Annotated in this window: 49 protein-coding genes and 1 pseudogene (2 of these 50 cut by a window edge); 36 read left to right on the top strand and 14 right to left on the bottom strand. The window is 71.8% G+C overall.

What is annotated here, in order from left to right; genetic code table 11:
* Window positions 1–1709: the 3' portion of a pyruvate dehydrogenase (acetyl-transferring), homodimeric type gene (gene aceE / locus CTZ28_RS35960; protein ID WP_121893933.1), read on the top strand. 1006 nt of this gene lie to the left of the window's left edge; the window shows 1709 of its 2715 coding nt (coding positions 1007–2715); its start codon lies beyond the left edge, outside the window; its stop codon occupies window positions 1707–1709.
* Window positions 1710–2210: 501 nt separating this feature from the next.
* Here aceE and CTZ28_RS35955 read toward each other — a convergent pair.
* Complete coding sequence (locus tag CTZ28_RS35955; protein ID WP_121893932.1) at window positions 2211–3839, bottom strand: MFS transporter; 1629 nt, start codon at window positions 3837–3839, stop codon at window positions 2211–2213.
* Window positions 3840–3961: 122 nt separating this feature from the next.
* Between CTZ28_RS35955 and CTZ28_RS35950 the strand changes: the two genes are divergently transcribed.
* From CTZ28_RS35950 to CTZ28_RS35940, 3 genes are all read left to right on the top strand, one after another.
* Entirely contained in the window at window positions 3962–4588 is a 627-nt protein-coding gene (locus tag CTZ28_RS35950) for a TetR family transcriptional regulator (RefSeq protein ID WP_121893931.1), read from the top strand.
* A 79-nt stretch (window positions 4589–4667) separates the two neighbouring features.
* Entirely contained in the window at window positions 4668–5885 is a 1218-nt protein-coding gene (locus tag CTZ28_RS35945) for an alpha/beta hydrolase (protein ID WP_121893930.1), read from the top strand.
* A gap of 65 nt (window positions 5886–5950) precedes the next feature.
* Window positions 5951–6814 carry a DUF4429 domain-containing protein gene (locus tag CTZ28_RS35940; RefSeq protein WP_121893929.1) on the top strand — a complete coding sequence of 288 codons (864 nt, stop codon included), beginning with the start codon at window positions 5951–5953 and terminating at the stop codon, window positions 6812–6814.
* A gap of 27 nt (window positions 6815–6841) precedes the next feature.
* Here the strand turns inward: CTZ28_RS35940 and CTZ28_RS35935 are convergent, their stop codons facing one another.
* On the bottom strand, window positions 6842–7330 hold the full coding sequence (locus CTZ28_RS35935; RefSeq protein ID WP_121893928.1) for a MerR family transcriptional regulator: 489 nt from the start codon (window positions 7328–7330) through the stop codon (window positions 6842–6844).
* Between the two features lie 405 nt (window positions 7331–7735).
* Here CTZ28_RS35935 and CTZ28_RS35930 point away from each other — a divergent pair, with 405 nt between their 5' ends.
* Together CTZ28_RS35930 and CTZ28_RS35925 are read left to right on the top strand one after the other, a co-directional pair.
* Window positions 7736–8206 carry a GNAT family N-acetyltransferase gene (locus CTZ28_RS35930; RefSeq protein ID WP_121893927.1) on the top strand — a complete coding sequence of 157 codons (471 nt, stop codon included), beginning with the start codon at window positions 7736–7738 and terminating at the stop codon, window positions 8204–8206.
* A gap of 18 nt (window positions 8207–8224) precedes the next feature.
* On the top strand, window positions 8225–9046 hold the full coding sequence (locus CTZ28_RS35925; RefSeq protein WP_121893926.1) for a serine hydrolase domain-containing protein: 822 nt from the start codon (window positions 8225–8227) through the stop codon (window positions 9044–9046).
* Between the two features lie 30 nt (window positions 9047–9076).
* Here the strand turns inward: CTZ28_RS35925 and CTZ28_RS35920 are convergent, their stop codons facing one another.
* Entirely contained in the window at window positions 9077–9727 is a 651-nt protein-coding gene (locus CTZ28_RS35920; protein ID WP_121893950.1) for a pirin family protein, read from the bottom strand.
* A gap of 242 nt (window positions 9728–9969) precedes the next feature.
* Between CTZ28_RS35920 and fasR the strand changes: the two genes are divergently transcribed.
* From fasR to fabF, 5 genes are all read left to right on the top strand, one after another.
* Window positions 9970–11175 carry a fatty acid biosynthesis transcriptional regulator FasR gene (fasR, locus tag CTZ28_RS35915; protein ID WP_121893925.1) on the top strand — a complete coding sequence of 402 codons (1206 nt, stop codon included), beginning with the start codon at window positions 9970–9972 and terminating at the stop codon, window positions 11173–11175.
* Between the two features lie 89 nt (window positions 11176–11264).
* The gene (locus CTZ28_RS35910) at window positions 11265–12182 is read left to right on the top strand and encodes an ACP S-malonyltransferase (protein WP_121893924.1); all 918 of its coding nucleotides are present in this window, start codon (window positions 11265–11267) and stop codon (window positions 12180–12182) included.
* A gap of 15 nt (window positions 12183–12197) precedes the next feature.
* A complete protein-coding gene (locus CTZ28_RS35905; protein WP_121893923.1) occupies window positions 12198–13229 on the top strand; it encodes a ketoacyl-ACP synthase III in 1032 nt (343 codons plus the stop codon).
* A gap of 103 nt (window positions 13230–13332) precedes the next feature.
* A complete protein-coding gene (locus tag CTZ28_RS35900; RefSeq protein WP_121893922.1) occupies window positions 13333–13581 on the top strand; it encodes an acyl carrier protein in 249 nt (82 codons plus the stop codon).
* Window positions 13582–13666: 85 nt separating this feature from the next.
* The gene (fabF, locus tag CTZ28_RS35895) at window positions 13667–14929 is read left to right on the top strand and encodes a beta-ketoacyl-ACP synthase II (protein ID WP_121893921.1); all 1263 of its coding nucleotides are present in this window, start codon (window positions 13667–13669) and stop codon (window positions 14927–14929) included.
* Between the two features lie 267 nt (window positions 14930–15196).
* Here the strand turns inward: fabF and CTZ28_RS35890 are convergent, their stop codons facing one another.
* Window positions 15197–15691, bottom strand: a complete 495-nt coding sequence (locus tag CTZ28_RS35890; protein ID WP_121893920.1) for a DUF3145 domain-containing protein — start codon at window positions 15689–15691, stop codon at window positions 15197–15199.
* 285 nt (window positions 15692–15976) lie between these two features.
* Between CTZ28_RS35890 and CTZ28_RS35885 the strand changes: the two genes are divergently transcribed.
* From CTZ28_RS35885 to CTZ28_RS35875, 3 genes are all read left to right on the top strand, one after another.
* A complete protein-coding gene (locus CTZ28_RS35885; protein ID WP_121893949.1) occupies window positions 15977–16855 on the top strand; it encodes an SGNH/GDSL hydrolase family protein in 879 nt (292 codons plus the stop codon).
* Between the two features lie 15 nt (window positions 16856–16870).
* Entirely contained in the window at window positions 16871–17842 is a 972-nt protein-coding gene (locus CTZ28_RS35880) for an aldose epimerase family protein (protein ID WP_121893919.1), read from the top strand.
* A gap of 300 nt (window positions 17843–18142) precedes the next feature.
* Window positions 18143–19411, top strand: a complete 1269-nt coding sequence (locus CTZ28_RS35875; protein ID WP_121893918.1) for a pyroglutamyl-peptidase I — start codon at window positions 18143–18145, stop codon at window positions 19409–19411.
* Here CTZ28_RS35875 and CTZ28_RS35870 read toward each other — a convergent pair.
* Both CTZ28_RS35870 and CTZ28_RS35865 read right to left on the bottom strand, forming a co-directional pair.
* Window positions 19401–20225, bottom strand: coding sequence for an EI24 domain-containing protein (locus CTZ28_RS35870; RefSeq protein WP_121893917.1), 825 nt, complete (start codon window positions 20223–20225; stop codon window positions 19401–19403). The genes CTZ28_RS35875 and CTZ28_RS35870 overlap by 11 nt on opposite strands.
* 722 nt (window positions 20226–20947) lie before the next feature.
* Complete coding sequence (locus CTZ28_RS35865) at window positions 20948–21394, bottom strand: MarR family winged helix-turn-helix transcriptional regulator (RefSeq protein WP_121893916.1); 447 nt, start codon at window positions 21392–21394, stop codon at window positions 20948–20950.
* Between the two features lie 88 nt (window positions 21395–21482).
* Between CTZ28_RS35865 and CTZ28_RS35860 the strand changes: the two genes are divergently transcribed.
* Window positions 21483–22481, top strand: coding sequence for an NADP-dependent oxidoreductase (locus CTZ28_RS35860; RefSeq protein ID WP_121893915.1), 999 nt, complete (start codon window positions 21483–21485; stop codon window positions 22479–22481).
* Between the two features lie 92 nt (window positions 22482–22573).
* On the opposite strand, the gene CTZ28_RS35855 is transcribed toward CTZ28_RS35860, so the two are convergent.
* Window positions 22574–23728: a serine hydrolase domain-containing protein gene (locus CTZ28_RS35855; protein ID WP_121893914.1), complete on the bottom strand. Its 1155-nt coding sequence runs from the start codon at window positions 23726–23728 to the stop codon at window positions 22574–22576.
* A gap of 312 nt (window positions 23729–24040) precedes the next feature.
* A complete protein-coding gene (locus CTZ28_RS35850; RefSeq protein WP_121893913.1) occupies window positions 24041–25006 on the bottom strand; it encodes an SCO2400 family protein in 966 nt (321 codons plus the stop codon).
* 201 nt (window positions 25007–25207) lie between these two features.
* Here CTZ28_RS35850 and CTZ28_RS35845 point away from each other — a divergent pair, with 201 nt between their 5' ends.
* The 8 genes from CTZ28_RS35845 to CTZ28_RS35810 all read left to right on the top strand — a co-directional run bounded on the left by CTZ28_RS35845 (window position 25208) and on the right by CTZ28_RS35810 (window position 35589).
* On the top strand, window positions 25208–26365 hold the full coding sequence (locus CTZ28_RS35845; protein ID WP_121893912.1) for a mandelate racemase/muconate lactonizing enzyme family protein: 1158 nt from the start codon (window positions 25208–25210) through the stop codon (window positions 26363–26365).
* Window positions 26362–27366, top strand: coding sequence for a zinc-dependent alcohol dehydrogenase (locus CTZ28_RS35840; protein ID WP_121893911.1), 1005 nt, complete (start codon window positions 26362–26364; stop codon window positions 27364–27366). Before CTZ28_RS35845 ends, CTZ28_RS35840 begins: the two co-directional genes overlap by 4 nt.
* 125 nt (window positions 27367–27491) lie before the next feature.
* A complete protein-coding gene (locus CTZ28_RS35835) occupies window positions 27492–28469 on the top strand; it encodes a hypothetical protein (RefSeq protein ID WP_121893910.1) in 978 nt (325 codons plus the stop codon).
* Window positions 28470–28588: 119 nt separating this feature from the next.
* A complete protein-coding gene (chvE, locus tag CTZ28_RS35830; RefSeq protein ID WP_121893909.1) occupies window positions 28589–29695 on the top strand; it encodes a multiple monosaccharide ABC transporter substrate-binding protein in 1107 nt (368 codons plus the stop codon).
* A gap of 40 nt (window positions 29696–29735) precedes the next feature.
* Entirely contained in the window at window positions 29736–31295 is a 1560-nt protein-coding gene (mmsA, locus tag CTZ28_RS35825) for a multiple monosaccharide ABC transporter ATP-binding protein (protein WP_121893908.1), read from the top strand.
* Window positions 31292–32539 carry a multiple monosaccharide ABC transporter permease gene (gene mmsB / locus CTZ28_RS35820; protein WP_121893907.1) on the top strand — a complete coding sequence of 416 codons (1248 nt, stop codon included), beginning with the start codon at window positions 31292–31294 and terminating at the stop codon, window positions 32537–32539. Before mmsA ends, mmsB begins: the two co-directional genes overlap by 4 nt.
* A 57-nt stretch (window positions 32540–32596) precedes the next feature.
* Window positions 32597–33739 carry an aldose epimerase family protein gene (locus CTZ28_RS35815; RefSeq protein WP_121893906.1) on the top strand — a complete coding sequence of 381 codons (1143 nt, stop codon included), beginning with the start codon at window positions 32597–32599 and terminating at the stop codon, window positions 33737–33739.
* A 161-nt stretch (window positions 33740–33900) separates the two neighbouring features.
* Window positions 33901–35589, top strand: a complete 1689-nt coding sequence (locus CTZ28_RS35810; protein ID WP_121893905.1) for a pyridoxal phosphate-dependent aminotransferase — start codon at window positions 33901–33903, stop codon at window positions 35587–35589.
* A gap of 349 nt (window positions 35590–35938) precedes the next feature.
* Here the strand turns inward: CTZ28_RS35810 and CTZ28_RS35805 are convergent, their stop codons facing one another.
* Complete coding sequence (locus CTZ28_RS35805; protein WP_121893904.1) at window positions 35939–36397, bottom strand: RrF2 family transcriptional regulator; 459 nt, start codon at window positions 36395–36397, stop codon at window positions 35939–35941.
* A 73-nt stretch (window positions 36398–36470) separates the two neighbouring features.
* On the opposite strand from CTZ28_RS35805, the gene CTZ28_RS35800 reads away from it, so the two are divergent.
* On the top strand, window positions 36471–39470 hold the full coding sequence (locus CTZ28_RS35800; RefSeq protein ID WP_121893903.1) for a glycoside hydrolase family 35 protein: 3000 nt from the start codon (window positions 36471–36473) through the stop codon (window positions 39468–39470).
* A gap of 7 nt (window positions 39471–39477) precedes the next feature.
* Here the strand turns inward: CTZ28_RS35800 and CTZ28_RS35795 are convergent.
* A pseudogene (locus tag CTZ28_RS35795) lies at window positions 39478–39906 on the bottom strand (alpha-L-arabinofuranosidase C-terminal domain-containing protein); the annotation flags it as partial.
* A 513-nt stretch (window positions 39907–40419) separates the two neighbouring features.
* Between CTZ28_RS35795 and CTZ28_RS35790 the strand changes: the two are divergent.
* The 3 genes from CTZ28_RS35790 to CTZ28_RS35780 are packed head-to-tail and all read left to right on the top strand — an operon-like array spanning window position 40420 to window position 43635.
* On the top strand, window positions 40420–41019 hold the full coding sequence (locus tag CTZ28_RS35790) for a toxin-antitoxin system, toxin component family protein (protein WP_121893948.1): 600 nt from the start codon (window positions 40420–40422) through the stop codon (window positions 41017–41019).
* Window positions 41016–42245, top strand: a complete 1230-nt coding sequence (locus CTZ28_RS35785; protein WP_121893902.1) for an MAB_1171c family putative transporter — start codon at window positions 41016–41018, stop codon at window positions 42243–42245. Before CTZ28_RS35790 ends, CTZ28_RS35785 begins: the two co-directional genes overlap by 4 nt.
* Window positions 42238–43635: an FAD-dependent oxidoreductase gene (locus CTZ28_RS35780; protein ID WP_183154760.1), complete on the top strand. Its 1398-nt coding sequence runs from the start codon at window positions 42238–42240 to the stop codon at window positions 43633–43635. Before CTZ28_RS35785 ends, CTZ28_RS35780 begins: the two co-directional genes overlap by 8 nt.
* Before the next feature lie 88 nt (window positions 43636–43723).
* On the opposite strand, the gene CTZ28_RS35775 is transcribed toward CTZ28_RS35780, so the two are convergent.
* Together CTZ28_RS35775 and CTZ28_RS35770 are read right to left on the bottom strand one after the other, a co-directional pair.
* Window positions 43724–44569 (bottom strand): SMP-30/gluconolactonase/LRE family protein, encoded by an 846-nt coding sequence (locus CTZ28_RS35775; protein WP_121893900.1) that lies wholly within the window; start codon window positions 44567–44569, stop codon window positions 43724–43726.
* A complete protein-coding gene (locus tag CTZ28_RS35770; protein ID WP_121893899.1) occupies window positions 44566–45339 on the bottom strand; it encodes an IclR family transcriptional regulator in 774 nt (257 codons plus the stop codon). The genes CTZ28_RS35775 and CTZ28_RS35770 overlap by 4 nt, the downstream gene beginning before the upstream one ends.
* A gap of 123 nt (window positions 45340–45462) precedes the next feature.
* Here CTZ28_RS35770 and CTZ28_RS35765 point away from each other — a divergent pair, with 123 nt between their 5' ends.
* Window positions 45463–46065 (top strand): hypothetical protein, encoded by a 603-nt coding sequence (locus CTZ28_RS35765; RefSeq protein ID WP_121893898.1) that lies wholly within the window; start codon window positions 45463–45465, stop codon window positions 46063–46065.
* Window positions 46066–46161: 96 nt separating this feature from the next.
* Here the strand turns inward: CTZ28_RS35765 and CTZ28_RS35760 are convergent, their stop codons facing one another.
* Window positions 46162–47034, bottom strand: coding sequence for an ATP-grasp domain-containing protein (locus CTZ28_RS35760; protein ID WP_121893897.1), 873 nt, complete (start codon window positions 47032–47034; stop codon window positions 46162–46164).
* 216 nt (window positions 47035–47250) lie between these two features.
* On the opposite strand from CTZ28_RS35760, the gene CTZ28_RS35755 reads away from it, so the two are divergent.
* Together CTZ28_RS35755 and CTZ28_RS35750 are read left to right on the top strand one after the other, a co-directional pair.
* Window positions 47251–48195 carry a MerR family transcriptional regulator gene (locus CTZ28_RS35755; protein WP_259471968.1) on the top strand — a complete coding sequence of 315 codons (945 nt, stop codon included), beginning with the start codon at window positions 47251–47253 and terminating at the stop codon, window positions 48193–48195.
* A gap of 109 nt (window positions 48196–48304) precedes the next feature.
* Window positions 48305–49750: an acyl-CoA synthetase gene (locus CTZ28_RS35750; protein WP_121893895.1), complete on the top strand. Its 1446-nt coding sequence runs from the start codon at window positions 48305–48307 to the stop codon at window positions 49748–49750.
* A gap of 62 nt (window positions 49751–49812) precedes the next feature.
* Here CTZ28_RS35750 and CTZ28_RS35745 read toward each other — a convergent pair whose 3' ends face one another.
* On the bottom strand, window positions 49813–50481 hold the full coding sequence (locus CTZ28_RS35745) for a Type 1 glutamine amidotransferase-like domain-containing protein (protein ID WP_121893894.1): 669 nt from the start codon (window positions 50479–50481) through the stop codon (window positions 49813–49815).
* Window positions 50482–50875: 394 nt separating this feature from the next.
* On the opposite strand from CTZ28_RS35745, the gene CTZ28_RS35740 reads away from it, so the two are divergent.
* From CTZ28_RS35740 to CTZ28_RS35705, 6 genes are all read left to right on the top strand, one after another.
* A complete protein-coding gene (locus tag CTZ28_RS35740) occupies window positions 50876–51913 on the top strand; it encodes a rod shape-determining protein (protein ID WP_121893893.1) in 1038 nt (345 codons plus the stop codon).
* A 22-nt stretch (window positions 51914–51935) separates the two neighbouring features.
* A complete protein-coding gene (locus tag CTZ28_RS35735; protein ID WP_121893892.1) occupies window positions 51936–53357 on the top strand; it encodes a GAF domain-containing protein in 1422 nt (473 codons plus the stop codon).
* 811 nt (window positions 53358–54168) lie between these two features.
* The gene (locus CTZ28_RS35730; protein WP_121893947.1) at window positions 54169–54909 is read left to right on the top strand and encodes a DUF6879 family protein; all 741 of its coding nucleotides are present in this window, start codon (window positions 54169–54171) and stop codon (window positions 54907–54909) included.
* Entirely contained in the window at window positions 54906–55754 is an 849-nt protein-coding gene (locus tag CTZ28_RS35725; RefSeq protein ID WP_121893891.1) for a helix-turn-helix domain-containing protein, read from the top strand. Before CTZ28_RS35730 ends, CTZ28_RS35725 begins: the two co-directional genes overlap by 4 nt.
* An 85-nt stretch (window positions 55755–55839) precedes the next feature.
* A complete protein-coding gene (locus tag CTZ28_RS35720; RefSeq protein ID WP_121893890.1) occupies window positions 55840–56304 on the top strand; it encodes a hypothetical protein in 465 nt (154 codons plus the stop codon).
* A 792-nt stretch (window positions 56305–57096) separates the two neighbouring features.
* Window positions 57097–57379 carry the 5' portion of a glycine-rich domain-containing protein gene (locus CTZ28_RS35705; RefSeq protein ID WP_121893889.1) on the top strand. The gene runs 221 nt beyond the window's last position, so 283 of the gene's 504 nt are visible here — the first part of the coding sequence; its start codon is at window positions 57097–57099; its stop codon lies off the right edge, out of view.

The following is a 57379-nucleotide window of genomic DNA, read 5'->3' as shown; positions in this document are numbered from 1 at the left end:
AGTTCCAGACGTACGCGACCGAGTCCGGCGCGTACATCCGCCGGCACTTCTTCGGCGACGACCACCGGCTGCGCGCGATGGTCGAGCACCTGACCGACGACCAGATCCTGCACCTGGGCCGCGGCGGTCACGACCACCGGAAGATCTTCGCGGCGTTCTCCGCGGCCAAGGCGCACAAGGGCCAGCCCACGGTGATCCTGGCCAAGACGATCAAGGGCTGGACGCTGGGCCCGAACTTCGAGGGCCGCAACGCCACCCACCAGATGAAGAAGCTGACGGTCGACGACCTCAAGCACTTCCGCGACCGGCTGCACCTGCCGATCTCCGACCGGGAGCTGGAGTCCGGCCTGCCGCCGTACTACCACCCGGGCCGGGACACGGAGGAGATGCAGTACATGCACGACCGGCGCAAGGGGCTCGGCGGCTACGTCCCGACCCGGGTCGTGCGCTCGAAGCCGCTCGCGCTGCCGGGCGACACGGCGTACGCGACCGTGAAGAAGGGCACCGGTCAGCAGTCCATCGCCACGACCATGGCGTTCGTACGACTGCTGAAGGACCTCATGCGGGACAAGGAGATCGGCCGGCGGTTCGTGCTGATCGCGCCGGACGAGTACCGCACGTTCGGCATGGACTCCTTCTTCCCGAGTGCGAAGATCTACAATCCGCTCGGCCAGCAGTACGAGTCGGTTGACCGGGATCTGCTCCTGGCCTACAAGGAGTCGCCGACCGGCCAGATGCTGCACGACGGCATCTCGGAGGCGGGCTGCACGGCATCGCTGATCGCGGCGGGCTCGGCGTACGCGACCCATGGCGAGCCGCTGATCCCCGTCTACGTCTTCTACTCAATGTTCGGTTTCCAGCGCACCGGTGACCAGTTCTGGCAGATGGCCGACCAGCTGGCGCGCGGTTTCGTCCTGGGTGCGACCGCCGGGCGTACGACCCTGACCGGCGAGGGGCTGCAGCACGCGGACGGCCACTCCCAGCTGCTCGCCTCGACCAATCCGGCGTGCGTGGCCTACGACCCGGCGTACGGGTACGAGATCGCGTACATCGTGCAGGAGGGGCTGCGCCGCATGTACGGCGGTGACGCCGAGCACCCGCACGGCGAGGACGTCTTCTACTACCTCACCGTCTACAACGAGCCCATCCAGCACCCGGCCGAGCCGGCGGACGTGGACGTCGAGGGCATCCTCAAGGGCATCCACCGGATCGGCGCGGGCGCCTCGGGCTCCGTTCCGGCGCAGATCATGGCGTCCGGGGTCGCGGTGCCGTGGGCGCTGGAGGCGCAGCGGATCCTCGGCGAGGAGTGGAACGTCCGGGCGGACGTCTGGTCGGCGACCTCCTGGAACGAGCTGCGGCGGGAGGCCGTGGCGTGCGAGCAGTACAACCTGCTGCACCCGGAGGAGGAGCAGCGCACGCCGTATGTCACGCGGAAGCTGGGCGGGGCCGAGGGGCCGTTCGTGGCCGTGTCCGACTGGATGCGGTCGGTGCCGGATCAGATTGCGCGGTGGGTGCCCGGGACGTATCAGTCCCTCGGCGCGGACGGCTTCGGCTTCGCCGACACCCGGGGGGCGGCGCGGCGCTTCTTCCACATCGACGCGCAGTCGATCGTGGTGGCGGTGCTGACCGAGTTGGCGCGGGAGGGCAAGGTCGACCGCTCGGCGCTGAAGCAGGCTATCGACCGATACCAGTTGGCTCCGCCGGCTTAACAGCGGGGTTCGTCGTTCGGGTGCGGCGGCGTTGTGGCTGATCGCGCCCACACGGCGGAGCCCGGGAGAGGCCGTTGTTCGGGTGCGGCGGCATCGTGGCTCGTCGCGCAATCCCGGGGCGCCCCCGTACGCCGTCCAGCGACTGCGGCGGCGTCGTGGCTGATCGCGCCCACGCGGCGGAGCCGCATATCGAAACAGCCCCGCGCCCCTTTCGGGGCGCCTGTGCCTCGGCGGGTGACGGGTGTAGGGGGCTAAGCGCGGGAGAGGCCGTCGTTCGGGTGCGGCGGCGTTGTGGCTTGTCGCGCCCACGCGGCGGAGCCGCATATCGAAACAGCCCCGCGCCCCTTTTGGGGCGCCTGTGCCTCGGCGGGTGACGGGTATAGGGGGCTTAGCCCGGAGAGGTCGTCGTTCGGGTGCGGCGGCGTCGTGGCTGATCGCGCAGTTCCCCGCGCCCCTTTGGGGCGCGGGGAACTCGGGGAGTCACCCTGATAGGCGAGCTCCTCAGATGTGACCCATGCCTGCGCCTGCCTCTGTGTTTTCGCCTTGCTTGGTCAGCATTGCCACCAGGACTGCGACGATTGCCACGCCGGCGGCCACGAAGCAGGCCAGGCTCATGCCGGAGATGAACGTGTCGTGGGCGACGGCGGTGATCTTCCCGGCGATGGCCCCGGGCGTGCCCTCGGGTACCGGGGCGACGCCCACCTGCACCGCCTCGGACGCCTGGGCGAGCTGCTCGGACGTGAGCTTCGGCAGCCCCGCGTCCGTCCAGTTGCCCGCCAGGTCGCTGTCCACCTTGGACGCCATCACGGCACCCAGCACCGCCGTACCGAGGCTGCCGCCGATCTGCATGGCGGCCTGCTGGAGACCGCCGGCCACACCGGACAGCTCCATCGGGGCGTTGCCGACGATGACCTCGGTGGCGCCGACCATGACGGGCGCGAGACCGAAGCCCAGCAGGGCGAACCAGAGCGACATGACACCGCTGCCGCTGTCGGTGTCCAGCGTCGACATGCCGTACATCGCGATCGCGGTGGCGGCCATACCGCCCGCGAGCGGGACCCGCGGGCCCAGCTTGGTGATCATCGCACCGGCGAGCGGGGAGCCGACGATCATCATGCCGGTGAGCGGAAGCAGGTGCAGCCCGGCGTCGATCGGGCTCATGCCGTGCACGTTCTGCAGATAGAACGTGACGAAGAACAGGCCGCCCATGAAGGCGATGGCCATGAGGACCATCAGCACCACACCGGCCGACAGCGGGATGGAGCGGAACAGGCCGAGCGGGATCAGCGGCTCCTTCACCTTCGTCTCCCAGAAGGAGAAGAGCACGAAGAGCAGGACCGACCCGGCGAGGAACGTCCACGTCCGGCCGGCGCCCCAGCCCCACTCCGGCGCCTTGATGAGCGCCCAGACGAGGCAGAACATCGCCACGGACAGCAGGACGATGCCGGGGATGTCGAAGGAGCGCGGGGCATTGTCGGCACGGTGGTCCCTGAGGATCAGCACGCCGAGGACCAGCGCGAGGACACCGACCGGCACGTTGATGAAGAACACCGACTGCCAGTTGACGTGCTCGACCAGGACGCCGCCGAGGATCGGGCCGCCCGCGGTGGAGGCACCGATGACCATGCCCCAGATGCCGATCGCCATGTTGAGCTTCTCGGCCGGGAAGGTGGCCCGCAGCAGGCCGAGCGCGGCCGGCATCAGCAGCGCGCCGAACAGGCCCTGGAAGACGCGGAAGGTGACGACGAGTCCGATGCTGTCGGACAGGCCGATGGCGCCCGAGGCGGCGGCGAAGCCGATGACGCCGATCAGGAAGGTCTGCCGGTGGCCGAAGCGGTCACCGAGCTTGCCCGCGGTGATCAGGGAGACCGCGAGTGCGAGGAAGTAGCCATTGGTGATCCACTGGACCTGGGCGAAGGTCGCGCCGAGGTCCCTCTGGATCGCCGGGTTGGCGATGGCCACGATGGTGCCGTCGAGGGCCACCATCATGACCCCTACGGCGACGGTGATGAGCGTGAACCACGGATGGCCGCGCAGGCCCGTGGCCGGGGCCTGGACCGACGGGTCGGACGGAACCCGGTCCGCCTTGTCCCCCGACCCCGCCGCGTCGATGGTGGTCTGACTAGTCATACCGCCGAGGCTAATGACAGCGTCTGACAATTGACAAACCAATTCACAAGTCGGTAACTATCACGTCACTCACATATAGCCTGAACTGGGAGAACGGTTCGCTGGAGAGGTGGAGGAGGCCCGTGGAGTCGCTGCGCGAACGCAAGAAGCGCCGCACCCGGGACGCACTGCTGCACGCCGCCCTCGACCTGTTCACCAGCCAGGGATACGAGCAGACGACCGTCGACGAGATCGCCGACGCCGTCGAGGTGTCGCAGCGTACATTCTTCCGGTATTTCGCCGGAAAGGAGGAAGCGGCCTTCGCCGTCCAGGTGATCGCCGAGGCCCACTTCATCCGCGCGGTGCGCGAGCGCCCGCCGTGCGAGCCCCCGCTGGAGGCGCTGCGCCAGGCCGTGCTGGAGGGCTGGGGGACCGTGAACGAGGCCATCGCCTCCGTCGTCCCGGTGGAGATGTACCTGCGCATGTTCCGGGTGATCGAGTCGACGCCCACGCTGCTCGCCGCCCATCTGCGCCGCTCCGTGGAGGCGGAGGAGGCGCTCGCGCGCCTGCTCGCCGAGCGCGAGGGGGTGGACGTCGAGACGGACCCGCGCCCGCGCCTCCTGGTGGCCGTGTTCGGCGCGGTGATAAGGGTCACCGGGCGCGCCTGGTCCTCCGACGGCGACCTCAGCGTCGCGGCGATACGCGACCTCACCAGGACGTATCTGGACCTGGTGGGACCCGAGCTGATCGGCAGCTGGCGACGGGACTGAGACGGCCGCGTCAGCCGAAACGTGATACCCGTCACTCGGTTACCGCGAGACCGTCTCGTTCTCCTAGTGTGTCCTCCCAGTGACTTCCTTCGACACCTCCCCGCAACTCAATGTCTGGCGCGCGCTGCTCGCGCTGACCGTCGTGTTCGTCATGCTCGCGACCACCGGCTGGACCGCCCTGCGCAGCCACCGGGAGTCGAGCGCGCTGCAGGCCTCGCTCACGGCATGGGAGCACGGCAGCGTGCACGGCCACCGGCTGCCCGACCCGACCGCGGCCCCCGCCGTGCTCAGCCGGTTCTTCGCCGCGCTCAGCGCGCAGGAGCGCACCCGGCTTGCACACCGGTACCCGCTCGCGGTCGGCAACATGAACGGCGCCCCGGCCGAGCTGCGCTACCGCGCCAACCGCATCGCCCTGGAGCAGGCGCGCGAGGTCGAGAAGCAACGCATGCACGACAGCAGACTCACGCCCGTCGGCCAACAGCAGGCGGGCCGTCGTATGCACCGCTTCGATGCGCTGCTGACCAAGGGCCGGCACATCCTGGCCTTCGACCCCGCGGGCTCGGGCCGGGCCGCCGAGGTGTTCGGCAATCTGCGCACGGCGGAGCGGATCTCGGTCGTCGTCCCCGGCGTCGACACCGACCTGCTGACCTTCCAGAAGACGTACCGCCCCTACTCGGCGCCGGTCGGCATGGCCAAGGCGCTGTACGCGGCGGAGCGCGCGCAGAGCCCCGCGACCCGTACGGCCGTGATCGCCTGGGCCGACTACACCGCGCCCAACGGGCTCGGCGTCGACGCGGCCACCGCGATGCGCGCCGAGGACGGCGCCGTCCGGCTGAACGCGCTGCTGCGGGCGCTGCCCGGCGCCGCGCGGGTGTCGCTGTTCTGCCACAGCTACGGCTCCGTGGTCTGCGGGGTGGCCGCGCACGGCATGCCGCGCCGGGTGACCGACCTGGCGGTGGCCGCGAGCCCCGGCATGCGGGCCGCGACGGCCGCGCACCTGGACACGGACGCCCGGGTGTGGGCGATGCGGGACGCCACCGACTGGATCCAGGACGTGCCCTACCTGGAGGTCGGCGGTCTCGGGCACGGCGCGGATCCGGTCTCCGGCGCGTTCGGCGCGCGGGTGCTGTCGGCGCGCGACGCCCAGGGGCACAGCGGCTATTTCGAGCCGGGCACGGACAGCCTGCGCAATCTGGCCGACATCGGGGTAGGCGCGTACCACTCGGTGACCTGCGCCCGCGACGACGCGGGGTGCCGGGCGGGGCTGACCGACAGCCCGGCGGTCGAACGCGCGTAGATCTGCAGGAAGTGCGGTCCGCTCGGGGAGGGACGGAGGAGCTAGTGCCGCATACGATGAGCCGCATGGGTGACGTACTGGCCGGATTTCATGCCGCCTGGGAGTTCGAGTCCGAGTCCGTGCTCATACGTTACGAACGGGGGATTCGAACACCCAAGCTGTTCCAGGTTCTCGGGGAACGCCGTGTCCCGCTGACCGCACTCGAAGGAGTGACGCTCTCCCCCGGCCGACGGGGCACGGTCGTGCTGCGCGCGGAGCCCCGGCCCGGCGCCGATCCGCTGATGGAGGCCGCGGCCGGGCAGCTCAAGGAGCACAGCGACCCCTACCGGCTGGTCCTGCCCGCCGAGCGGGCCATACTCGCCGAGTACTACGCCGACGAACTGCGCGCCCGGCTCACCGAGTCCGGCCCGGCCGAGCGCCACCTGGTGGCCGCGCCCGAGGCGCCCCGGCACTTCAAGGCGTACGACGGGAAGGCGTCCTTCGACGGGACCTCGGTGCACTTCCGCTGGTCCTGGACGGGCGCCTCCACGGCGAAGTGGAAGGCCGGCGACCAGCGCTTCCAGGTCGCCGACCTCGGCGGCGTCGAGTGGCGCTCCCCCGAGGTGTTAGAGGGGCATCTGCGGCTGCTGCACCGCTCCCCCGCCGCCGGCCGGACCGCCCAGCCCGACCAGGACCCGGCGACCGTCGTCTTCGGCCTCGGCTACGGGCCCGTCCATGAGTCGCTGCCGTTCGCCGCGGCCGTACTGGCCGCGGTGCGGGCGCGCGGGCCGGTGGCCACGGTGCCGGCACCGCGGCTAGCACGGCCGCGCCCCCGCGATCCCGCCGACATCGCCGAGCGGATCCGGCACCTCGGGGAGCTGCACCGGGCGGGGCTGGTCACGGACGAGGAGTTCGCCGTGAAGAAGGCCGAGCTGCTGGCGGAGCTGTAGCCGTCCCGGCCGAAGGGGCAGCCGCGGTCAGCGGCCGGCCCGCTCCCGCTCGAAGTCGCGTCCGGCGTCCGCGTAGTAGCTGATCTTGCGGTCCAGTACGGCGAGGGTGTCCTGGAGTTCGGCGATCCGGGTCAGCACGTCCCGGCGGGTGGACTCCAGCAGTTCGTGCCGTTCCAGGAAGGTGTGGTCGCCCTCGCGGACCAGCTCCGCGTACCGGACCATGTCCGCCACCGGCATGCCGGTCAGCCGCAGCTTGGTGACCAGGTCCAGCCAGTCCAGGTCGCGGTTGGTGTAGCGGCGCTGGCCGGTGTGCGAGCGGTCGATGTGGGACATCAGGCCGATGCGCTCGTACCAGCGCAGGGTGTGGGCGGTCAGGCCGGTGAAGGCGACGACCTCGCTGATCGTGTAGTGGTCCTGGCCTTCGGGGCGGGGGTGCCGCCGGGGTGGGGCGGAGCAGATGTCGGCGGGGGTCTGGGGTTGCTCGGTGGCCGCGGGCGTGGTCTGCATCACCGTCATGCATCTACGCTAAGACCTTCGAGTGCACTCCAAGCAAGTGGCTGCGCCTGGCTTGGGCGGTTGCATCTTGCCGGTGTTCGAGTGTGGCAGCGTCCTGGGGATCGTCGTGGTTGTCTGCGGGTGCGTCGTGGCTGATCGCGCAGTTCCCCGCGCCCCCCTGCGGGGTGCTCGTGCGGTTGGGCTATGCGCCGTTGTGCGTCCGTTGTTCGCCGGGTGCGGGTGGTTGTGGGCTGGTCGCGCAGTTCCCCGCGCCCCTGGTGGGGGTGTCCGTCGCTCGTTGGCTGCGGGTGCATCGTGGCTCGTCGCGCCCGCGTGGCGGAGCCGCATGTCGATACAGCCACGCGTCCCTTTGAGGTGTGCATTATTGGGGCGCTTCGGGGGTGGGTGGGGGCTAGCGTGCGGGGCATGAGTCTTGTACGCCGGGCAACGGCCGACGACGCGCAGGAAGTGCTGCGACTGCGCCAGGTCATGATCGACTCGATGTTCGAGTGGGACCCGTCCACGGACTGGCACGGGGAGTCCCTGCCGGCCCTGCGCGGCCGGCTCGCCGAGCCGGGCGGCGACTTCGCCGCGTTCGTCGTGGACCACCCCGAGCGGCCGGGGGCGCTGGCCTCGCTGGTGGCCGGCACGATCGAATACCGGATCGGCCGGACGCGCAACCCGCAGGGCACGGTCGGCTTCGTGTTCAGCGTCGCCACCGACCCCGGCACCCGCCGCCGCGGGTACGCGCGCGCGTGCATGGGCGAACTGCTGGCGTGGTTCCGCTCCCGCGGCGCCGCCCAGGTCCAGCTCACCGCCTCCGCCGAGGCCCGCCCCCTGTACGACTCCCTGGGCTTCCGGCCCAAGCCGGACCCTCTGCTGGAACTGACACTGTGAACGCCTAGGCTCGACGCCATGGCGTTGCAGAGTCTTGCGTTGATCGAGAGCTGGCCCGTGCCGACCGCCGCGGCGGGTGTCGTACGGGCCGACGGCGCGGTGCTGGGGGCCCAGGGGCCGGTCGGGCTGCGCTTCCCGCTGGCCTCGGTCACCAAGCCGCTCGCGGCGTACGCGGTGCTCGTCGCGTACGAGGAGGGGGCGATCGAACTCGACGAGCCGGCGGGGCCGCCCGGCTCGACGGTCCGTCATCTGCTCGCCCACACCTCAGGACTGGCCTTCGACGAGCACCGGGTGACCGCCGCGCCCGGGGAGCGGCGGCTGTACTCCAACGCCGGCTTCGAGCAGCTCGGTGACCACGTCGCCAAGGCGACCGACATCCCGTTCGCCGAGTATCTGCGGCAGGCGGTGCTGGAGCCGCTGGGCATGACGGACACGTCGCTGGAGGGCTCGCCCGCGAAGGACGGCGTGTCGACGGTGACGGACCTGCTGCGGTTCGCGGCCGAGGTGCAGGCGCCCCGGCTGCTGGACCCGCGGACGGTCGCGCAGGCCATGACCGTGCAGTACCCGGGCACCAAGGGTGTCCTGCCGGGGTACGGGCACCAGAACCCGAACGACTGGGGGCTCGGCTTGGAGATCCGGGACGCCAAGTCGCCGCACTGGACGGGCGGTTCGTCCTCCCCGCGCACCTTCGGGCACTTCGGGCAGTCCGGTACGTTCCTGTGGATCGACCCGGACGCCCGGGCGGCGGGCGTCGCGCTGACCGACCGCGCCTTCGGCCCGTGGGCGATCGAGGCGTGGCCGGTGTTCACCGACGCGGTGCTCGCGGAACTGCGCGGCTGAGGCCGGCCGGGCGGGGCGCTTCCCGGCGCCCTACGCCCCCATCTCCCACAGCAGCAGCTCCGCCGCCGTCACCCCCACCGCCTCCAGGTCCCGCGCGTCCGTGATGCGGGCCGAGTCGCCCGGCTCCAGCCGCTCGCCCGCCAGCCGGACCTCTCCGCGCACCAGGTGCAGGTAGACGTACGCGGCGTCCGGCAGCGCCGTGCGCTCCCCGGGCCGCAGCCGCCGTACATGGAGCATCGCACCGGCCTCGGGGACGGCGTACGGGGTGGAGTCGGCGATGCCCCGGACGATCTCGTAGCCGGGGACGCCGCCCGGGTTCAGCGGGGCCAGCCACATCTGGACGAAGGTCAGCGGCTCCGGACCGGCGTTGCGCTCCACGTGGCGCACCCCGGCGGCGGAACTGAGGCGCTGGACGTCGCCCGGACCCACCACGGTCTCCTGACCCAACGAGTCACGGTGCGTCAGCTCGCCCTCGACGACCCAGGTGACGATCTCGGTATGGCTGTGCGGATGCTCGTCGAACCCGGCGCCGGGCGCCAGCCGCTCCTCGTTGCACGCGATGAGCGCACCGAACCGGAGATTGTCGGGGTCGTAGTACGCCCCGAAAGAGAAGGCATGCCGAGACTCGATCCCCCGCCCATCCCCACCCGAACAACGCTCCACCCCCCGCCTCACATCCACCACACCCCCACGGTAACCCGCCCCATAGGGGCGCGGGGAACTGCGCGATCAGCCCACGACTACCCGCACCCGGCGAACAACGGACCGCACAACGGCGCGCAGCCCAACCGCACAAGCACCCCGCAGGGGGACGCGGGGAACTGCGCGACCAGCCCACAACCACCCGCACCCGAACGACAACCAGCACCCCAAAAAAAGGGGCGCGGGGAACTACGCAACCCTGATGAGGCACCCTTGTCACCGTGCCCGAACCCGAAACCCACAAGCCCGAACCCGCAGCACACGGCATCCACCCGCACTCCGCGACCCTGCGGCGGCTGGAGAAGTCGTCCGGCAGCCTCGCCGCCCATGCCATCGCCCGCATGGACGAGACACTGCCGTGGTACCGGGCCATGCCCCCGGAGAACCGGTCCTGGATCGGGCTCGTGGCGCAGGCAGGTATCGCCGCCTTCACCGAGTGGTTCCGGCACCCGGACGCCCCCCAGGCCATCTCCACCGACGTCTTCGGCACCGCGCCGCGCGAACTGACCCGGGCCATCACCCTGCGCCAGACCGTCGAGATGGTGCGGACCACCATCGAGGTCATGGAGTCCGCCATCGACGAGGTGGCCGCGCCCGGCGACGAGGCCGTGCTGCGCGAGGCGCTGCTCGTGTACGCCCGGGAGATCGCCTTCGCCACCGCCCAGGTGTACGCGCAGGCCGCCGAGGCACGCGGTGCCTGGGACGCGCGGCTCGAATCCCTGGTGGTCAACGCCGTGCTCAGCGGGGAGGCCGACGAGGGCGCCGTCAGCCGGGCCGCCGCGCTCGGCTGGAACTCCCCCGAGCATGTGTGCGTCGTGCTCGGGACCGCGCCGGACGGGGACAGCGAGCTGACCGTGGAAGCCATCCGGCGGGCCGCCCGGCACGCCAAGCTCCAGGTGCTCACCGGGGTCCTCGGGGACCGCCTGGTGGTGATCGCCGGTGGCAGCGACAACCCGCTGGCCGTCGCCAAGTCGCTGATCGGCCCGTTCGCCGCTGGACCGGTCGTGGCCGGGCCCGTGGTGCCCGATCTGCTGGCCGCGACCCGGTCCGCGCAGGCCGCCGCGGCGGGGCTGAAGGCCTGTTCCGCCTGGCAGGACGCGCCACGCCCGGTCCTGGCGGACGATCTGCTCCCGGAACGCGCCATCGCGGGCGATCCGAGCGCCCGCGAGGAGCTGGTGGAGGAGATCTACAGACCGCTCGAAGAGGCCGGCTCGGCCCTGCTGGAAACGTTGAGTGTCTATCTGGAGCAGGCGAGCAGCCTGGAGGGCGCAGCCCGCATGCTCTTCGTTCACCCGAACACCGTGCGCTACCGGCTCCGACGTGTGACAGACGTCACCGGATGGTCACCGTCCGATGTACGATCCGCGTTCACGCTACGGATCGCGCTGATCCTGGGGCGTCTGGCCGATGGGGATCCCCCGTTCTAGCCTTTTGTCGGAGACCAACAAATCCCCCTCGCGTTCTTCGTCCTTGTCCTCACGGGCGGCCCCGGCCGTCCCCAAGAGAGAGTGTGAGAGTGCTTGTACTCGTCGCTCCCGGCCAGGGCGCCCAGACGCCCGGCTTCCTGACTCCCTGGCTCGAACTCCCCGGTGCCGCGGACCGCGCCGCCGCGTGGTCCGACGCCATCGGACTGGACCTGCTCCACTACGGCACCCAGGCCGACGCGGACGCCATCCGCGACACCGCGGTGGCCCAGCCGCTGCTGGTCGCCGCCGGGATCCTGTCCGCCGCGGCACTGGGTGACATCGCGCCCGGCGCCGTCGCCGGACACAGCGTCGGCGAGATCACGGCGGCCGCGCTCGCCGGTGTCCTGGACGACACCGCCGCGCTGGTCCTCGTACGCAAGCGCGGGCTGGCGATGGCGGAGGCGGCCGCGATCACCGAGACGGGCATGTCGGCGCTGCTCGGCGGCGACCCCGAGGTGTCCGTGGCGCACCTGGAGAAGCTGGGCCTGACCCCGGCGAACATCAACGGCGCGGGTCAGATCGTCGCCGCGGGCACGCTGGAGCAGTTGGCCGCGCTGGCCGAGGACAAGCCCGAGGGCGTCCGCAAGGTCATGCCGCTCAAGGTGGCCGGCGCCTTCCACACCCGGCACATGGCGCCCGCGGTCGAGACGCTGGCGAAGGCCGCGGCGGACCTCACGCCCACCGACCCGAAGGTCGCCTACGTCTCCAACAAGGACGGCCGGACCGTCACCGCCGGCCCCGAGGTACTGGACCGGCTGGTCGGCCAGGTCGCCAACCCGGTCCGTTGGGACCTGTGCATGGAGACGTTCAAGGAACTGGGCGTCACCGCACTGCTGGAGGTGTGCCCCGGCGGCACGCTGACCGGCCTGGCCAAGCGCGCCCTGCCGGGCGTCCGCACGCTGGCCCTGAAGACCCCCGACGACCTCGACGCGGCCCGGGAGCTGATCTCCGAGCACGCGCCCGCCTAAGGAGCCGTACCGACCATGTCGAAGATCAAGCCAAGCAAGGGCGCCCCGTACGCACGCATCCTCGGAGTCGGCGGCTACCGTCCGACCCGGGTCGTGCCCAACGAGGTGATCCTGGAGCGGATCGACTCCTCCGACGAGTGGATCCGTTCGCGCTCCGGCATCGAGTCCCGGCACTGGGCGGGCCCCGACGAGACGGTCGCCGCGATGTCCATCGAGGCCGCGGGCAAGGCGATCGCGGACGCGGGCATCACCGCCGAGCGGATCGGCGCCGTCGTCGTGTCGACCGTCTCGCACTTCAGCCAGACCCCCGCAGTCGCCACCGAGATCGCCGACAAGCTCGGCACGGACAAGGCCGCCGCCTTCGACATCTCGGCGGGCTGCGCCGGGTTCGGCTACGGCCTCACCCTCGCCAAGGGCATGGTCGTCGAGGGCTCGGCGGAGTACGTGCTGGTCATCGGCGTCGAACGGCTCTCCGACCTGACCGACCTGGAGGACCGGGCGACGGCCTTCCTGTTCGGTGACGGCGCGGGCGCCGTCGTGGTCGGCCCCTCCCAGGAGCCCGCGATCGGCCCGACCGTGTGGGGCTCCGAGGGCGACAAGGCCGATACGATCAGGCAGACCGTGCCCTGGGACCGCTTCCGGAGCGGCGACACCTCCGAACTCCCCCTCGACCGCGCGGGCAACGTCAAGTTCCCCGCGATCACCCAGGAGGGCCAGGCGGTGTTCCGCTGGGCCGTGTTCGAGATGGCGAAGGTCGCCAAGGAGGCGCTGGACGCCGCCGGCCTCACCCCGGACGACCTGGACGTCTTCATCCCGCACCAGGCCAATGTGCGGATCATCGACTCGATGGTGAAGACCCTCAAACTGCCGGAGCACGTCACGGTCGCCCGTGACATCCGCACCACCGGCAACACATCGGCCGCCTCGATCCCGCTCGCGATGGAGCGGCTCCTGGCGACCGGCGAGGCGAAGAGCGGCGACACCGCGCTCGTCATCGGATTCGGGGCGGGTCTCGTCTACGCCGCGACGGTCGTTACCCTCCCCTAGGCACTCCGTGCCGGATCATGCATCCGGTACGGCTCAGCAACACCTGCCGCTGACGCGGCGGGCGCCACCAACCCGTCTGGAAATCGAAGAAGGAGCGCCTGACATGGCCGCCACTGAGAAAGAGATCGTCGCCGGTCTCGCCGACATCGTGAACGAGATCGCCGGCATCCCGGTCGAGGACGTCCAGCTGGACAAGTCCTTCACCGACGACCTGGACGTCGACTCGCTCTCCATGGTCGAGGTCGTCGTCGCCGCCGAGGAGCGCTTCGACGTCAAGATCCCGGACGAGGACGTCAAGAACCTCAAGACCGTCGGCGACGCGACCGAATACATCATCAAGCACCAGGTCTGAGCCACCGCCCGGACCTGAGGCTGCACTGCCCCGCCACCCGGCGGTGGCGCCGCTGAATCCCGCATCCGTTGGAGAAAGAATTCCCGTGAGCTCGACCAATCGCACCGTGGTCGTCACCGGTATCGGCGCAACCACACCGCTGGGTGGCGACGCAGCCTCTACCTGGGAGGCCCTGCTGGCCGGAACGTCCGGCGTCCGCCGCCTGGAACAGGACTGGGCCGCCGAACTGCCGGTCCGCATCGCCGCGCAGATCGCCGTCGAACCGGGCGAGATCATCCCCCGCCCGCAGGCCCGCAAGCTGGACCGGTCCGCGCAGTTCGCGCTGATCGCCGCTCAGGAGGCCTGGAAGGACGCCGGTTTCACCGCCAGGGCCGGTGAGGACGGCTCCGTGAACCCCGACCGGCTGGGTGCGGTCATCGCCTCCGGCATCGGCGGTGTGACCACGCTCCTCGACCAGTACGACGTGCTCCGGGAGAAGGGCGTACGCCGTGTCTCCCCGCACACCGTGCCGATGCTGATGCCCAACTCCCCCGCCGCCAACGTCGGGATCGAGCTGGGTGCCCGCGCCGGGGTGCACACTCCGGTGTCGGCCTGCGCCTCGGGCGCTGAGGCCATCGGCTACGCCATCGAGATGATCCGCACCGGCCGCGCCGACGTCGTCGTCGCGGGTGGCACGGAGGCGGCCATCCATCCGCTGCCCATCGCCGCGTTCGGCAACATGATGGCGATGTCCAAGAACAACGACGACCCGCAGGGGGCCTCGCGTCCCTACGACACCGGCCGGGACGGCTTTGTCCTCGGCGAGGGCGCCGGCGTGATCGTCCTGGAGTCCGAGGAGCACGCGAAGGCCCGCGGCGCCCGGATCTACGTCGAGGCGGTCGGCCAGGGCATCTCCGCCGACGGCCACCACATCACGCAGCCCGAGCCGTCCGGCAACGGCATCGCGCACGCGCTGCAGAACCTGCTCGACAACACCGACCTGAAGCCGGCCGAGATCGTGCACGTCAACGCGCACGCCACCTCGACCCCGCAGGGCGACATCGCCGAGATCAGGGCGTTGCGGAAGGTGTTCGGCGACGATGTCGACCACATGGCGATCTCCGCCACCAAGTCGATGACCGGTCACCTGCTCGGCGGTGCCGGCGGTATCGAGACCGTCGCCTCGGTGCTCGCGCTGGTCCGCCGGACCGCTCCGCCCACCATCAACCTCGACGACCCCGACCCCGAGCTTGCCGCGGACGTGGTTCGCGGGGAGGCGCGGCAGCTGCCCGAGGGGCGGGTCGCCGTGCTGAACGACTCGTTCGGGTTCGGTGGGCACAACGTGGTGTTGGCGTTCCGTACGGTGTGATTTCTGCGGCGTGCTTCATGGCTCGGTCTCCTGTGGTGGGGGCCGGGCCATTCGCCGTTGTGCGGGCTGTTGTTTGCCGGGGGCGGGTTCGTTGTGGCTGATCGCGCAGTTCCCCGCGCGCCCCTGCGGGGGGCTGGTGCGGTTGGGCTACGCGCCGTTGTACGAGTTGTTGTTCGCCGGGTGCGGGTCGTGGTCGGCTTGTCGCGCAGTTCCCCGCGCCCCTACGGGGCGCTCCACCAGTCGTCCGTCGTGGAGGTCCTGTGGGGGCTATACCACCTGGTGGAGCCAGCGGACTGGGGCTCCTTCGCCTGCGTATCTGAAGGGTTCCAGTTCGTCGTCCCAGGGCTTGCCCAGGAGCTTGGCGATCTCTGCCGCCAGGTCCGTCTCGCCGCGCTGGGAGCGGGTCAGCGCGGCGCGCAGCCGGTCCTCGGGGATCAGGATGTCGCCGTGGATGCCGGTGACGGCGTGGAAGATGCCGAGGTCGGGGGTGCAGCTGTAGCGCTCGCCCTCGGCCGTGGGGCAGGGCTCGGCGGTGACCTCGAAACGCAGCAGGTGCCAGCCGCGCAGCGCGGACGCCAGCTTGGACGCGGTGCCGGCCTCGCCCTGCCAGGAGAACTCCGAGCGCCAGGTGCCGGGGGCGGCGGGCTGCCGGATCCAGTCGAGGCTCACGCGCGTACCGAGCACCCCGGCGACGGCCCACTCGACGTGCGGGCACAGCGCGCGCGGCGCGGAGTGCACGTACAGAACTCCACGTGTCGTCACCGGGACCTCCGGGCTGAGCGGGACATTGTGCGGTCTGGCTGGGCGGCTGTGACGCGACGGCCGCGTTGATGGCGAGGCTACCGTGCGACGACGGGCGGAGTGTGACGTACCGTCCGTCCCGGCGCCAGGAAACGCCGCCATTCACCCAGGGGGACGCTTGTACGGGTGTGAGACGTTGCATGCCGCCCGCCGGGAACCCTCACGCGTTGTTATGGGTTGGGGACCACGACGGCACGACGGGCCATGACGGCACGCCGGCGGCACGACAAGGGGATGGACCAGGGCATGCGAAACCGACGCCGGCGTTCACGAGCCGTCCTCGCCGTCGTGCTGGCGGCGGTCCTGGGCGCGGCGGGCTGCGAGGCCGCGGGCGACAAGTCTCCCGCGCCGGGCGGCACCAAGGCGCGGACGGCCCCGGTGTGGAACCGCAGCCCGGCCTCGATCGCCGCCGTGGGCGACTCCATCACCCGCGGCTTCGACGCGTGCACGGTGCTGTCGGACTGCCCCGAGGTGTCCTGGGCGACCGGCACCAGCGCCCAGTTGGACAGCCTGGCGGTCCAGCTGCTGGGGCGGACCGGGGCGGCCGAGAACAGCTGGAACTACGCGGTGACCGGCGCCCGGATGAGTGACCTCGCCGACCAGATGACGCAGGCGGTGACGCGCGCACCCGAGTTGGTGACGGTGATGATCGGGGCCAACGACGCCTGCCGGGCCACGGCCGCGGCGATGACCTCGGTGACCCGCTTCCGCGAGGGGTTCGAGGAGGCGATGGCGACGCTGCGCGCGGCGCTGCCGAAGACGCAGGTGTACGTGGCGAGCGTGCCGAACCTGAAACGGCTGTGGTCGCAGGGCCGGACCAACCCGCTCGGCAAGCAGGTCTGGAAGCTGGGCATCTGCCCGTCGATGCTGAGCGACGCGGACGCCCTGGACCTGACGGCCACGAAGCGCCGGGACACGGTGCAGCAGCGGGTGGAGGACTACAACACGGTGCTGGAGGAGGTGTGCGCCAAGGACCGGCGGTGCCGCTTCGACGGGGGTGCCGTCTTCGACTACGACTTCACCACCGAGCAGCTCAGCCACTGGGACTGGTTCCACCCGAGCAAGGACGGCCAGCAGCGGCTCGCGACGATTGCCTACCGGACCGTCACGGCACTGAACCCGTGACCTAGGGTTTCCCACATGAGCGAACTTTTCGGCACACTTTCCGACGGCACCCGGGTCCACCGCTGGACGCTGGAGCGCGCCGGGGTGCGGGTGCGGATCCTGACGTACGGCGGGATCGTGCAGTCCGTCGAGGTCCCGGACCGGGACGGGCGGACGGCGAACGTCGTGCTGGGGTTCGCCGACCTCGACGGCTATCTCGCCCATCCGGAGCCGTTCCTCGGCGCCGTGATCGGCCGTTACGCCAACCGGATCGCGGGCGCCCGCTTCCCGCTGGACGGCATGGTCTACGCGCTGGAGCCGAACGACGGCCCCAACTCGCTGCACGGCGGGGAGCGCGGCTTCGACAAGCGCGTATGGGACGCGGAGCCGGTCGCGCACGGCGTACGCCTGACTCGTGTCAGCCCGCACGGCGAGGAGGGCTTCCCCGGCCGTCTGGAGGTCGCGGTGACGTACACGCTGGACCCGTCCGGCGCGCTGCGGATCGGGTACGAGGCGGTGACCGACGCGCCGACCCTGGTCAACCTGACCAACCACAGCTACTTCAGCCTGGGCGGCGGCAACGCGGGCGGCCACGAACTGCGGCTCGCCGCCTCCCGGTTCACCCCGGTCGACGCCGACCTGATCCCGACCGGGGCGCTCGATGACGTGACGGGCTCCCGTTTCGACTTCCGCGCGGCGCGCAAGGTCGGCGCCGGCTACGACCACAATCTGGTCCTCGACAAGGGCGTCACGGACACCCCGGTCGAGGTGGGCGAGCTGCGCGACCCGGCGTCCGGGCGGGTGCTGACGGTGGCGACGACCGAGCCGGGGATCCAGCTGTACACCGCCGACCACCTGGGCGATCCCTTCGCGCCGGGCGACGGGGTGGCGCTGGAAACCCAGCACTTCCCGGACTCCCCGAACCACCCGGACTTCCCCGGCACGGAGTTGCGGCCCGGTGTGACGTATCGCTCGGAGACGGTGTACGGCTTCGGGGTCCGGGGGTAGTCCCGTACGGGGCTGTTCTTGGGGGGTGATGGGCTGTCGGTCGAGTGCCGAGTGCGGGTGCGTTGTGGCCGGTCGCGCAGTTCCCCGCGCCCCTATAGGGGGTGCTCGCCATCGTTGACTGCGGGTTCGTTGTGGCTTGGCGCGCAGTTCCCCGCGCCCCTTCGGGCGGGGGCTCGCCGTCGTTGAGCGCGCGGTTCTCTGCGGTCCTTTGGGGCGCCATGGCGTGGACCAGTTCTGGCACGCGATACTTCCGGCGTCCCGCAGCACGCTCCCCACAGCGACGGAAGGACCTGAACCTCCTTGAATTCCCTACGCGTTCGCATCGGCGTCCTCGGCCTGGCCCTGCTCGCCGGGCTCGCCGCCCCCACCACGACCGCCACCGCCGGTACGGCCCCCGCCGGCATCGCCGCCGCGCCCACCGCCGAGGAACAGCGGCTCGACCGGGCCGTACCCCAGGAGATCCTGACGCGCTCCGGATTCGACACCGTGACCCCCGAGTTCGCCCGGGCGCTCGGCCGCGCGCACTCCTTCGTGCAGGCCCGCCAGATCGTCGTACGCGAGGGGTCAGCGCTGTGGCGGCGGGCCGTCGACCGGGCACAGGGGCGCGGGCCCGCACGCGGCGACCTGAGCCGGGACGACGACCGGCCGCTGTACTGGGCCCGGCTGGGCATGACCCGGCACATCCGGACGTACGAGCCCGGGTTCGCGCTGAACGACCGCCAACGGGCCACCCTGCTGGACCAGTTGGAGCGGACCACGCGCGGGCAGACCGAGCTGCGGTATCCGCGCGGCAAGGGGGTCAAACGCATACTGGTTACCGGTTTCGACCCCTTCACCCTCGACCGGGACGTGCGCATCTCCAACCCGTCCGGGGCGACCGCGCTGGCCCTCGACGGCACGGTGATCGAGACGGCGGCGGGGCCCGCGCGCGTGGAGGCGGCCGTGTTCCCGGTGCGCTGGCAGGACTTCGCGGACCAGACGGTGGAGCGCACCCTGCGGCCGTATCTGCCGGCGGTGGACCTGTTCACGACGGTGAGCCAGGGCCGCGTCGGGCGCTTCGACGTGGAGCGCACCAACGGCGCCTGGCGGGGCGGGTTCCCGGACAACGACAACGCGTCGGTGACCGGCACCGTCCCGGTCACCGACCCGGCGAGCCAGCCGCAGTGGACAACGACCACACTGCCGTACGCCGCCGTCGTCGCGGCGGACACCGGCCGTTTCCCGGTGTACGACAACACGTCGGTCACCGAGATCCCGGCGGGCGGCACGGCTGCGGTCGTACGGCCGGACGGGCCGACGCCCGGCTCGGCGGCGCGGGCCGGGGGCGGCGGCGACTACCTGTCCAACGAGATCGCCTACCGGGCGACGCTGCTGCGCGACCGGCTGGGTCTGCACGACGCGCTGCCGGGCGGCCATGTGCACACGCCGGTGCTGCAGTTCGGCGCCGGGAACACGGATCCGGCGAGCGGTGCGGTCACCGACCCGGAGTTCGTACGCAACCGGCTGGACATCATCGGTCAGGTGCGGGCGATCCTGACAGTGGCGGCGGACGCGGCGCTCAAGGGGTGACCTGAGTCCGCCCGGGCCCGGCCACGTCGTGCGCGGCGTCGTCCTGGGCGCCCTCAGCGCCCTCCGTGGTCTCCTCGCCCCGCAGGTCGCGGGCGAGGAGCGTCGCGCCGGCGACCGCGCCCGGCATCAGGAACACCGCGACGAACGGCACCAGGAAGGCCAGGCCGAGGGGCGTGCCGAAGCCCCAGACCAGCAGCTTGCGGGAGCGGAGCAGGGCGAGGCGCTCGCGGAGTTCGACGCCGCGGCGCTGAAGGGCGACCGCGGCGAGTTCCTCGGCGAGGAAGAAGCCGGTGACGAAGAAGCCGATCACCGGGATGACCGTCTGGCCGACGACGGGGAGGAAGCCGAGGGCGAAGAGGAGGATGCCCCAGACGGCGGCCCGGACCAGGATGCGGAGGCTGTCGCGGGCCGAGACCCACAGGTCGCGCCAGAGGGGCAGGCCGGACTCGGGGGCGGTGCCGTCGGGCGACACGTCCCGGTCCACCGCCTCGGAGAGGCTCTCGTAGAAGGGCTGGCCGACCAGGAGGGTGACCGCGGTGAAGGTCAGCACGGCCAGCAGCAGGCCCAGGGCGAACAGCACGGCGGTGAGGAGGCCGCGGAACAGGCCCTGCCAGGGGCTCGACCAGTCGTCGGCGAACGGGGTGGACCAGGAGACGAAGTCCCCGCCCCAGACCGCGAGCGCGACGAGGGCTGCCGCGTAGAGGACGAGGGTGATCAGACCGGGCAACAGCCCGAACCCGAACTCCCTGCGGTGCCGCACCATCCACCGCTGGCCCTTGAGGAGATACCCAAAACCCACCCCGAGATCACGCATACCCAAACCCTACCGACCCCTGGCTTTCACACGCCGGGCCGGTAACGAGTTCGCACCGCGGGAAGGTGAGGTCCGACAGATACGGGGCCCACGCCTAGCGCGGAGCACGGCAGGCGCGGCAGGTGCAGGGCACGAGATGCCAGCGGGCGCGGTGGGCGGCAGGGCACGGTGGACCACAGGCCGGCGGGCGCGGTGCGCGGCAGGCGCAGGGCGCGGGGGCCGCAGGCCGACGGGCGCCGTGCACGGCAAGCGCCGCAAGCGCAGGGCACGGTGGGCCACAGGCCGATGGGCCGGCGGGCGCGGTGGGCCGCAAGCCGGCGGGGGCGCCGCGGGCGGCGTCGGGGGCATCCGGCTGCGCGCTTGCCACCGCAGATCGCGCAGCCCCCTTCGGCGCCGACGCCCGGCCCTCGGCCCCGGCCCCGAGCCAACGGCTCTACCCCTGGCTTTCGGGCGTCTGGCAGCACAGCAGAGTGCGGCGCCACGGGCAAGCGGCCCAGGCGCAGGCGCAGGGCGCGGTGGGCCGCAGGCCGGCGGGCGCCGCAGGTGCTGGCGCGGGGGCGCGCCGCAGGCGATGTCGGGGGTCTCCGGCTGCATCGTCGCCGGCGCAGATCCCGCAGCGTGCTTCGGGCCCGTTCTCCCGGCCCACCGAAGTTCCGCCTCGCGGCCCTCCCAACTCCCCACCCTCATCCCCCGGCTCCCGGCCGTCCAGGTTCCGTCTGGCTTCAGGGGGTGGGGGGTTGGGTTATTTGGTGGAGTAGGTCGCGGAGCGATCGGCGTTGGTCGGGGGTGAGGGACGCCAGGGGTTCGCGGGCGAAGCGGAGGCTGTTGCGGAGGTCGCGGGCGACCCGGCGGCCCTCGTCCGTGGCCGCCGCGAGTTTCACCCGCCGGTCGGCCGGGTCGGGGCGGCGCTCGGCCAGTCCGCGGGCCTCCAGGCGGTCCACGATCCCCGTGACGTTCGACGGCTCGCACTTGAGCCGCTGCGCCAGCTTCCGCATCGGCAGCGGCTCCAGCGACAGCAGGCTCAGCAGCCGCGCCTGCGCCCCGGTCAGGGCGTGCTCACCCGCCGCCTCCTCGTAGTCGGCGTAGAAGCGGGCCACGACATCCCCGATGAGCTCGACGACCTCCAGGGTCAGAGCGTCGGGGCGGTGGTCCTTCGATGGGGTGGGCATGCCCTTCAGGGTACCCGGTTACTTGACAGCATGAAATATTTAGACGCATGGTTGTTTCAGTTTCTGAAGTAAATGGAAAGGCGTTGTCATGATCAACCGCGAATGGCACCTGCTCAGCCGCCCGGTCGGCTGGCCGAAGCCCGAGGATTTCGCCCTGGTCGAGACCGAGATCCCGACGCCGGGCGAGGGCCAGGTGCTGGTGCGGAACGAGTACCTCTCCGTGGACCCGTACATGCGCGGCCGGATGAGCGCCGCCAAGTCGTACGCCGAGCCGTACCGGCTGGACGCGGTCATGCTGGGCGGCGCGGTCGGCGAGGTCATCGCCTCCGAAGCCGCCGGGATCGCCGTCGGCGACCATGTGCTGCACCACCTCGGCTGGCGCGAGTACGCCGCCGTGGACGCGGCGAAGGCCGTGCGGGTCGACCCCGGCGCCGCGCCCCTGTCCGCCTACCTCGGCGCCCTCGGCATGACCGGCCTCACCGCCTACGCCGGACTGCTGCGCACCGCCTCGTTCAAGGAGGGCGACGCCGTGTTCGTCTCCGGCGCGGCCGGCGCCGTGGGCAGCCAGGTGGGCCAGCTCGCCCGGCTCAAGGGCGCCTCACGGGTCATCGGCTCGGCGGGCTCCGACGAGAAGGTGCGGCTGCTGATCGAGGAGTACGGCTTCGACGCCGCCTTCAACTACCGCCACGGCCCGGTGGCCGAACAGCTGCGCACCGCCGCCCCCGACGGCATCGACGTCTACTTCGACAACGTCGGCGGCGAGCACCTGGAGGCCGCCATCGGCGCGCTCAACCTGCACGGCCGGATCGCGATCTGCGGGATGATCTCCGTCTACAACGCCACCGAACCGGCCCCCGGCCCGCGGAACCTGGCCCGCCTCATCCCGACCCGCGGCCGGATCGAGGGCTTCCTGGTCGGCGACCACTACGATCTCCAGCCGCAGTTCGTCCAGGAGGTCGGGCCGTGGGTCGCCGCCGGCCGGCTGAAGTACCGCGAGACCGTCGTCCAGGGCATCGAGAACAGCCTGGACGCCTTCCTCGGCGTGCTGCGCGGCGACAACACCGGGAAGATGCTCGTCAAGCTCTGACCCGTGACGCTCGCCCGAGGCCGGTCGTTGCGCATCCCGGAGGCCGCACCCTTGGACGTGGGGTGCGGCCTCCGGCCGTCCGGGTACGCCGGTCAGCGCGCCAGCGCCGCCGTGTGCACGGCCCTGGCCAGCCGGTCGTTCTCCGGTGCCGCCCCGCCCGGAAAGGCGCACCGGCGGCGGGTGTAGCCGTAGGCGAGGCCGCTGCGCGGGTCCGCGAACGCCTGGCAGCCGCCCGCGCCGCTGTGCCCGACCGCCCCGGCGCCCAGGAACGGGTGCCAGGTGTCGGCGGTCGCCTGGAAGCCCAGCCCGTACGCCTTGTGGCTGCGGGCCACCAGATCGTGGCCCACGGAGTGGAGCTGCCCGAACTCCGCCACCGTGTCCGGCTTCAGCAGCGGCGCCCGCCCGGCCAGTTCGCCGATCATCGCCGCGTACAGCCCGGCGAGCCCGCGCGCGGAGGCGACGCCGCCGACCGACGCGGGGCCCTTGGCCCGGATCACCCGGTGGTTCGGCAGGGTCGCCAGATCGGTCGGCTCCGCGCCGTGCCGGTTGAACGCGATGGCCTGGAGCGTGTGCGGCGGGCTCAGCAGCGCGTCCAGCAGCTCCCGCTGCTCGGGGGTCGGCAGCATCGGCTGCGCCGGGCGGAAGCGCGGCTCCCGGGCAGCGGGCAGCCCGAGGTGGAAGTCCAGGCCGTACGGGGCGCGGATCCGCTCCTCGTACAGGTCCTGGACGGTCCGGCCGGTGGCCCGCCGCACCACCTCGCCGGCCAACGCGCCGATGACCAGGGCGTGGTAGCCGAAGGCCGCGCCGGGCCGCCAGAACGGTCGCTGGTCGGCGAGCCGTTCGGCGACCGCCCGGTCGTCGGCCAGTTCCTCCAGCGTGAACCCGGAGTCGGTGCCGACCAGGCCCGCCCGGTGCGCGAGCAGCTCGCGCAGGGTCAGCACGCCCTTGCCCTCGGCGGCGAACTCCGGCCAGTAGTAGGTGACCTTGCGGTCCAGCTCCAGGGTGCCGTCCTGGACGAGCAGCGCCACCACGAGGTGCGCCGCCCCCTTGGTTGCCGCGAGCACGCCGTACAGGGAGTCCCCGTCACCCCCCTCGCCCGCCCACAGGTCGACCACCCGCCGCCCGTGCACATACGCGCACAACTGCCCCTCGTAGTCCGGGCGTTCCCCGGCTACGAACGCGGCGAACTCCGCATGCACCGGCTCGAAACCGTCGGCTACCGTGCCGTGGACGGTGCTCTGCGTCATCCGCTCTCCTCGACTGAACTGCCGCTCACCGCGGCCACGGCGAACGATGGCGTACCTCCTCTGTGGGTCCTGAGATCGGTACGGCGAGATGTACCTGTCCGACTCAACAGCAACAAGAGGGTGTTGGTGTCACCCATGCCCCGGATGGCCGATCCGGGACCGCCCGCAGTGGAGTGCCGCGCGCCGGTCACCCGACTGCGGCACCATCGTGGCTCGTCGCGCAGTTCCCCGCGCCCCTGACGGGGCGAGCCCCAACACTGAGCGTTCATAAGCCGGTTCAGGCCAACGGGTTCCTCAAGGGCGACGTGGGCGTCAGGTGCACCACCACAGGAAGCGGTCGCAGGTGGGGGTCGGGGAGGGTTCGGGGGGTGGGGCGGAGGGGGTGGGGTCCTCGGGTGGGGTGGTCTCCGGGGTGTGGGTCGGCGTCGTCTCGGGCGTCGAGGATGTCTCGTCCGCGCCGCTGCTCGACGATGCGTCCGAGGCGCCCGGGGTGGTCCCGTCCGGGGACTTGGACGCCTTGTCCTTCGCGGACCTGGACGCCGACGGGGACGCGGAGCGGTCCGGTGCGGCCGAGGCGTCCGCGCCCGCGGTGGTCGCGGTGCCGCTCTCCGGTCGGGCCGAGGCGTCCGGGGCCGCGGACGAGGTGCCGCCGTCCGTCGACTCGTCCCCGGCCGCCGCGGGCCGCGGCACGGAGAACGGGGCGTCCGAGCCGAGTTCGGCAAGGCTAAGGCCGCCGGCCGCCAGCACGAAGCCCCCGGTGATCAGCAGGATCCGCCGGCGGCGCCTGCGGTGCGCCGCCGCCTTACGGTCACGACGGCTCGCGTCCCCCGCGGCCGGCCCCTCGTCCGCCGTCTCCCGCGCCCGGCCGCGTCCCTGGCCCCGGCGCCGTGCCGCCCGTCCGCGCGGCTCACCGCCCTCACCCTCGTAGTCCTCGTGACCGCCATCGACGCCGTCCGCGTCCTGTCGGCCGTCGCGCGGGCGTGCGCCCTCTTCGGGCGTGCGCGCCTGCAGCTCGTCCGCCTCCCGCGCCCGGCCGCCACCACGGCCGCGCCCCTGGCCCCGGCGCCGTGCCGCCCGTCCGCGCGGCTCACCGCCCTCACCCTCGTGATCCTCGTAGTCGTCATGCCCGTCGTCGACGCCGTCCGCGCCCTGTCGGCCGTCGGGCGGGCGGGCGTCCGTCTCCGGCGTGTACGCGCGCAACTCGCCGGCCGGCGTGCCGCACCCGGGACAGGCGAGGGCGCCGTTGAGGTGCCGTCGGCACGGGTGGCAGAAGTCCATGACGCGGGAAGACTAAGTTCCGTGCGGGTCACGTTCCTAGGGGCGGCTGTGAAAGTTCTGTGGGAGACCGAAAGAACTGTCGAGTGGCTTGTCGAAATCGTTACCTGTTCGCCCCATTGACACCCCCGCCGCCCCGTCCTTACTGTCACGCCAGCATTTCGAACGTGTGACGAAATCTCGAACAGCTGAGAGGCAACTGCCGTGCGCATCACCGGATTCAGCACGCACGTGGTCGGGACGCCGTGGCGCAATCTGACCTACGTCCAGGTGCACACCGACGAAGGGATCACGGGAGTCGGCGAGACCCGGATGCTCGGTCACACCGACGCGCTGATCGGCTATCTGCGCGAGGCCGAGACCAACCACATTCTCGGCTCGGACCCGTTCGCCGTCGAGGACCTTGTGCGCCGAATGAAGTACGGCGACTTCGGCCGGGCCGGCGAGATCGTCATGTCCGGGATCGCGGTGATCGAGATGGCCTGCTGGGACATCAAGGGCAAGGCGCTCGGCGTCCCCGTGTGGCAGTTGCTCGGCGGCAAGGTGACCGACCGGGTCAAGGCGTACGCCAACGGCTGGTACACCACCGAACGCACACCGGAGGCCTACCACAAGGCCGCGCAGGAGGTCATGGCGCGCGGCTACCGGGCCCTGAAGATCGACCCGTTCGGCACCGGCCACTTCGAACTCGACCACGCGCAGACCCGTTACGCCGTCTCCCTCATCGAGGCCGTGCGCGACGCCATCGGCCCGGAGACCGAGCTGATGCTGGAGATGCACGGCCGCTTCTCCCCCGCCACCGCGGTCCGCCTGGCCAGGGAGCTGGCCCCGTTCAAGCCGGCCTGGCTGGAGGAACCGGTGCCGCCGGAGAACCTGAAGGCGCTGCGGAAGGTGGCCGAAAAGGTGGACCTGCCGGTCGCCACCGGTGAGCGGATCCACGACCGGATCGAGTTCCACGAGCTGTTCGAGAGCCAGGCCGCCGACATCATCCAGCCGGACGTCGGCCACCTCGGCGGCATCTGGGAGACCCGCAAGCTCGCCGCGACCGCCGAGACCCACTACGTCCTCGTCGCCCCGCACAACGTGGGCGGCCCGGTGCTGACCGCGGCAAGCCTCCAAGTCGGCTTCACCACCCCGAACTTCAAGATCCTGGAGCACTTCAACGACTTCGCCGACGCGGAGATCAAGAAGGTGGTCAAGGGCGCGCCCGAGGTCGTCGACGGCTACTTCCAGCTGTCCGACGCACCCGGTCTCGGCGTGGAGCTGGATGTCGACGCGGCGGCCGAGTTCCCGCAGCAGCAGGCCCGGTTCGACCTGTGGGCCGAGGGCTGGGAGCAGCGCAAGCCGAAGGGCACGAAGTGAGTTCCCAGGTCGTCGTCGAGGCGCCGGGCACGCACCGGGTCGCGGAGCACACGCCGCGCGAGCCCGGGCCAGGCGAGGCGCTGGTCGCCGTGCACGCGGTGGGCATCTGCGGCAGCGACCGCGAGGTGTACCAGGGCAACCGGCCCGAGGGGTACGTCCGTTACCCGCTGACTCCCGGTCACGAGTGGTCCGGGACCGTGCGGGCGGTGGGCGCCGGGGTGCCCGCGGCACTGGCCGGCCGCAAGGTCGTCGGCGAGGGCTTCCGCAACTGCCAGGTGTGCGACCGCTGCCACGCGGGCGAGACCACCCTGTGCACCGCGGGCTACGAGGAGACCGGCTTCACCCAGCCGGGCGCCATGGCGGCCACCCTCACCCTGCCGGCCCGGCTGCTGCACGTCCTGCCGGACGCGGCCGACCTGACCGCGGCGGCGCTCCTGGAGCCGGCCGCCTGTATCGCGGCCGCCGCGCTCAAGGGCGGCGCCCGGCCGGGCGAGCGGGTCGCGGTGGTCGGCACGGGGACGCTCGGGATGTTCGCCGTGCAGTTCCTGCGGGCCGTCTCGCCGGCGGAGCTGCTGGTGGTCGGCACGAGGCCGGACCGGGAGCCGCTGGCACGGCAGTTCGGCGCCACCGGCTTCCGGACGAGGCACGAGCCGCTCCCCGACGACTTCGACGTCGTCGTGGAGACCGCCGGGTCCGCGTCCGCCGCGCGCACCGCCGCCGCGCTGCTCAGACGCGGCGGACGGCTGGTCCTGACCGGCATCCCGGCGCCGGGCGCCGCCGGCCTCGACCCGACCGACCTGGTGGTGCGGCAGCTGGAGGTGCACACCGTCTTCGGGGCGCCGCCGGACGCCTGGGCACACACGGTGCGGATGTTCGGGGCCGGGCTGCTCGACCCGTTGCCGTTGGTCACGCACGAGCTGCCGCTGACCGGTTTTCCGCAGGCCATCGAGCTGGTGGGGGCCGGCGATCCGAAGGTCGGCAAGGTGCTGCTCCGCCCCTAGCCGTACGCCGGTCCCGGCGTGACCAGACGGCGCCGGGGCCGGCGTACCCCCGGCCTCTCGCCCCGGCCCTTCCCGCACCCTGAGCCGCGAACTTTGTCCGGCCCATCGAACTCTAAGGACAGCTTGTGACCGACGCTTCCGCCACGGCAGCCCGCAGGCCCGGTGAGCAGGCGCTCACCGCGCTCGGCCTGGGCGCGCCCGCCCTCAACCCCGCCGACGCCTCCGCCCACCGCTTCCCGGAGGGCGGCAGCTGGCGCACCGAGATCCCCTCGTGCGAGGGTCCCGAGGCGCTGGCGGTCGTCCTCAAGGAGTCCTCGCGGCTCGACGTACCGATCCACCGCATCAGCCAGGGCAGCGGCGTGTGGATGCTGACCGACGCCGAGATCACCGAGATGGTCGAGGCGACCGCCGAACGCGACATCGAACTCTGTCTGTTCACCGGCCCGCGCGGCACCTGGGACATCGGCGGCTCGGTGCGCTCCGACTCGCGGGGCGCGGGGCTGCGCGCCCGCGGCCACGACGCGGTCGCCGGCTGTGTCGAGGATGCCGTCCGGGCGACCGAACTGGGCGTCAAGTGCCTGCTGGTCGCCGACGAGGGCGTGCTGTGGACGCTGCACCGGGCACGCAGCGCCGGGATCATCCCCGCCGACACGACGCTCAAGGTGTCCGCGCTCGTCGGTCCGGTGAACCCGGCGTCGTACGCGGTCTTCGAGCGGCTGGGCGCCGACTCGGTCAACGTGCCCAGCGATCTGACGCTCGATCACCTCACCGAGATCCGCCGGGTGTCCGCCGCGCCCATGGACCTGTACATCGAGGCGCCCGACGACCTCGGCGGCTATGTGCGGATGTACGAGGTCGCCGAGCTGATCCGGCGCGGCGCACCGATCTATCTGAAGTTCGGCCTGTCCAAGGCCCCCGGCATCTACCCGTGGGGCACCCATCTGCGGGACGTGACCCTGGACACCGCCCGGGAGCGGGTGCGGCGCGGCCGGCTCGCCCTCGATCTGCTCGCCCGGCACGGCGCGGACGGCGACATGGCTCCGCTCGGCTCCCGGTTGCCGGGTCTTCTTCAGCGGTTCCCCACCGAGGGTTCCACCGGATGACCGATGGAGGCTGCGGGCCGTCCGTGGCTGGTCGCGCCGTTCCCCGCGCCCCTTTGGGGCGCCCTTCACCGACCCCGCTTGAAATATCTCAACGACGAGAAGAACAGGGACCGATCATCATGCGCACTCGTAGAAGCGCCCTCACCCTCATCGCCGGCGCCGCGTCCCTCGCCCTCGCCCTGTCCGCCTGCGGGCAGAACAGCGAGGGCGGCAGCAAGGAGGACAAGGGCAGCACCAAGGGCGGCACCATCGGCATCGCCATGCCCACCAAGTCCTCCGAACGCTGGATCGCGGACGGCAACAACGTTGTCAAGAACCTCAAGGCCAAGGGCTACCAGACCAAGCTGGTCTTCGGCGAGGACGACCCCGATCAGCAGGTCGCGCAGATCGAGAACCTGATCACGCAGGGCGTCAAGGGCCTGATCATCGCCGCCATCGACAACAAGTCGCTGAACAACGTGCTCCAGCAGGCCGCGGACGCCAAGATCCCGGTCATCTCCTACGACCGGCTGATCCTCGGCACGCAGAACGTCGACTACTACGCGTCCTTCGACAACACCAAGGTCGGCGAGCTCCAGGCCGGGTTCATCGTGGACAGGCTCGGGCTGAAGGACGGCAAGGGCCCGTTCAACATCGAGCTGTTCGCCGGGTCCAACGACGACAACAACACCAAGTACTTCTTCAACGGCGCGATGAGCGTGCTCCAGCCGTACATCGACAGCAAGAAGCTCGTCGTCAAGTCCGGCCAGACCAAGCTCACCCAGGTGACCACGCTGCGCTGGGACGGCACCACCGCGCAGAAGCGCATGGAGGACGTCCTCACCTCCTCGTACAAGAGCGGCCGGGTCGACGCGGTGCTCTCGCCCTACGACGGCATCTCCATCGGCATCATCTCCGCGCTGAAGTCGGACGGTTACGGCTCCTCCGGCAAGCCGCTGCCGGTCGTCACCGGCCAGGACGCCGAGCTGGCGTCGGTGAAGTCGATCATCGCGGGCGAGCAGACGCAGACCGTCTACAAGGACCTCCGGCAGCTCGCCAAGGTCGCCACGACCATGGTCGACGACGTGCTGAACGGCAAGAAGCCCGAGGTCAACGACACCAAGACGTACGACAACGGCTCCAAGGTCGTGCCCGCCTACCTGCTGCAGCCGGTGAGCGTCGACAAGTCCAACTACACGAAGGAACTCGTCGACACCGGCTACTACACGGCAGGCGAACTCAAGTAGTCCCCAAATCGGTTCACCCACGGATTGAAAGGGCACGACCATGGCGGGACCCGTCCTGGAAATGCGCTCGATCGTCAAGACCTTTCCCGGCGTCACAGCGCTGTCGGACGTCACGCTGACCGTCCGCCAGGGCGAGGTCCACGCCATCTGCGGTGAGAACGGCGCCGGGAAGTCCACCTTGATGAAGGTGCTCTCCGGCGTCCATCCGCACGGCAGTTACGAGGGCGAGATCCTCTTCGAGGGCGACGTGTGCGCCTTCAGGGACATCAGGGCCAGCGAGCAGCGCGGCATCGTGATCATCCATCAGGAGCTGGCGCTGGTGCCGTTCCTGTCCCTCGCCGAGAACATCTTCCTCGGCAACGAACACGCCTCGCGCGGGTTCATCAACTGGCGGGACACCCTGCGGCACGCCACCGAGGTGCTGCGCCGGGTGGGCCTGACCGACCACCCCGAGACCCGGATCTCCGACATCGGCGTGGGCAAGCAGCAGCTCGTGGAGATCGCCAAGGCGCTCTCGAAGAAGGTGAAGCTGCTCATCCTGGACGAGCCGACGGCGGCGCTGAACGACGAGGACAGCGGCAAACTCCTGGATCTCATCCTGGAGTTGAAGAACCAGGGCATCACCTCGATCATCATCTCGCACAAGCTCAACGAGATCCGCCGGGTCGCCGACTCGGTGACGATCCTGCGCGACGGCCGGTCCATCGAGACCCTCGATGTGAAGGCGCCGGAGACCACCGAGGACCGGATCATCTCCGGCATGGTCGGCCGCGACCTCGACCACCGCTTCCCCGACCGCACCCCGCACGCGGCCGAACCGGACGCGGCACCGGCGCTGGAGATCCGCAACTGGACCGTGCGCCACCCGATCGACCAGCAGCGCAAGGTGGTCGACGACGTGTCGATCCATGTGCGGCGCGGGGAGATCGTCGGCATCGCCGGCCTGATGGGCGCGGGCCGTACCGAGCTGGCGATGAGCGTCTTCGGGCGCACCTACGGCCGGCACGCGGGCGGCACGGTCCTCAAGGACGGCGAGGAGATCCGCACCAGGACGGTCGCCGAGGCGGTGCGGCACGGCATCGCCTACGTCACCGAGGACCGTAAGCACTACGGCCTCAACCTCATGGACACCATCAACCGGAACATCTCGCTGACCGCGCTGCACAAGGTCGCGCGGCGGGGCGTGGTCGACGAGCACGAGGAGCGGCAGGTCGCCGAGGGCTTCCGCACCTCCATGAACATCAAGGCGCCGACCGTCTTCGAACCGGTCGGCAAGCTGTCCGGCGGCAATCAGCAGAAGGTCGTCCTCAGCAAGTGGATCTTCGCGGGTCCGGACGTGCTGATCCTGGACGAGCCCACGCGCGGCATCGACGTGGGCGCCAAGTACGAGATCTACACGGTCATCGACCGGCTCGCCGCCGAGGGCAAGGCGGTCGTCTTCATCTCCTCCGAGCTGCCCGAACTGCTGGGCATGTGCGACCGCATCTACACCATGGCCGCCGGGCGGCTCACCGGTGAGGTGCCGCGGGCCGAGGCCACGCAGGAAGTGCTGATGCGCCGGATGACGAAGGACACACAGGACAAAGAGGTAACCCGATGAGCACGGATGTGACCGACAAGCTCCCGGCCTCGGCACCGCCCGGCAAGGGCGGGGGCCGGGCCGCCGAGGGCGGCCTGCTCCAGCTGATGCTGAACGGCCTGCGCCGCAACATGCGGCAGTACGGCATGCTGATCGCGCTCGGCCTGATCGTGGTCCTGTTCCAGGTGTGGACCGGCGGCGACCTGCTGCTGCCGCGCAACGTCTCCAACCTGGTGCTGCAGAACAGCTACATCCTGATCCTCGCCATCGGCATGATGCTGGTGATCATCGCGGGTCATATCGACCTGTCGGTCGGCTCGCTGACCGCGTTCGTGGGCGCGTTCGCGGCCGTGCTCACCGTGCAGCACGGCCTGGCCTGGCCCGTCGCCCTGGTGCTGTGCCTGCTGGTGGGCGCGGTGGCCGGTTCGGTCCAGGGCTTCCTGATCGCGTATCTCGGCATCCCGTCGTTCATCGTGACGCTGGCGGGCATGCTGCTCTTCCGCGGTCTGACGGAGATCTTCCTGAAGGGCCAGACCCTCGGCCCGTTCCCGAACGGCCTGCAGAAGCTCGGCAACGGGTTCCTGCCGGAGACCGGCCCGAACACCAACTACCACAACCTCACCCTGCTGCTGGGCCTCGCGCTGCTGGCCTTCGTGGTCTACCAGGAGGTCCGGGACCGCAAGCGCCAGCAGGAGTTCTCGCTGGACGTGCTGCCGCGCAACGCGTTCCTGCTGAAGCTGGTCGCGATCGCCGCGGCGATCCTCGCGGTCACCATGCTGCTGGCCAGCTACAAGGGCGCCCCGATCATCCTGATCGTCCTCGGCGTGCTGGTCGTGGGCTACGGCTATGTGATGCGCAACGCCGTCTTCGGCCGCCATATCTACGCGATCGGCGGCAACCTGCCGGCGGCAAAGCTGTCCGGCGTCAAGGACAAGAAGGTCACCTTCTACGTCTTCCTGAACATGGGCGTGCTCGCCGCCCTGGCGGGCCTGGTGGTCGCCGCCCGGCTGAACGCGGCCTCGCCGAAGGCCGGCCTGAACTTCGAACTGGAGGCCATCGCCTCGTCGTTCATCGGCGGCGCGTCGATGAGCGGCGGCGTCGGCACCGTGCTCGGCGCGATCATCGGCGGCCTCGTCCTCGGCGTGCTGAACAACGGCATGAACCTCCTGAGCGTCGGCACCGACTGGCAACAGGTCATCAAGGGCCTCGCCCTGCTCGCGGCGGTCGGCTTCGACGTATGGAACAAACGCAAGTCCGGTTCGTAAGGCAGCCCGGGCCCCGTCCACTGCGGATGGGGCCCTCAACTTGCAGGAGCCGCAGACATGGATATGAGCAGACGTAGCGTCATCGCGGGGGCCACCGCGGTGGGGGTCGCCGCGGCCACCGCGGGCACGGCCAGGGCCGCGTCCCGGCAGCCGGTCAGGGAACTGTTCGGCACGCTCGCCGACGGCACCAAGGTGCACCGCTGGTCGCTGGAGAACGGCGGGACCCGGCTGAAGGTCCTCTCCTACGGCGGCATCGTCCAGTCCCTGGAGATCCCGGACCGCCACGGCCGTCACGCCAACGTCTCACTGGGCTACGACAACCTCGCGGCCTACGTCGCCGGGACGACGTTCTTCGGCGCGACCATCGGACGCTACGGCAACCGCATCGCCAAGGGCCGCTTCACCCTGGACGGCCGGACCCACCAACTGTCCGTCAACGACGGCGAGAACAGCCTGCACGGCGGCGCCCGCGGCTTCGACACCAGGGTGTGGGACGTGGAGGGCTTCACCGCCGGCCCCGACGTGGGTCTGCACCTGTACCACACGAGCGTCGACGGCGAGATGGGCTACCCGGGCACCCTGCGCGCGAAGGTCACCTTCACCCTGACCCGGCACGGCGACTGGCGCATCGACTACGAGGCGACGACCGACCGGCCGACGGTGGTCAACCTCACCAACCACACGTACTACAACCTCGCGGGCGAGGGCAGCGGCGGCATCCACGACCACGAGCTCACGCTGCGCGCGGCCCGCTACACCCCCACCGACGCGGGCCTGATCCCCACCGGCGAACTGGCCCGGGTCGCGGGCACCCCGTTCGACTTCCGCCGGGCCAAGGCCGTCGGCCGCGACATCCGGGCCGGCCACCCGCAGCTGGTCACCGCCAAGGGCTTTGACCACAACTTCGTCCTCGACAAGGGCGTGACCGCGCGCCCCGAGCACATCGCGACCCTGCGCGACCCGCGGTCCGGCCGCACCCTGAAGATCGCCACCGACCAGCCGGGCGTGCAGTTCTACTCGGGCAACTTCCTCGACGGCTCCCTGGTCGGCAGCTCCGGCCGCACCTACCGGCAGGGCGACGGACTGTGCCTGGAGACCCAGCACTTCCCCGACTCGCCCAACCAGCCGTCGTTCCCGTCGACCGTGCTGCGCCCCGGGCAGACCTACCGGACGACGACGATCCACTCCTTCGGAGTGTGAGCCCGCGCATCCGGAGCGTCACGAGGACACATTTCTTTCACATGCGTTGAACAGCGCCACCGCCGTCTCCGTATCGAAGGGTGGCCCGCGCTCCCCCGCGCGGGCCACCCACAGACGACGGGCCCGAACGTCCCCGCGGGCTCGCCTCATACGGAGGTTCCATGGCCGACAACGTCACCTCGTTGTTCCGCAGTACAGCGGCACACAGCCCGTCGATGGCGGCGCTGACACGGGAGGGCGGCGACGGAGCCGGGCCGGTGGACTTCTGTATCCCCTGCAACCCCTACTTCCCCACTCCGGCGATGTTCGAGGAACTGGCGGGCCGGCTGCGGGACATCATCACGTACTACCCGAGCAGCGCCGACACCATCACGGCCGAGCTGTGCAACCTCCTCCAACTGCCGCCGCAGTGCGTGGCGATGGGCAACGGCTCCACGGAACTCATCACCTGGATCGACCATCTGCTGGTCCGTGAGTCGCTGGCCATCCCGGTCCCCACCTTCGGCCGCTGGACCGACCAGCCGATGGAGACCGGCAAGCGGGTCGACATGTTTCCGCTCCAGGAGTCCGGCGGCTTCACCCTGGACCTCGCGCAGTACGCGGAGTTCATCCGGGCGCGCGGCACCCGGGTCGCGGTCATCTGCAACCCCAACAACCCCGACGGCGGCTTTCTGCACCGCAGCACGCTCGTGCAGTTCATGGACGCCATGGCCGACCTGGACCTGGTGGTGATCGACGAGTCGTTCCTCGAGTTCGCCGACGCCGAGGCCGAACCGAGTGTCGTCCAGGAGGCGATGCTGCGCCCCAACGTGGTGGTGCTGCGCAGCCTCGGCAAGAACTTCGGGCTGCACGGCATCCGCTTCGGCTATCTGGTCGCGAACCCGGCGCTCGCGGGCCGGATCCGCTCGATGCTGCCGAAGTGGAACCTCAACTCCTTCGCGGAGCACGTGGTGTTCATGCTGAAGGAGCACGGCGCCGAGTACGCGCAGAGCCTGCACCAGGTGCGCCGGGACCGGCTGGAGATGGCGAGCGCACTCTCCGCCCTGCCCGGTCTCACCGTCTATCCCTCCCAGGGCAACTTCCTGTTCGTGCGCCTGCCGGTGGGTGCCGAGGGCACCGTGGTCCGGGACCGGATGCTCACCGAGCACCGGATCCTGGTCCGTGAGTGCGGCAACAAGATCGGTTCGTCCAGCCGCTTCCTGCGGCTCGTGGTGCGCCCCCAGGTGGACGTGCGTCGCCTGGTGTCCGGCCTGGAGTCGGTGCTCTACGGGTCCGGGAGGGGAGCCGCCGTGCCCGAGCTGGGCACCGGGACCAGCTACAGCTCGGGCACGGCGGCGGTGGACCGGCTGATGAGCGAGACCAACGGGGCCGGACTGAACGGGCTCGCGGCCCAGGCGCTCGGCGCCGGCGCCGCCCCGGTTCCGGCCGCCGCCCTGGCCGCCGGCATCGGCATGCCGCTCCCCGCCGCCGGACTGCCGGCCGGCGTCGGGATGCCGATGCCGGCTGTGGCCCAGGCGGTACCGCAGCAGCCCGTACCCGTCCCGGTACCGGCCATGGCACCGCCCCAGATGCTCCCCCCGCAACCGCCCCCAGTCCCGATCGCCGCCCCCGCACCCGCCCCGGTCGCCGCCCCGGCCCCGGTCCCCGCACCCGTACCGGTCCCCGCGCCGGCCGCCGTGGCGACCGGTCCGACCCCGCCCGGGGTCCCCGCGCGCGGCGGCCTGACCGCGGCGCAGGTCCGCGGCATGACCACCCCGCCCACCAACCCGCCCCTCACCACGGCCCCCGCCACCGGCTGGCCCAACGCCCAGAGCTGGCCGAGCCCGGCAGGCATGGGCCAGACGGGCTGAGCAAAATCCGCTGCGGTTCGGCAGCGCCCCAAAGGGGCGCGGGGCTATATCGATATGCGGCTCCGCCGCGCGGGCCCGACCAGCCACGATGGCGCCGCGGACGACCGACGGCACATCGCGGCATGTCCGGCGGAGCGCTCAGCCCCAGTCAGCACACTCGCGCCTGCCCCGTGACGCCACGCACGCCCCCGTCTCGCGGCTCCGCCCGGCCAAGGGGACCCCACGACGTCACAGGGCCCGCCCCGGGTGAGCGACGGGAGTTCCACGTCAGGGCCTGGGCAGGGGGCAAACGCCCAGGTCGCCGCGGCCCGCCCGGGGGCAGCCGTGCCGAACCCCCGGACGGGACAGGTCACGGGTTCTCCCAGGCCGCCGGGTCGGCTGCCAGGTGGCTCACCGGGGGTGGCAGCCGGGCCGCGGCGAGGTCGGCCAGGGTGACCCCCTCCAGGATCTTGCGGACGTTCGCGCGCAGTGCGATCCACAGCGGCAGCAGGGGCTCGGCGGTGCCCGTGTAGGTGAGGCTCGACGGGCGTTCGCCCCGTACCGAGACGATCGGGCCGTCCACGGCCCGGATGACGTCCGCGACCGTGATCTCCGCGGCCGGCCCGGCCAGCCGGTATCCGCCGCCCCCGCCCCGCCGGCTGGCCACGATCCCGGCGCGCCTCAGGTCGCCCAGGATGCCCTCCAGGAACTTATGGGGGATGCCCTGTACAGAGGCGATTTCCTCTGCCTTCACCGGGCCGTTACCCTGCCGTACGGCCAACTCCAGCACCGCCCGTACCGCGTAGTCCGCCCGTGCCGAGATCCTCATGGGTCCATTGTGGGGCGTTCCGCCGTGGAGAATGGCCGGACCGCGCCCCGTAAGATCGCCCGGGAGGGACCCCTTGGCGCTCAGCAGACGTACGTTCAGTGCCCTCGCGGGCTCCGCCGCGCTCGGCTTCGCCCTGGGCGGCAGCGGCGACCCGGGGGCGCCTTCGGCGTACGCTGCGCGCAGTGTGCCGACCGGTCCCGCACCGGCCCCGCCGAGCGCCGACCGGCGCCGCCACACCATCGGCTACGACCGCCACTCCCTGCTCGTGGACGGCAGGCGGCTCGTGGTGTGGTCCGGCGAGATGCACCCCTTCCGGCTGCCGAGCCCGTCCCTGTGGCGCGACGTCCTGCAGAAGATGCGGGCGCACGGCTACAACACGGTCAGCGTCCACGTCGCCTGGAACTACCACTCGGCCGCCCCCGGACACCACGACTTCAGCGGCGTCCGCGATCTGGACCTGTTCCTGCGCACGGCCGCGGAGACCGGGCTGTACGTCATCCTGCGCCCCGGCCCGTACATCGGCGCCGAGGTCGACGCCGGCGGCTTCCCCGGCTGGCTCACGGTCACCGAGGGAACCGCGCGGACCGCCGATCCCACCTATCTCGGGCACGTCGACGAGTGGCTCACAGCGGTGAACCGGATCGCCCGCCGGCACCAGTTCACCGACGGCGGCGGCACGATCCTGCTGTACCAGATCGAGAACGAGTACGACCCCCACGTGGACCGGCCGACCGGGCGCGCCTACATGTCCCACCTGTACCGGAAGGTGCGCGCGGACGGCATCGACGTACCGCTCTTCCACAACGACAAGGGAGCGAACGGCCACTGGGTCCCGGGGTCGTTCGACACCGGCGGCGACAAGGGCGGCTGGCTGTACGGCTTCGACGGGTATCCCGAGCCGTCCCAAACCCCGCCGGACCGGGGTCGCTTCGGCACCGGCGGGCCGACGGGGGGCGCGAGCGCGAGCCCGCGCACGCCGGGTTTCGCGGCGGAGTTCGGCGGCGGCAGGTCCGACCCCTGGGGCGGGGCCGCCTTCGACGGCAAGGGGTACGCCGAGGCGCGGCGCACCCGGGACGCGGCCTACGAGCGCCGCTTCCACCTCACCGACCTGGCCAACGGCCTGACCCTGCACAACGTCTACATGACCGTCGGCGGCACCTCCTGGGGCTGGCTGCCCGCGCCGGCCGTCTACACGTCGTACGACTACGGCGCGGCCGTCGACGAGGCCCGCAACGTCACCTCCAAGATCGCCCCGATGCACCAGCTGGGCCATCTCCTGCAACGGGTGCCGGACTTCGCCCGGCTGGACCGGGCGGCGGACGTCACGGCGCACGGTCTCACCGTCTACCACCTCACCAACCCGGACACCGGGGCCCATGTGTACGTGGCGCGCAACGACGGCACCGAGGAGGTCACCTCGACCGTGCCGACCGCCGCGGGCGGCCTGGAGGTCACCGTCCCGGCCCGCGACGCCCGGCTGCTGACCACCGGACTCTCCCTCGGCAGGCGGACCTTGCGGTCCTGCACCGCCCAGCCCATGTTCCGGCTCACCGCCGGCCGCCAGGACATCGCGCTGTTCACCGGGGTGCGCGGCGAGATGGCCCGCCTGGTGCTGGACTGCCCGAGCGAGCCCCTCGTCAACCGCCTGGACCCGGACGGCGCCTGGGTGTACAACCAGGGCGCCCTGCATGTGTCCGTGCCGCTCGGCGAGGGCGGGCTCACCCGGGTACTGGTCGAGCACGGCGAGAGCGAGACGCCGCTGCTGCTCCTGTTCGCCGACGAGGCGACCGCCGTACGCCTGTGGCCGTACGACACCCCGTCCGGGACGGTGCTGGTGTACGGCCCGGCGCTGCTGCGCGAGGCCGTCCTCGACGGCTCCACGGTGCGGCTGACCGGCGACACGATCCACGAGACCGGCCTGGAGGTGTGGGGGCCGCGCGGGATCGACACCGTGGAGTGGAACGGGCGCCCGGTGGCCACGCGCGTCACCGCGGCCGGCAGCCTGACGACGAAGGCGCTGCTCCCGGGGGTGCCGGCCGTCACGCTGCCCCGGCTGGGCGGCTGGCGCCGCAAGGCGGAGAACCCCGAGTCCGCGCCGGGCTTCGACGACTCGACGTGGCAGGTCGCCGACAAGCGGACGTCGTACAGCACCACACCGGTGCCGGAGGGCGGGCCGGTCCTGTTCGCCGACGACTACGGCTTCCACTACGGCGACGTCTGGTACCGGGGACACCTCACCGACGTGGCCGGGCTGAAGTCCGTGTCCCTCGGCTACAGCACCGGCACCCAGGGCCTGCTCATGGCCTGGCTGGACGGCGAGCCGCTGGGCGTGCACCGGATGCCGGTGCCCGACGACGGCACGGCCGGCCGGGGGACCTGGACGGACACGGCGGTGCTCGCCCTGTCCGAGCTGCCGCAAAAACGCCGTGAGCGGCTGCGCCGGAAGCTGACGGCACCGGGCGGGCACGTGCTGTCCGTGCTGGTCCGGCGCATGCAGCACGACCAGGACGGCCGGGCCCAGGACACGCACAAGGCGGCGCGCGGGCTGACCGGGGCCGCCTTCAAGGGGGCCACGCCGAAGGTCCGGTGGCGCATCCAGGGCGCGCTCGCGCCCGATCCGGCGCGCGGGCCGATGAACAACGGCGGGCTGTACGGGGAGCGGGAGGGCTGGCACCTGCCGGGGTCCGCGGACGACGGCTGGCAGCCCGTCGCGCTGCCGCACACCGGCCGGGGGCAGGGCGTGGCCTGGTACCGGAGCACGTTCCGGCTGACGGTGCCCGGCGGCATCGACGCCTCGGTCGGGCTGGTCCTGGACGACGACCCGGCCCGCGCCTACCGCGTACAGATCTTCCTGAACGGCTGGAACCTGGGCCAGTACATCAACGACGTGGGCCCGCAGCACACGTTCGTGCTGCCGAACGGCATCCTGAACACGCGTGGCACCAACACCCTGGCGCTGGCCGTGCTGTCCGACGGCAGCACGGAGTCGGGTCCTGGCGAGGTGCGGCTGACGCTGCTGGGGAGCGCGGCCGGCGGGGTGCCGGTGACGCAGGTGGCCTCCCCCGGCCGTTGAGGCAGGCTCAGGCGAGCCGGATCACGTTCCAGGACAGCGGTTCCAGGACGGCGCCGAGCCGGCCGTCGCCGAGGGCGGTGCCCGTGACCCGGTGCGGGGTGACGCGTTCGGGGTCGCCGAGGGTGTTGCGGGCGTCGGGGTCGGCGTCGGCGAGGGCGCTGTGCTCGACGACCCGGGTCAGGCCGAGGCCGTTCAGGGTGACGTCGAGCGGGAGCGGCCGGGCGCGGTCGCGGTTGACCGCGAAGACGGTGACCGCGCCGTCCTCGGCGCGTACCGCGGTGGCGTGCAGCAGGTCCGTCTCGCCGTACGCGGCCGTCTCGTGGGTGGGCGAGTCGACGCGGACGTCCAGGACCTGGCCGCGGCCGTACCGGGCGGCCTGCGCGAACGGGTGGAACGTCGTCTGCCGCCAGGCCGGTCCGCCCGGCTCGGTCATGAGGTCGGTGCCCTGCCCTTCCACACTCGCCGTCCGCCGTCCCGGCAGTCGCCGGCGACCGTAAATTCAAAACACCCACACGTCAATGCCCCACGCCACACCACGACCACGATCCGGACACCCACCGGACGCGCCAGCGCGACCGCACAACACAGCAGCGCCCTCGCACTGGATGCACACGGGCCAACACCGTCATGCACCGGACACCCACCGGCGCCGCGCGCCAGGCGATACCCCAACCGGACGCGGCAGCGTGACCGCGCAACACAGCAGCGCCCTCGAGCCGACACCGTCACGCGGCGCGCACCCACCGGAGTCACGTCGAAGCATGCCCCAGGGCCCCCGGCAGATTGAGTGAGGGTACTTCGGGAGCGGTTGAGGCCGGTCCCCTTTCGCTTCGTGACGGATTCGGCGATCGTTTCTGGTTGAACCATGCTCGTCGGCGCACCTGTCGCGAACACGTCCAGGCGCGTAGTGTCGGACGAGCCGCCGTCCGGCGGGGCGAAGGGGGAGGCGATGGACATCGCGGGCGCGCGGCAGCGGGCGGCCCGGATCGCCACGAGGCTGCGCAGCCTTCGGCCCGGCTCGGCCGAGCGCACGCTCGCCGCCGGTCTGGCCCGAGCGGTGCGCGCCAGGCCCCGTCCCCCCGCCGACATCGGCGAGTTGTGCCGGGCCCTGTGCGAGGAGATGACCGCACGCCGCGGCGGCCGCCCCGTCGAGCTGCGCTTCGAGCGGTTCCCCGACGAGATCGAAGTCACCGGTCTGTGCGTGGAGTTCGCCGACTTCGACCTGGTCATCGTCGAGGAGCGCGCCGAAGCGGTCCAGCAACTCGTCATACTCGGCCATGAGTTGTGGCATCTGCACGCCGGACACCGGCACGACCGGCTGCCCGGCACCCAAGCGGCCCGCGCCCTCGCCGAGACGCCCGGCCTGCGCGACGCGGCCCTGACGGTGGCCGCGCGCAACGGCTCCCGGGAGGCCGACGAGGCCGAGGCCGACGACTTCGGACACCGCCTGGCCGCCCTGTGCCGCCCTTGCGTCACCGAGGCCGGCCCTCCCCCCGACCCGCTTCAGCGGTCCCTGGGCTACCGCGGGCGCCGCGGAGCCCCCCGGTGAACCCGCTGGCGCTGAACCCCTCGGGACTCCTCAACGAGTTCTACATCTCCTTCTGGATCCCCACCGCGGTGCTGACCGCCGCGCTCCTGATCAAGCTGCCCACGATCATCCGGCTGTGGCGGGACCCGCTGCTGCGCGCGGTCGGCGGTCTGCTGCTTCTTGCCTGCGCGGTGTTCGTGTTCGTGACACCGTCCACGATCGCCTGGACCAACCGGGTCACCGGCGTGCCGAACATCTCGGCGCCCTGGTGCTATTCGCTGCTCACCGCGTTCTGCGGCTCCTGCCTGCTGCTGATCATCGCCTGGCGCAACGGCCTGTCGGAACGCTCGGCCGCCACCCGCCGCGCGATGCGCTGGGTGATCTGCGCCTACTCCGGGGTGATCGTGGCCCTGTGGGTGCTGTTCGCGCTCGCCGACGCGCCCCTGGAGCGGCTGCGGGACCTGGACACGTACTACGCCACCACCCCGTTCATGCGCGAGGAGATCCTGCTCTACCTGCTCGCGCACAGCGTGGCCTGCCTGATCACATCCAGGCTGATCTGGAACTGGGTGCGCACCGAGCGCCTGGACGCCTGGCTGCGCTGGGGACTGAAGCTGCTGGGCGCCGGCTACGTACTGAACCTGATCTTCGACGCGTCCAAGCTGACCGCCGTCGCGGCCCGCTGGTTCGGCGGCGACCTGGACTGGCTGAGCACCGACCTGGCACCGCCGGTCGCCGCCCTGTCCGCCATCCTGATCGCGGTCGGATTCATCCTGCCGCACGCCGGCCAGTACCTGCACGACCGGTGGCGGGTCCGGCTCGCCCACCACGAACTGCGCCCGCTGTACCTGCTGATGCGGACCGTCAGCGGCGACGGCGTGCGCTTCCTGCTGCGCGCCACGCCCGAACTGCGGCTGATCCGCCGGGAGACCTTCATCCGGGACGTGCTGCTGCAACTGGCCCGGCGCATCGATGTGGACCTGGCCACGCGGGCGTACGGCGCCGCTCTGGAGCTGGGCAACCCGCCGGCCCGGGCGAGGGCGCTGGCCTCGGCGGTGAGCATCCTGGACGCCGTGGCACGCGGTCGTACGCCCGAGCCGTACGACACGGCCCCCGGGCCCGACACCACCGATCTGCTCCAGGAGATCGCGGCCGTCTCGCGGGCCCTGCGCCACCCCGACGAGATCGAGGCGGTGCACGCGCGTGCCGCCGTCCCGGCAGCAGAGAGCGTTCCCGCACATGAGTGAGCGCAGCGGCGTCGCCGTCGTCCTCGGCGGCTCTCTCGCGGGCCTGCTCGCCGCCCGTGCGCTGACCTCGTTCGTCGACCGGGTCGTGGTGGTCGAGCGGGACGCGCTGCCCGCCGGGCCCGAACCGCGCGCGGGGCTGCCGCAGGCCCGGCACGTGCACCAGCTGTGGTCGGGCGGGGCCCGGGCGCTGGAGCGGCTGGTGCCGGGCGTCACCGAACGGCTGCGGGCGGCCGGGGTGACCCGGCTGCCGGTGACCACGGACATGGTCGTACTGTCGCCGCACGGCTGGTTCCGGCGCTGGAACGAGTCGGCGTTCCTGCTGCCCGCCAGCCGGGACCTGCTGGACTGGGTGGTGCGCACGCAGATCCTCGCCGACCCGCGGATCCAACTGGTCGAACGGGCCGAGGCGCTGGGGCCGGTGGGCACGGACGCGGCCGTCACCGGAGTGCGGATCCGGGACCGGGACGGAGCCGAGCGCACCCTGCCGGCCGGCCTCGTCGTCGACGCCACCGGACGCGGGTCCCGAGCCCCGCAGTGGCTGACCTCGCTCGGACTGCCCGCACCCGAGCGGCGCGAGGTCAACCCCGGCCTGGCGTACGCGACCCGGCTGTTCCGGGCGCCGGAACCGGCCCGGAACGGGTTCCCGCTCGTCAATGTGCAGGCGGATCCGCGGGACCGGCGGCCCGGGCGGGGCGGTGTCCTGATGCCGGTCGAGCACGGCAGATGGATGGTCACCCTGCACGGCTCCCGCGGCCATGAACCGACCGCCGACGCCGCCGACTTCCTCCGGTACGCCCGGGAGGAGCTGCGGCACCCGCTCATCGCCGAGCTGCTGGCACGGGCCGAACCGCTCGGCGAGGAGGTCGCGTTCACCAGGACCACGGCCAACCGCCGGCACTTCTTCGAGCGGATGCCGATGTGGCCGGAGAACTTCGTGGTGCTCGGCGACGCGGTGTGCGCGCTCAACCCCGTGTACGGGCACGGCATGTCGGTGGCGGCCCAAGGGGCGCTCGCCCTGCAGGAGGTGATGTCCCGTCAGGGCCCTGGCGCACCCGGACTCGCCCGGCGGATCCAGCAGGCGGTGAGCCGGCCGGTGCGGGCGGCCTGGGACCTGTCGACCGGCGCGGACGTCTTCTACCCGGGGGCGACCGAGACCGGGCCGACGCTGCGGGAGCGGATCACTGCGGCCTACGTGGGACGGCTGCTGCACACCGCGACCGGCAACGGGCGCATCGCGCGGCGGGTGACGGACGTGACCTCGCTGGAGCGTGGGTCGGGGGTGCTGTTGGCGCCCAGCGTGGTGGTCGCGGCGATGGTGGGTCCTCTCAAACCGGCGTTGGGCGGGCCCCCGCTGACCGCGGAGGAGCTGAAGGCAGCGGGGCTCGGCTGAGGGCTCCGCCGGGGGGCGTCGTCTGTCGTCTGCGGGTTCGTTGTGGCTTGTCGCGCAGTTCCCCGCGCCCCTTTCGGGGCATCCGGTGCTAACCGGCGAAGGAGGGGTGGGGTACGCCCTTGCCTGCGGTTGGGATGACCAGTAGGGAACCGGACAGTGGGTGAGGCTGGTTCAGGCCGGTGCGGGCTGTGGTGATGTAGAGGTCCGTCAGGTCCGTGCCGCCGAAGGCGCACGCCGTCGGGCGTGCCGCGGGCACGGTGAGTACCCGGTCCAGGGCGCCGCCGGGCGTGTAGCGGCGTACCGCCGCCCCGTCCCACAGCGCCACCCAGACACAGCCGTCGGCGTCGACCGTGAGGCCGTCGGGGAACCCGGCGCCCTCCTCGATCTCGGCCAACGGACGCCGGTTCAGGGCCTGTTCGCCGTCGAAGTCGAAGACGTCGATCCGGCGCGTGGGGGTGTCGACGTAGTACATCAGGCGCCCGTCGGGGCTCCAGCCCGTGCCGTTGCTCACCGTGACGGACGGCAGGACCGTGCGCACCTCACCGGCGCCGGTGACCCGGGACAGCGTGCCGCCGCCCGCCGTCTCGTCGTAGCGCATCGTGCCCGCCCACAGCGCGCCGTCGGGCGCGACCGCGGCGTCGTTCGCGCGGCGGCCGGGCACCGGCTCGCGGTGCAGCCAGCGGAAGGTGCCGTCCGGGTCGAGGAGGCCGATCCCGTCACGGAGGTTGAGCACCAGGCCGCCGCCCGCGCGTGGCTTCACGGCGCCGATGTGCTGTTCGGTCGTGCGGACCGTACGGCGGCCCGAGGCGGGATCGTAGGTGTGGATCCGCATGCCGAGGATGTCGATCCAGAGCAGCCGGCCCGTCGCCGGGTCCCAGGTCGGTCCCTCGCCGAGCGTCGCCTCGGCCCGCACCGCCACCTCGTACGCCGTCATGCCGCGCTCCGGTGGCCCAGGCGCTCCGACAGCTCGACCGCGCCCTTGGCGGCCAGGTGCGCCAGCTCGGCCATGCGCTCCTCGCTCCAGCGGATCATGGGTACGGAGATGGACAGCGCGGCGACCACCTGGCCGGTGCGGTCGCGGACCGGGGCCGCGACACAGCTGACGTCCGGGTTGGACTCGCGGCTCTCCACCGCGAGACCACGCTCCCGGATCCCGGCCAGTGTCTCGCGCAGCGCGCCGGGGTCGGTGATGCTGTTGGGTGTCATGGCGATCAGTTCGGCGCCGTCCGGGATGCGCGCGGCCAGCTCCGGCTCGGGCAGCGAGGCCAGCAGCATCTTGCCGACCGAGGTGCAGTGGGCGGGCAGCCTGCGGCCGGCCGCGGACACCATGCGCACCGCGTGCGTGGAGTCGACCTTGGCGATGTAGATGACGTCCGTGCCGTCCAGGATGGCCACGTGCACGGTCTCGTCACAGGTCTCGGCGACCGAGCGGGCGACCTGCTGGCCCTCGGCGGCGAGGTCGAGCTGCTCGGCGTAGCGGCTGCCGAGCTGGTACGGGCGCACCCCGAGCCGGTACCGTCCGGGCTGTCCCGGTACGGGCACGATGTACTGGCGCGCGGCGAGCGTGGTGACCAGCTCGTGCACGGTGGTGCGCGGCAGATGGAGCCTGCGCACGATGTCGGGGGCGGACAGCGTCCCGTCCCCGTCGAGGAAGAGCTCCAGTATGTCGAGAGCCCGGGTCACGGCGGGTACGAGGCGTCCCATTCCGGCCCCCTCCCTTGATCAGCGCCTGCGTTCGAGATTTCAACAGACGATCGGCATGACGAACATAGGCTAGTCATGGAGGATTGCCCCGGCAATGGGTGTGTACGGGGCAGGTGGGCGACGATGGGGTACATGCCCTCCTCCGCCGGGCGCCCCGCCGCCCCCTTCACCCCGCTCGACTTCCAACTCGTGCTGCTGCGCCGCATGGCCGACCACAACCCGGACCTGGTCGAGGACGCCCGGCGCGCGCTGGGCGTGTCCCTCGCCGATATGCGCGAGGCCAACAAGCGCTGGCAGGCGATGGTCCGCTCACCCCGGCCGCGCCCGGCGGCCGCCCGCTACCGCTCGGTGCTCGGCGCACCCGAGTCGGAGGGCAGGCGCACCATCGGCGAGCTGGAGTGCGCGGTGTGGCAGTGGCCCGTCCCGCTCTGGCCCGACCTGCGCTTCGAGGTGCTGGTCGGCGCCACGGGTGCGGTCTGGACCGAGTGGCTGGTCCGCGCGCCGGGCGCCCCAGCGCCGCGCCTGGCCGCCCTGGAAGACCTCACCCCCTGGTCGTGCACGGTCGACGAGGCGGCCCGCGCCTTCGCCCCCGCCCGCCCGCTGGAGGGCACGGCCCCCACCCGGTGGGGCCTCGCCTTCGCGGCCCCCGACGCGAGCGGCGTCCGCCGGGGGGTTGTCGCCGAGTTCACTTGGGGCTTGTTGCAGCGGGTTGCCGGCGGCGCCTGAGGGGTGACGCGCCGGTAGTCAAGTGCGGGTGCGTTGTGGCTGGTCGCGCAGTTCCCCGCGCCCCTTTCGGGGCGCGCTGCACGGGGCCGTGTTCGCTCAGGCGCCGGCTGCCTTCAGGATCGCCGATGTCGCCGTGGCCGTCGAAGCTGGGTGCAGGAAGAGGAACAGGTTGGGTTCTATCAGTTCCAGTTCCATCACGTGGGGTGTCCCGTCCTCGCCGTCGACCAGGTCCACGCGCGCGTACAGCAGCTCGGGCGCGTCCGGTACGGCGGCCAACGCGCGTCCGGCGACGGCGAGTTCGGCCGGTGTCGGGGTCCACGGCGCCAGGTCGGGGTGGGCCACCTTCGCCGCGTCGTAGGCCGTACCGGGCGACAGGACGGCCCGCTTGCGGCTGGCGTGCAGCAGCCGGCCGCCGAAGAACTGCAGGGCCCGCTCGCCGCCGACGTCGATGCCGCGGACGTAGGGCTGCACCATCGCCGTCAGCCCCTCCGCGTGCATCCGGGCCAGCTGCCGCAGCGCCGCCTCGCGCTCGCCGGGCGTGTACCGCGCGGCGTAGCGGGCGCCCGCGCCGGAGGTCGGCTTGACGACGAACTCGTGGTCGTCCGGGAGTTCGGCCTGCTCCCCCCGCGCGACATAACGGGTCGGCACGACGGGCACACCGGCCGCCGCGAGGTCCCCCAGGTACCGCTTGTCGGTGTTCCAGCGCACCACGGCGGCCGGATTGGCCAGCCGCGTCGCCTTCCCGGCCCGCTCGGCCCACGCCACGAACTCCTCGGCCCGCCAGCTGTAGTCCCAGGTGGACCGGATGACGACGAGGTCGAACCCGCCCCAGTCGACGCCCGGGTCGTCCCAGTGCACGGCGACGGCCTCGGCCCCGGCGTCGGTCAGGGCCCCGAGCAGGACCGGCAGGTCGCGGTCCTGGTTCTGCTCGGTTCCCGGGTCGTAGGTGGCGAGTGCGATGCGGCGCACAGCGGGCTCCCTCGGCGTACGGAATCAGCGGATGATCGGACCGCAGGCTAACCACGGAGACGGTGACCGCGACAACCGGTTTGACCTTCCCCCTCGGTGAAGCCGCAGCATCGATGGCGGGACGACGAGAAGAGCGGCACCCGGGGGTGGGGCATGGAGATGCTGGTTCGACAGCGCCCCGAAGGGGCGCGGGGAACTGCGCGACCAGCCACGACGGTGCCGCAGCCGACCGACGGCACATCGCGGCATGTCCAGCGGAGCGCCTGGTTGCGCCGGCTCGGCATGCCGCTCGCCGGGATCCGTGAGGTGTGCGCGCTCGAACCGGCCGCCGCCGCCCGGGAGATCCGCGCCCACTGGGCGCGGGTGGAGGCGGAGACGGCCGTACGCCGGGACCTCGCCGTGTTTCTCGTCGACCAGCTGACCGCAGAGTCGAGGAAGGACACCGCCATGCTGGAACTGCGTCATTCCGCCCACTCCGACACCGGCCGGGTACGGCCCGCCAACCAGGACACGGCGTACGCGGGCGCGCGGCTGCTCGCCGTGGCCGACGGGTACGGGCCCGCCGGGGCGCCCGCGAGCAGCGCCGCGGTGGCCGCGCTGACGTTCCTGGAGAACACGGAACTGCCCGCGGGCAGCGTCCTGAACCTGCTGGAGGACGCCGTCCAGGGCGCGCGGCAGGCCGTGCGGGACGCGGCCGGCGGCGCGGCGGAGGCCGGCACCACGCTCACCGCGCTGCTGCTGACCGGGTCGCGGCTGGCCCTGGTGCACATCGGGGACTCGCGCGCCTATCTGCTGCGCGACGGCGGCCTGTTCCGGATCACCCACGACCACACCGTGGTCCAGTCGCTGCTCGACGAGGGCCGGCTGACCCCGCAGGAGGCCACCTCACATCCGCAGCGCGCCCTGCTCCTGAAGTCGCTCGGCGGTGACACCAGCGCCGCACCCGATCTGAAGCTGCACGACGCGCTGCCCGGCGACCGGTATCTGCTGTGCTCCGACGGCCTGTCCGGGGTCGTGCCGGACGACCGGATCGCGCATCTGCTGTCCACGGCGCCGGCCCCGGACGCGGCGGTCCGCACCCTGATCACCGAGGCGAACGCCACCGGCGGCCCGGACAATGTCAGCTGCGTGGTCGCCGACGTGGTGGGGACGGCGGCCTGAGCCGCCGCCCGCGGTGCCTCCTCCGGCGTCGCCCGATCCTCTACCGTCGGTGTCACAGGAGCGTGCGGAGCGCTGTGCCGGTGCTCCCCGACGGTAAGGAGTGCGCCGCGTGTCCCTTCTCTTTCCGGCCCTGACGGGCGGTCCGGGCGAGCGCGTCGCCCTGCGGTTCGGCGAGCGGTCGCTGACGTACGCGGAACTGGGCGCCGCCGCGGGCGCCGTGGCCGCCCGGGTCCGCGGCGCGGGCCGGGTCGCCGTGTGGGCGACGCCGGAGCTGGAGACGGCCGTCGGGGTGGTGGGCGCGCTGCTCGCCGGGGTGGCCGCCGTGCCGCTCAACCCGAAGTCCGGGGAGGGCGAACTCGCCCACATCCTCTCCGACAGCTCGCCCTCCCTGGTGCTGGCCGCGCCCGGCGCCCGGCTCCCGGCACCGGCGGCCGGACTGGTGCGGCTCGACGTGGACGCGCGCGGCCGCGGCGACGTCCCGGAGGACCGCGCGGCGGACACCGACCCGGCGCTGGTCGTGTACACCTCCGGCACCACAGGCCCGCCCAAGGGCGCGGTGCTGCCCCGCCGCGCGGTCGCCGCCACCCTGGACGCGCTGGCCGACGCCTGGCGCTGGACCGCGGACGACGTGCTGGTGCACGGGCTGCCGCTGTTCCATGTGCACGGCCTGGTGCTGGGCGTCCTCGGCCCGCTGCGGCGCGGCGGCTCGGTGCGGCACCTGGGGCGGTTCGGCACGCAGGGCGTGGCCCGGGAGCTGAACGACGGCGCGACCATGCTGTTCGGGGTGCCGACCATGTACCACCGCATCGCCGAGGCCCTGCCCGAGGACCCGGGGCTGGCCAAGGCGCTGGGCCGGGCCCGGCTGCTGGTCTCCGGCTCGGCCGCGCTGCCGGTGCACGACCACGAGCGGATCACAGCCGCGACCGGGCAGCGGGTGATCGAGCGGTACGGCATGACGGAGACGCTGATGAACACGAGCGTGCGGGCCGACGGGGAGCCCCGCGCGGGCACGGTCGGGGTGCCGCTGCCGGGTGTGGAGCTGCGGCTGGTGGAGGAGGACGGCACGGCCCTCGCGGCGTACGACGGGGAGACCGTCGGCGAGATCGAGGTGCGCGGCCCGAACCTGTTCACCGAGTACCTCAACCGGCCCGACGCCACCGCCGCCGCCTTCACCGCGGACGGCTGGTTCCGCACCGGCGACATGGCGGTGCGCGAGGCCGACGGCTATGTCCGCATCGTCGGCCGTAAAGCCACCGATCTGATCAAGAGCGGGGGTTACAAGATCGGCGCCGGGGAGATCGAGAACGCGCTGCTCGAGCATCCGGGGGTGCGTGAGGCGGCCGTCACCGGGGAGCCGGACGCGGATCTGGGCGAGCGGATCGTGGCGTGGATCGTGCCCGCGGATCCCCAGTCCCCGCCCGGTGTCGAGGAGTTGGCCGAGCACGTGGCCCGCCGGCTGGCCCCGCACAAGCGCCCGCGCGTCGTCCACCATCTGACGGCACTGCCCCGCAACGACATGGGCAAGATCATGAAGCGCGCGCTGAGCAACTCCTGACGGTGGCGCTCCGCCGGGTGGGCCGGGCTGGGTGGCCGGTCGGCTGCGGCGCCGGCGGCCGATCACGGATGAAACCGCCACCGTCCTGCTGAGACGACGTCCACCTTGTCGTCGCTGACGCGAATGGCTGTGTCGTCGTCGATGAAGTAGACCGGGAAGTCCGCCCGCGCGACGATGCGATCGGCCCAGGCGTCGTCGCGCTCCGGGAAGTCCGGCGAGTACAGATGGGGCTTCAGATACCAGTCGAAGAGGCCGAAGGGCGACTGCACGGTCGCCGCGTCTAGAACATGGAGGTCTGCGGTGTCCCCGATGACATCGGCGGAGTGTTCGGTGAGATTCCGGCTGAAGATCATCGAACCGGCGCTCAACCCCACATAGACCCGGCCTGCCAGCGCCTCCAGGAAGCCGTCGGCCAGGTCGTTGCCGGTGATGCTGCGAGCAAGGTGGTAGTGATTGCCGCCCCCGACATAAATGACATCGGCGTGCAGCAGCCGGTCGAGTACCAGCCGCCGGGGCAGGCCGTTCAGTTCCAGGACGTCGAACTCCCGCCAGCCGAGGCCGTGCAGCCGGTTCATGTCCGAAAGAAGCCACCCATGGTCTCCGGGCTCCGCCATGGACGCCGTCGGAACGTACACGATGTTCGCCGACCCGAACGGCTTTCCCAGCATGTCCCGCAGCGCGTCCCGCAGGGTCTCGTTACGCAGACCGGCCGACGTCAGCAGAAGCTCCATCGGGCGAGTGAATCACGCCCGCCGGACTCGTGCAACGCACCGGCCGCAGCCCCGAGCCGACCGCACGACACCCCGCTCACCAGGGACGATGCGGCGAAGCCCGGGCGGGTCAAGGCGACCACACGGCCGGAACCCGGCCCGCCGATCACGTAGCGCGCTCCCCCGTGGCGGCCACGCAGCCCGCACCCGCCCCGGACGGCATACCGTGGGTCAGCGGCCATCGCCGAGGCGCAGGTCGCTCGGGACACGCCGACCGCTGTCTTTCCGTCCCCCATTCAGCGGCGACCCGACCGGCCCATTCCAGAAGGCGCCGGCCCCGCCGCCCGCAGAGGATACGTAAGGAGACCGCCAACCGGCGGCACCGCCACGGCCTGCGCACTCGGGAGGATCTGCCGTGACCGTCAGCCTGGAGCAGTTGCGCCGCTGCCACTTCGCCGTCGATCTGGGCGCGGCCCGCACCCGCGTCTATGTGAAGGGCGTCGGCCTCGTCGTGGACCAGCCGTCCGCCGCCGCCGTGAACACCCGCACCGGCGCGCTCATCGCGGTCGGCGAGCTGGCGGAGAAGATGACAGGGCGCACCCCCGCCTACATCCGGGTCGTACGGCCGGTCTCCGGCGGCACCGTCGTCGACATCGAGATGGCCCAGCGGATGCTGCGCCACCTCCTCGGCGACAAGATCCGCCGCGCGCTGCGCCGCAAGACACGGCTGCGCGCCGCGGCCTGCACCCCGCACGACGCCGATCCGCTGGCCCAGCGGGCGACGATCGAGACGCTCGTCGGCCTCGGCGCCCGGCGCGTCGAACTCGTGGACACGCTGATCGCCGCCGCCGTCGGCTGCGGTCTGCCCGTGGAACGCGCCCAGGGCACGATGATCGTCGTATGCGGAGCCGCAGCCACCCAGGTGGCGGTCCTCTCGCTCGGCTCGATCGTCACCGCCGAACGGATCCCGGTGGGCGGCGAGGCCGTCGACCACGCGATCGTGCAGCACCTGCGGCACGCGCACGAGCTGATGCTCCCCAGCCAGTCCGTACGACCGCTGCAACTGGCCCTGTCCGGCAACGGGCTGACCGCGCACGGCCCGCTGTCCACCGAGATCCACGGCCGGGACGTGGCCACCGGTCTCGCGCGCAGCGTGCGGGTCGACACCGCCGCCGTGCGCGACGCCATCCAGACCCCGCTCACGGCCGTACTCGACGGCATCAGCAAGGTGCTGCGGGACTGCCCGCCCGACCTGGTCGCCGACCTCGCCGACGTCGGCATAGTGATGGTCGGCGGCTCCGCGCTGCTGCCCGGTCTGGACCAGATGCTGCGGGAGGCGACCGGGATGCCGGTGAACATCGCCGAGCGGCCCGACGTCTGCGCCGTCCAGGGCATCGGCGCGATGCTCGAGGGCAAGATCGAGCCGCTGATCCTGGACCCGCTGGCCGCATGAGCCGGGACCGCGCCACGGCCGTATGACCGACGACCCGCTGCCCCGTCTGCCGTCCCTGCTGGAGACCGTCCTCGGCGTCGGCTCCGAGCTGGAGCTGCGCGGCACCCTCCAGCGCATCGTGGACGGCGCCGCCGAGCTGACCGGCGCCCGGTACGCCGCCCTGGATACGACCGACCCCGGGCAGGACGGGCTCGCCCCGATCCGTACGACGGGCCGGCCGGCACCGGCGCGACAGGGGGCCGGCACCCTCGATGTGCCGATCCTGGTGCACGGCGAGGACTTCGGGCGGCTGCACCTCGCCGGCAAGCGCGGCGGCGGCCCGTTCACCGCGCAGGACGAACAGGTGCTGCGAGTGCTCGCCGTCCAGGCGGGCATCGCCATCGGCAACGCCCGGCTGTACGAGACGGCCCGGCAGCGCGAGCGCTGGATCGAGGGCGCGGCGGCCGTCACCACGGCGCTGCTCACCGGCCGGAGCGCGGGCGACGCGCTGATGACGGTCGCCGAGCGGGCCCGGCTGCTGGCCGACGCCTCGGCCGGGGTGGTCCTCCTGCCGACCCCGGAGGGCGGCATGGAGATCGTGGCGGCCGCCACGCACGGCGACCCCGCGGACATCGTCGGTACAACCATCGAGCCCGGCAGCGCCGTCCTGGAGCAACTGCTCGGCGGGGAACCGGTGTTCATCGACGACTCGGCGACGGACCCGCGCATGACCACGCATGTGCGGCACCGGTTCGGACCGAGCATGATGCTGCCGCTCCAGGCGGAGGGGCGGCTGATCGGCACGCTCGCGCTCCCGCGCCGCCGCGGCGACCGCGCCTACACACCCGTGGAACGGCTGCTGGCCACCCAGTTCGCCTCCCATGCGGCCCTCGCCCTGGTGCTGGCCGACGCACAGCACGGCCGGGAGCGCCTCGCGGTCTACGAGGACCGCGACCGGATCGCCCGCGACCTGCACGACCTCGTCGTCCAACGGCTGTTCGCCACGGGCATGATGCTGGAGTCCACGCAGCGCAGGGCCGGCGCGGACGACGACGGGGTGCACGAGACGCTGGGCCGGGCCGTGGACGAGCTCCAGTCGACGGTCCAGGAGGTCCGTACCGCGATCTTCGCCCTCCAACAGCCGCCGGCCGAGGCCCCGGTCACCTTCCGCGGGAAGGTTCTCCGGGAGACGGCGGGCGCCGCCGCACTGCTCGGCTTCCCGCCCTCCACGCACTTCCTCGGCGCCGTGGAGACCCGTGTTCCCGAGCGGGTGGCCGAGCAGTTGCTCACCGCCCTGCGCCGCGCGCTCTCCGCCGCGGCCGGGCGCCGTGGCGTCTCCCGTATCGAGGTCACGGTGGACGCGCGGGCGATGCTCCCGGACGGCCGGGCCGCGGTACGGCTGACCGTCCACGACGACGGAGAGCGGACGGACGGCACCACGGTGACCTGGCAGTCACCCCTGTGAACGGCCGTCCCGCACCGCTCCGTTCAGTACGGCAGGATCCGCCCCGAAGGGGTCCTGCGGTCGATCTCCTGGCCGCGGGGGGCGGCGGGCCGACGGCTGACACGAACACGGATCCGGCGGTCCATGGCGCCCTCCTCATGCTTCCCAGTGCCTCGTCCTGATCGTCCTGCCCCGCCGAACCCCTCCCGAAGCCCATCAACCCGGATTACCGCACCCCGAGATCGGCACTCCTCCTGTCCACGTCCCGGGGCTCCTTGAGACGTAGCTCGCTGTAAGTGCTGCTGACCTCACTGGCCACGCATTCCAGTGGACCGACAGTGGTTGCGTGGTGATGTGCCCCAACTCGAGTTCGCGGCTGCCCTCCACAGAAGCCACTTGGGCCAGCGGCTCTCCGGACGGAAGCTTGGGGGCTTTGGCGACCGTTTCTCCCTCGATGTGCTCAGCTCTGCCGGAGTTCTCCACCGACGTTGCCGGTACCGCCGTGGCAGGCGGGGTGCTCCTGCCGGTGCTTTTCGCCTGATCACCCCCTGCTCCATGAGCCGGAAGTATTCCTCCCGCTCACGGGCCAGCTTCTTCTTCCCTTGAGGTGTCCGGATCTTGCGGATCTCGAAGGCCATCGCGTCTCTGAAGGTCGGGTGTTGCGATGACCGCTAGAACCTAAGCCCCTGCGGGCGCGAGGGGACTTTTTCGCGTGCCGGTTGCGCGCAATCGACAACCTCACCGGCGTCGGCGCAATCCGCTGCAATCCACGAGCGCGCCCAGGCGACGTGCGCGCATCCTGGAGCTCCAACCCGGATACATGGAGGGCGACATGACGCTCAGGTTCCTCGGCACCACCAGCGACGACGGCGACTGCCCCACCCTGTACGAGATCCCCGAGACGGACGAGATCCTTGTCCAGGGCGACCGCGAGACCGACCCCGCGCACCTCGCCCGTCTGCGGGACGTCAAGGAGTCCGAGACCTTCGTCCGCGTTCCCCGGAGCCTGCTCACTCGCTACGCCCCCACAACCGAGGCACCGGCGCTTGAGCCGTTCGCTTCCATCTCCCGCCTCTTCAAGGAGTTCCGGCACACCGCGTGGCGGCTGGAGACCCGCCGCGGCTACGCCTCGGACCGGCGCAGCCCCAAGTGGGCGCGCTGGCAGGCCGGTGAGGACATCGTCGCCGAGCCGGCCAACGCATGGCGTGCGAACGTCGCCGAGCAGACGGCGGCCGGGAAGCGGTTCGAGCGCGTTCGGATCGTTGATGACCCAGTGACGGACGGACAGCGGTTCCTCCTCGCAAGCGCCCCGGGGAACGTCGCTGCGGGAGAGGACATCCGGAACCTGACCCGCGCTGAGGCCGAGCAACTGCGCCTGCCGGACTTCGACTTCTGGCTCTTCGACTCGCGCGTTGTCGCCCGGTTCGCGTTCGACGAGTACGACACCACCCTTGGCGTGTACGTGAGCGAGGACCCGGCCGAGGTGCTCGCCGCCTGCCAGGCCCGGGACGCCGCGTGGCACCACGCCGTACCTACTGCGGAGTTCGCCGAGCGGGTACGTTCCACCATGTGACGACCGACTTCCAGACCTCCCGGGACGCCCTCGGCGCGCGCCTGCGCACACTGCGCGTCGAGGCCAGCTTGGAAGGGAAAGACCTCGCGGCCGTACTGGGCTGGCAGACGTCGAAGGTGTCCCGTCTCCAGAACGGGAAGCAGACACCGACGCGCGAGGATCTCACGGCGTGGGCGCACGGCGTGGGCCGTCCGGATGTCGTGAGCGAGCTGCACGGGCTGCTGGCGGGGCTCGGCATGAAGGACCGGCACCGTTCCTGGCAGCGGCAACTGGCCGGCGGCCACCGCGGCCGGCAAGAGATCGCTGTCCGGCAGACGGAGACCACGAAAGAGATCCGCGGCCTGGAGGTGTCGCGAGTCCCCGGCTTGTTCCAGACGCCCGAGTACGCGCGAGCGATCTTCGATGCCAACGCTGCCTTCCGCCAGATCCGACCCACGACGGACGAGGCGGTCGAGGCACGGATGCGCCGCCAAGCCGCTCTCTACGACCCGGAGAAGTCGTTCCGCTTCCTGCTGTGCGAGGCTGCTCTGTACCACCGGCCGTGCCCCACGGACGTGATGGCCGCACAGCTTGATCGCCTGTACAACTTGGTGGGTCAGAAGCGAATCGAGCTGGGCGTCATCCCTTTTACCGCGCAGCTACGCCGGACGCCGGCGCACGGCTTCTGGATCTACGATCGGCGCCTCGTCATCGTCGAGACGATCAGCGAGGAGCTGTGGCTGACCGGCGACGAGGACGTTCAGCTGTACGAGCGGGCGTGGGAATGGCTCGCTGAAGCGGCCGAAGAGGGGCCGTCGGCACGTCGGTTGATCGGACGCGCTCGGGCGTCCCTGGACCTCGCCTGAGCAATTTCCGCAACCCGCTGATGGGCTTGTGCAATTGCGCGCAATCGGCAAGCAGCGCTGCAATCGCCCTGCATACGGTGCGGTCATGGCCCAACCGATGTGCTTAGCCGCACTGTTCGGGGCCGGGGATGCGTGGCTCGCCGAGTGCTCCGCACGCCCGGACCTCGTCCACCAGACGTGGGGGCTCGAAGCCCTCGCGCCCATACCGTCCGGCCGTTTGTGGCTCGCCGCGGAATGCCGCCTCGTGGCGGGTATGCAGGCCCTCAGCCGTATCCGTGAGGAGCACCGCGGGCCGGTCCTCGCTGACCCGGCCGTGGATCTGACGTGGTGGCTGTTGCCGTTGCACGCAGGTAACGAACTGACGGACGTACGGCAGGTGACCGTGCAGCCGCCCGGTACCCCGCTGCACTGCCCTCCGACAGGCCGACAGGTCTGCGGCCGGTTCTGGCTCACCCACCCGGACGGGTCGGGACGGCTGACCGAGCCCGCCATACTCGCCGCCGCGCTCGGGCCGGGTGGCCGACAGATTCCGGCGGAGGTGCTGAGATGACCGCGAGGACGGCACTGCTGGCGGCGGTCAACCTGTTGCCGCTCCCTCCGATCCACAAGCTCACCGAGGAGCAGGTGTGCGGTCGCGCGTGCGTCTGGTGCACCACGCCCCTGACCTCCGGCGCCGTTGTGAGCCTCGGTCCGCGGCGGCGGCCCAGCACTGAGAGCGGCACCTGCTGGTACCCCCCGGGGCTGCACGACGTGCGTGCGCGCCGAGGCTCGCCGGGTCGCCACCCTCCACACCCACACCTGCTACACCTGCCGCAGCCGCCGCTCATGCTCCACCCGCAGGGAGTTGCTCCACCTCGCCGACGGGGGCCAGCGATGACCGCGCAGGCGACTACCGGCAGGCGGGGCCTGTGCTCGTGGTGCGGGCGGTTCGCCACCGGCATCGAGCTGATCCAGGCAGAAGACGCAGGATCGGGCCCGGCCGTGCGTGGCCTGTACGCCTGCGGCCCGTGCCGTGAAGTCCACCGCCTGGTCCCGCTCGCCGACCGGCCATGACCCCGCCTCCCGAGCCGCCGCCCGCCGCATCGCTGACCTACGCCCAGTACTCGGGGTGGGCCTGCTGCTGGTGCGCCAAGAGCCTGCTCGACGTGAACGGCGCCGTGTCGGCCGGCATCGCCCGCGGCCGGGAGGGCGTCCACGTCCTCGACGTCGAGGTGTACGCCTGCCCCGACTGCGCAGACAGCTCAACCACAGACTCCCGCCCGGCTCCGCAGCCTGCGCGCGCCGAGCCGGGCGGGCCAATGCCCTCGACCAGGAGGGCAGCCATCCAACCAGGGAGGGAATCGTGTCCATCGCGCTCGACAGTCCCACCGCACTCCGCACCACCGACGACCCGCAAGCCCTGCTGAACGCGGTCGCACCGCACATCACCGAGCTGACCGTCAACGTCTTCGACAGCGGCATGAGTCTGTGGGACCGCGAGGTTGCACTGCTCCTGCGCGACCACACCATGGTCCGCGACATGGCCGAACGGATCCTCGGCAACGCCGTCATGTACGTCATGGGCTCCATCGAGAACCCCGACGTGCACCTGGGCGTCGGCAAGCTCGTCGACATCGGCGTCCACC

The organism is Streptomyces shenzhenensis (genome assembly GCF_003688995.1).
Lineage (GTDB): Bacteria > Actinomycetota > Actinomycetes > Streptomycetales > Streptomycetaceae > Streptomyces > Streptomyces shenzhenensis_A.
Note: the sequence above shows the minus strand (reverse complement) of the source record. Positions and strands in the feature narration are given on the sequence as shown.

What these genes read in the sequence shown, in the direction of transcription:
- CTZ28_RS35805 (WP_121893904.1), bottom strand. Translation starts at nt 36,397, where the DNA reads ATGAGGATCTCGGCACGGGCGGACTACGCGGTACGGGCGGTGCTGGAG.
- CTZ28_RS35810 (WP_121893905.1), top strand. Translation starts at nt 33,901, where the DNA reads ATGGCCGACAACGTCACCTCGTTGTTCCGCAGTACAGCGGCACACAGC.
- CTZ28_RS35720 (WP_121893890.1), top strand. Translation starts at nt 55,840, where the DNA reads ATGGCCCAACCGATGTGCTTAGCCGCACTGTTCGGGGCCGGGGATGCG.
- chvE (WP_121893909.1), top strand. Translation starts at nt 28,589, where the DNA reads ATGCGCACTCGTAGAAGCGCCCTCACCCTCATCGCCGGCGCCGCGTCC.
- CTZ28_RS35940 (WP_121893929.1), top strand. Translation starts at nt 5,951, where the DNA reads ATGGGTGACGTACTGGCCGGATTTCATGCCGCCTGGGAGTTCGAGTCC.
- CTZ28_RS35730 (WP_121893947.1), top strand. Translation starts at nt 54,169, where the DNA reads ATGACGCTCAGGTTCCTCGGCACCACCAGCGACGACGGCGACTGCCCC.
- CTZ28_RS35885 (WP_121893949.1), top strand. Translation starts at nt 15,977, where the DNA reads ATGCGAAACCGACGCCGGCGTTCACGAGCCGTCCTCGCCGTCGTGCTG.
- CTZ28_RS35905 (WP_121893923.1), top strand. Translation starts at nt 12,198, where the DNA reads ATGTCGAAGATCAAGCCAAGCAAGGGCGCCCCGTACGCACGCATCCTC.
- CTZ28_RS35935 (WP_121893928.1), bottom strand. Translation starts at nt 7,330, where the DNA reads ATGACGGTGATGCAGACCACGCCCGCGGCCACCGAGCAACCCCAGACC.
- CTZ28_RS35850 (WP_121893913.1), bottom strand. Translation starts at nt 25,006, where the DNA reads ATGGACTTCTGCCACCCGTGCCGACGGCACCTCAACGGCGCCCTCGCC.
- CTZ28_RS35735 (WP_121893892.1), top strand. Translation starts at nt 51,936, where the DNA reads ATGACCGACGACCCGCTGCCCCGTCTGCCGTCCCTGCTGGAGACCGTC.
- CTZ28_RS35925 (WP_121893926.1), top strand. Translation starts at nt 8,225, where the DNA reads ATGGCGTTGCAGAGTCTTGCGTTGATCGAGAGCTGGCCCGTGCCGACC.
- CTZ28_RS35955 (WP_121893932.1), bottom strand. Translation starts at nt 3,839, where the DNA reads ATGACTAGTCAGACCACCATCGACGCGGCGGGGTCGGGGGACAAGGCG.
- CTZ28_RS35745 (WP_121893894.1), bottom strand. Translation starts at nt 50,481, where the DNA reads ATGGAGCTTCTGCTGACGTCGGCCGGTCTGCGTAACGAGACCCTGCGG.
- mmsA (WP_121893908.1), top strand. Translation starts at nt 29,736, where the DNA reads ATGGCGGGACCCGTCCTGGAAATGCGCTCGATCGTCAAGACCTTTCCC.
- CTZ28_RS35770 (WP_121893899.1), bottom strand. Translation starts at nt 45,339, where the DNA reads ATGGGACGCCTCGTACCCGCCGTGACCCGGGCTCTCGACATACTGGAG.
- CTZ28_RS35860 (WP_121893915.1), top strand. Translation starts at nt 21,483, where the DNA reads ATGATCAACCGCGAATGGCACCTGCTCAGCCGCCCGGTCGGCTGGCCG.
- CTZ28_RS35765 (WP_121893898.1), top strand. Translation starts at nt 45,463, where the DNA reads ATGGGGTACATGCCCTCCTCCGCCGGGCGCCCCGCCGCCCCCTTCACC.
- CTZ28_RS35865 (WP_121893916.1), bottom strand. Translation starts at nt 21,394, where the DNA reads ATGCCCACCCCATCGAAGGACCACCGCCCCGACGCTCTGACCCTGGAG.
- CTZ28_RS35870 (WP_121893917.1), bottom strand. Translation starts at nt 20,225, where the DNA reads ATGCGTGATCTCGGGGTGGGTTTTGGGTATCTCCTCAAGGGCCAGCGG.
- CTZ28_RS35815 (WP_121893906.1), top strand. Translation starts at nt 32,597, where the DNA reads ATGGATATGAGCAGACGTAGCGTCATCGCGGGGGCCACCGCGGTGGGG.
- CTZ28_RS35775 (WP_121893900.1), bottom strand. Translation starts at nt 44,569, where the DNA reads ATGACGGCGTACGAGGTGGCGGTGCGGGCCGAGGCGACGCTCGGCGAG.
- CTZ28_RS35855 (WP_121893914.1), bottom strand. Translation starts at nt 23,728, where the DNA reads ATGACGCAGAGCACCGTCCACGGCACGGTAGCCGACGGTTTCGAGCCG.
- CTZ28_RS35900 (WP_121893922.1), top strand. Translation starts at nt 13,333, where the DNA reads ATGGCCGCCACTGAGAAAGAGATCGTCGCCGGTCTCGCCGACATCGTG.
- CTZ28_RS35790 (WP_121893948.1), top strand. Translation starts at nt 40,420, where the DNA reads ATGGACATCGCGGGCGCGCGGCAGCGGGCGGCCCGGATCGCCACGAGG.
- CTZ28_RS35930 (WP_121893927.1), top strand. Translation starts at nt 7,736, where the DNA reads ATGAGTCTTGTACGCCGGGCAACGGCCGACGACGCGCAGGAAGTGCTG.
- CTZ28_RS35880 (WP_121893919.1), top strand. Translation starts at nt 16,871, where the DNA reads ATGAGCGAACTTTTCGGCACACTTTCCGACGGCACCCGGGTCCACCGC.
- mmsB (WP_121893907.1), top strand. Translation starts at nt 31,292, where the DNA reads ATGAGCACGGATGTGACCGACAAGCTCCCGGCCTCGGCACCGCCCGGC.
- CTZ28_RS35780 (WP_183154760.1), top strand. Translation starts at nt 42,238, where the DNA reads ATGAGTGAGCGCAGCGGCGTCGCCGTCGTCCTCGGCGGCTCTCTCGCG.